Origin of the sequence: Leuconostoc falkenbergense (assembly GCF_045801155.1) — a bacterium.
GTDB lineage: Bacteria > Bacillota > Bacilli > Lactobacillales > Lactobacillaceae > Leuconostoc > Leuconostoc falkenbergense.
This window is the reverse complement of record NZ_CP174386.1, coordinates 335,343-393,013: the sequence shown is the minus strand read 5'-3', so window position 1 is coordinate 393,013 and position 57,671 is coordinate 335,343. Positions and strand designations below refer to the sequence as shown.

General features: G+C 38.3%; 59 protein-coding genes, 3 tRNA genes and 3 pseudogenes (2 of these 65 cut by a window edge). 15 read left to right on the top strand and 50 right to left on the bottom strand.

The window, feature by feature from the left end; genetic code table 11:
* The 13 genes from ACI3ES_RS02025 to pth all read right to left on the bottom strand — a co-directional run.
* Window positions 1–476 carry the 5' portion of a MetQ/NlpA family ABC transporter substrate-binding protein gene (locus tag ACI3ES_RS02025; protein WP_407632011.1) on the bottom strand. It extends 373 nt beyond the left edge of the window, so 476 of the gene's 849 nt are visible here — the first part of the coding sequence; it begins with the start codon at window positions 474–476; its stop codon lies off the left edge, out of view.
* 652 nt (window positions 477–1,128) lie between these two features.
* A tRNA-Thr gene (locus ACI3ES_RS02020) sits at window positions 1,129–1,201 on the bottom strand.
* A gap of 4 nt (window positions 1,202–1,205) precedes the next feature.
* Window positions 1,206–1,278 (bottom strand) — tRNA-Asn (locus tag ACI3ES_RS02015).
* A 111-nt stretch (window positions 1,279–1,389) separates the two neighbouring features.
* Window positions 1,390–1,462 (bottom strand) — tRNA-Asn (locus ACI3ES_RS02010).
* Window positions 1,463–1,558: 96 nt separating this feature from the next.
* Window positions 1,559–3,046: a lysine--tRNA ligase gene (gene lysS / locus ACI3ES_RS02005; RefSeq protein WP_114667202.1), complete on the bottom strand. Its 1,488-nt coding sequence runs from the start codon at window positions 3,044–3,046 to the stop codon at window positions 1,559–1,561.
* Between the two features lie 87 nt (window positions 3,047–3,133).
* Entirely contained in the window at window positions 3,134–4,027 is an 894-nt protein-coding gene (gene hslO, locus ACI3ES_RS02000; RefSeq protein ID WP_114667201.1) for an Hsp33 family molecular chaperone HslO, read from the bottom strand.
* A gap of 59 nt (window positions 4,028–4,086) precedes the next feature.
* The gene (ftsH, locus tag ACI3ES_RS01995; RefSeq protein ID WP_004915043.1) at window positions 4,087–6,183 is read right to left on the bottom strand and encodes an ATP-dependent zinc metalloprotease FtsH; all 2,097 of its coding nucleotides are present in this window, start codon (window positions 6,181–6,183) and stop codon (window positions 4,087–4,089) included.
* 16 nt (window positions 6,184–6,199) lie between these two features.
* Window positions 6,200–6,739 (bottom strand): hypoxanthine phosphoribosyltransferase, encoded by a 540-nt coding sequence (gene hpt, locus ACI3ES_RS01990; RefSeq protein ID WP_004915044.1) that lies wholly within the window; start codon window positions 6,737–6,739, stop codon window positions 6,200–6,202.
* Window positions 6,740–8,029, bottom strand: coding sequence for a tRNA lysidine(34) synthetase TilS (gene tilS / locus ACI3ES_RS01985; RefSeq protein ID WP_114667200.1), 1,290 nt, complete (start codon window positions 8,027–8,029; stop codon window positions 6,740–6,742).
* A gap of 34 nt (window positions 8,030–8,063) precedes the next feature.
* Complete coding sequence (locus tag ACI3ES_RS01980; protein ID WP_114667199.1) at window positions 8,064–8,462, bottom strand: septum formation initiator family protein; 399 nt, start codon at window positions 8,460–8,462, stop codon at window positions 8,064–8,066.
* A 77-nt stretch (window positions 8,463–8,539) separates the two neighbouring features.
* Window positions 8,540–8,824 carry an RNA-binding S4 domain-containing protein gene (locus tag ACI3ES_RS01975; protein ID WP_004915051.1) on the bottom strand — a complete coding sequence of 95 codons (285 nt, stop codon included), beginning with the start codon at window positions 8,822–8,824 and terminating at the stop codon, window positions 8,540–8,542.
* Between the two features lie 3 nt (window positions 8,825–8,827).
* A complete protein-coding gene (gene mfd / locus ACI3ES_RS01970; RefSeq protein WP_114667198.1) occupies window positions 8,828–12,355 on the bottom strand; it encodes a transcription-repair coupling factor in 3,528 nt (1,175 codons plus the stop codon).
* Window positions 12,356–12,922, bottom strand: coding sequence for an aminoacyl-tRNA hydrolase (gene pth / locus ACI3ES_RS01965; RefSeq protein ID WP_114667197.1), 567 nt, complete (start codon window positions 12,920–12,922; stop codon window positions 12,356–12,358).
* Between the two features lie 117 nt (window positions 12,923–13,039).
* On the opposite strand from pth, the gene cbpA reads away from it, so the two are divergent.
* The gene (gene cbpA / locus ACI3ES_RS01960) at window positions 13,040–13,684 is read left to right on the top strand and encodes a cyclic di-AMP binding protein CbpA (RefSeq protein WP_317212082.1); all 645 of its coding nucleotides are present in this window, start codon (window positions 13,040–13,042) and stop codon (window positions 13,682–13,684) included.
* A 74-nt stretch (window positions 13,685–13,758) separates the two neighbouring features.
* Here the strand turns inward: cbpA and ACI3ES_RS01955 are convergent, their stop codons facing one another.
* The 4 genes from ACI3ES_RS01955 to ACI3ES_RS01940 all read right to left on the bottom strand — a co-directional run bounded on the left by ACI3ES_RS01955 (window position 13,759) and on the right by ACI3ES_RS01940 (window position 16,229).
* Entirely contained in the window at window positions 13,759–14,646 is an 888-nt protein-coding gene (locus tag ACI3ES_RS01955; RefSeq protein ID WP_114667208.1) for a prenyltransferase, read from the bottom strand.
* A gap of 54 nt (window positions 14,647–14,700) precedes the next feature.
* Window positions 14,701–15,087, bottom strand: a complete 387-nt coding sequence (locus tag ACI3ES_RS01950; protein ID WP_004915065.1) for a hypothetical protein — start codon at window positions 15,085–15,087, stop codon at window positions 14,701–14,703.
* Window positions 15,088–15,150: 63 nt separating this feature from the next.
* Window positions 15,151–15,789 (bottom strand): DUF421 domain-containing protein, encoded by a 639-nt coding sequence (locus ACI3ES_RS01945; protein WP_114667196.1) that lies wholly within the window; start codon window positions 15,787–15,789, stop codon window positions 15,151–15,153.
* Window positions 15,786–16,229: a DUF3290 domain-containing protein gene (locus ACI3ES_RS01940; RefSeq protein WP_114667195.1), complete on the bottom strand. Its 444-nt coding sequence runs from the start codon at window positions 16,227–16,229 to the stop codon at window positions 15,786–15,788. Before ACI3ES_RS01940 ends, ACI3ES_RS01945 begins: the two co-directional genes overlap by 4 nt.
* Before the next feature lie 110 nt (window positions 16,230–16,339).
* Between ACI3ES_RS01940 and ACI3ES_RS01935 the strand changes: the two genes are divergently transcribed.
* Window positions 16,340–17,677 carry a C1 family peptidase gene (locus ACI3ES_RS01935; RefSeq protein WP_114667194.1) on the top strand — a complete coding sequence of 446 codons (1,338 nt, stop codon included), beginning with the start codon at window positions 16,340–16,342 and terminating at the stop codon, window positions 17,675–17,677.
* A gap of 195 nt (window positions 17,678–17,872) precedes the next feature.
* On the opposite strand, the gene ACI3ES_RS01930 is transcribed toward ACI3ES_RS01935, so the two are convergent.
* The 13 genes from ACI3ES_RS01930 to ACI3ES_RS01870 form a co-directional block, all read right to left on the bottom strand.
* Entirely contained in the window at window positions 17,873–19,441 is a 1,569-nt protein-coding gene (locus ACI3ES_RS01930) for an MFS transporter (RefSeq protein WP_317212087.1), read from the bottom strand.
* Complete coding sequence (locus tag ACI3ES_RS01925; protein ID WP_114667193.1) at window positions 19,441–19,956, bottom strand: PadR family transcriptional regulator; 516 nt, start codon at window positions 19,954–19,956, stop codon at window positions 19,441–19,443. Before ACI3ES_RS01925 ends, ACI3ES_RS01930 begins: the two co-directional genes overlap by 1 nt.
* Window positions 19,957–20,080: 124 nt before the next feature.
* A complete protein-coding gene (gene groL, locus ACI3ES_RS01920) occupies window positions 20,081–21,697 on the bottom strand; it encodes a chaperonin GroEL (protein ID WP_317212090.1) in 1,617 nt (538 codons plus the stop codon).
* 28 nt (window positions 21,698–21,725) lie between these two features.
* Window positions 21,726–22,010 (bottom strand): co-chaperone GroES, encoded by a 285-nt coding sequence (gene groES / locus ACI3ES_RS01915; protein ID WP_114667192.1) that lies wholly within the window; start codon window positions 22,008–22,010, stop codon window positions 21,726–21,728.
* A 254-nt stretch (window positions 22,011–22,264) separates the two neighbouring features.
* Window positions 22,265–23,089 carry a DMT family transporter gene (locus ACI3ES_RS01910; RefSeq protein ID WP_242029648.1) on the bottom strand — a complete coding sequence of 275 codons (825 nt, stop codon included), beginning with the start codon at window positions 23,087–23,089 and terminating at the stop codon, window positions 22,265–22,267.
* 112 nt (window positions 23,090–23,201) lie between these two features.
* Window positions 23,202–23,654 carry a GNAT family N-acetyltransferase gene (locus ACI3ES_RS01905; RefSeq protein WP_114667191.1) on the bottom strand — a complete coding sequence of 151 codons (453 nt, stop codon included), beginning with the start codon at window positions 23,652–23,654 and terminating at the stop codon, window positions 23,202–23,204.
* Between the two features lie 73 nt (window positions 23,655–23,727).
* The gene (locus ACI3ES_RS01900) at window positions 23,728–24,561 is read right to left on the bottom strand and encodes a YitT family protein (protein ID WP_114667190.1); all 834 of its coding nucleotides are present in this window, start codon (window positions 24,559–24,561) and stop codon (window positions 23,728–23,730) included.
* A gap of 19 nt (window positions 24,562–24,580) precedes the next feature.
* Complete coding sequence (locus ACI3ES_RS01895) at window positions 24,581–24,949, bottom strand: DUF956 family protein (RefSeq protein WP_114667189.1); 369 nt, start codon at window positions 24,947–24,949, stop codon at window positions 24,581–24,583.
* Between the two features lie 71 nt (window positions 24,950–25,020).
* Window positions 25,021–25,935, bottom strand: a complete 915-nt coding sequence (locus ACI3ES_RS01890; RefSeq protein WP_004910234.1) for a PTS system mannose/fructose/sorbose family transporter subunit IID — start codon at window positions 25,933–25,935, stop codon at window positions 25,021–25,023.
* Window positions 25,936–25,949: 14 nt separating this feature from the next.
* Window positions 25,950–26,765: a PTS mannose/fructose/sorbose transporter subunit IIC gene (locus tag ACI3ES_RS01885; protein WP_142511307.1), complete on the bottom strand. Its 816-nt coding sequence runs from the start codon at window positions 26,763–26,765 to the stop codon at window positions 25,950–25,952.
* A gap of 34 nt (window positions 26,766–26,799) precedes the next feature.
* Window positions 26,800–27,747, bottom strand: coding sequence for a mannose/fructose/sorbose PTS transporter subunit IIA (locus ACI3ES_RS01880; RefSeq protein WP_004910230.1), 948 nt, complete (start codon window positions 27,745–27,747; stop codon window positions 26,800–26,802).
* A 202-nt stretch (window positions 27,748–27,949) separates the two neighbouring features.
* Complete coding sequence (locus ACI3ES_RS01875; protein ID WP_114667187.1) at window positions 27,950–28,906, bottom strand: type I phosphomannose isomerase catalytic subunit; 957 nt, start codon at window positions 28,904–28,906, stop codon at window positions 27,950–27,952.
* 35 nt (window positions 28,907–28,941) lie between these two features.
* The gene (locus ACI3ES_RS01870) at window positions 28,942–29,682 is read right to left on the bottom strand and encodes a nitroreductase family protein (RefSeq protein WP_004910224.1); all 741 of its coding nucleotides are present in this window, start codon (window positions 29,680–29,682) and stop codon (window positions 28,942–28,944) included.
* A 103-nt stretch (window positions 29,683–29,785) separates the two neighbouring features.
* Between ACI3ES_RS01870 and ACI3ES_RS01865 the strand changes: the two genes are divergently transcribed.
* Window positions 29,786–30,268, top strand: a complete 483-nt coding sequence (locus ACI3ES_RS01865; protein WP_004910221.1) for an aromatic acid exporter family protein — start codon at window positions 29,786–29,788, stop codon at window positions 30,266–30,268.
* Here ACI3ES_RS01865 and ACI3ES_RS01860 read toward each other — a convergent pair.
* Complete coding sequence (locus ACI3ES_RS01860; protein ID WP_004910218.1) at window positions 30,265–31,083, bottom strand: HAD-IIB family hydrolase; 819 nt, start codon at window positions 31,081–31,083, stop codon at window positions 30,265–30,267. The genes ACI3ES_RS01865 and ACI3ES_RS01860 overlap by 4 nt on opposite strands.
* Before the next feature lie 283 nt (window positions 31,084–31,366).
* Between ACI3ES_RS01860 and ACI3ES_RS01855 the strand changes: the two genes are divergently transcribed.
* A complete protein-coding gene (locus ACI3ES_RS01855; protein WP_004912700.1) occupies window positions 31,367–31,609 on the top strand; it encodes a transposase in 243 nt (80 codons plus the stop codon).
* Window positions 31,610–31,654: 45 nt separating this feature from the next.
* Window positions 31,655–32,461, top strand: coding sequence for an IS3 family transposase (locus ACI3ES_RS01850; RefSeq protein ID WP_407632010.1), 807 nt, complete (start codon window positions 31,655–31,657; stop codon window positions 32,459–32,461).
* A 226-nt stretch (window positions 32,462–32,687) separates the two neighbouring features.
* Here the strand turns inward: ACI3ES_RS01850 and ACI3ES_RS01845 are convergent, their stop codons facing one another.
* From ACI3ES_RS01845 to ACI3ES_RS01795, 11 genes are all read right to left on the bottom strand, one after another.
* Entirely contained in the window at window positions 32,688–33,167 is a 480-nt protein-coding gene (locus ACI3ES_RS01845; protein WP_317212402.1) for a DapH/DapD/GlmU-related protein, read from the bottom strand.
* Window positions 33,168–34,039: 872 nt separating this feature from the next.
* A complete protein-coding gene (locus tag ACI3ES_RS01840; RefSeq protein WP_317212400.1) occupies window positions 34,040–35,581 on the bottom strand; it encodes an oligosaccharide flippase family protein in 1,542 nt (513 codons plus the stop codon).
* Between the two features lie 533 nt (window positions 35,582–36,114).
* Window positions 36,115–36,981, bottom strand: a complete 867-nt coding sequence (locus ACI3ES_RS01835) for a glycosyltransferase family 2 protein (RefSeq protein WP_317212398.1) — start codon at window positions 36,979–36,981, stop codon at window positions 36,115–36,117.
* Window positions 36,982–37,223: 242 nt separating this feature from the next.
* Entirely contained in the window at window positions 37,224–38,273 is a 1,050-nt protein-coding gene (locus ACI3ES_RS01830) for a glycosyltransferase (RefSeq protein WP_407632009.1), read from the bottom strand.
* A gap of 2 nt (window positions 38,274–38,275) precedes the next feature.
* Window positions 38,276–39,490 carry a hypothetical protein gene (locus ACI3ES_RS01825; protein ID WP_317212394.1) on the bottom strand — a complete coding sequence of 405 codons (1,215 nt, stop codon included), beginning with the start codon at window positions 39,488–39,490 and terminating at the stop codon, window positions 38,276–38,278.
* A gap of 24 nt (window positions 39,491–39,514) precedes the next feature.
* Complete coding sequence (locus ACI3ES_RS01820; protein ID WP_317212392.1) at window positions 39,515–40,654, bottom strand: glycosyltransferase; 1,140 nt, start codon at window positions 40,652–40,654, stop codon at window positions 39,515–39,517.
* Window positions 40,647–41,282: a sugar transferase gene (locus ACI3ES_RS01815; RefSeq protein WP_317212389.1), complete on the bottom strand. Its 636-nt coding sequence runs from the start codon at window positions 41,280–41,282 to the stop codon at window positions 40,647–40,649. Before ACI3ES_RS01815 ends, ACI3ES_RS01820 begins: the two co-directional genes overlap by 8 nt.
* Before the next feature lie 31 nt (window positions 41,283–41,313).
* Window positions 41,314–42,066, bottom strand: a complete 753-nt coding sequence (locus ACI3ES_RS01810; protein WP_317212388.1) for a CpsD/CapB family tyrosine-protein kinase — start codon at window positions 42,064–42,066, stop codon at window positions 41,314–41,316.
* A gap of 13 nt (window positions 42,067–42,079) precedes the next feature.
* Window positions 42,080–42,970 carry a Wzz/FepE/Etk N-terminal domain-containing protein gene (locus ACI3ES_RS01805; protein WP_317212386.1) on the bottom strand — a complete coding sequence of 297 codons (891 nt, stop codon included), beginning with the start codon at window positions 42,968–42,970 and terminating at the stop codon, window positions 42,080–42,082.
* Between the two features lie 23 nt (window positions 42,971–42,993).
* Window positions 42,994–43,761: a CpsB/CapC family capsule biosynthesis tyrosine phosphatase gene (locus ACI3ES_RS01800; RefSeq protein WP_317212384.1), complete on the bottom strand. Its 768-nt coding sequence runs from the start codon at window positions 43,759–43,761 to the stop codon at window positions 42,994–42,996.
* A 385-nt stretch (window positions 43,762–44,146) separates the two neighbouring features.
* The gene (locus ACI3ES_RS01795; RefSeq protein WP_407632008.1) at window positions 44,147–44,308 is read right to left on the bottom strand and encodes a hypothetical protein; all 162 of its coding nucleotides are present in this window, start codon (window positions 44,306–44,308) and stop codon (window positions 44,147–44,149) included.
* 89 nt (window positions 44,309–44,397) lie between these two features.
* Between ACI3ES_RS01795 and ACI3ES_RS01790 the strand changes: the two genes are divergently transcribed.
* The 3 genes and pseudogenes from ACI3ES_RS01790 to ACI3ES_RS01780 form a co-directional block, all read left to right on the top strand.
* A complete protein-coding gene (locus ACI3ES_RS01790; RefSeq protein WP_004906421.1) occupies window positions 44,398–44,673 on the top strand; it encodes a transposase in 276 nt (91 codons plus the stop codon).
* Window positions 44,673–45,500 (top strand): annotated as a pseudogene (locus tag ACI3ES_RS01785) (IS3 family transposase); the annotation flags it as partial. The gene ACI3ES_RS01790 and the pseudogene ACI3ES_RS01785, both read left to right, overlap by 1 nt.
* 82 nt (window positions 45,501–45,582) lie before the next feature.
* Window positions 45,583–45,813: pseudogene (locus tag ACI3ES_RS01780) on the top strand (mucin-binding protein); the annotation flags it as partial.
* A 71-nt stretch (window positions 45,814–45,884) separates the two neighbouring features.
* Here the strand turns inward: ACI3ES_RS01780 and ACI3ES_RS01775 are convergent.
* Window positions 45,885–46,106: a hypothetical protein gene (locus ACI3ES_RS01775; protein ID WP_317211639.1), complete on the bottom strand. Its 222-nt coding sequence runs from the start codon at window positions 46,104–46,106 to the stop codon at window positions 45,885–45,887.
* A gap of 239 nt (window positions 46,107–46,345) precedes the next feature.
* Here ACI3ES_RS01775 and ACI3ES_RS01770 point away from each other — a divergent pair, with 239 nt between their 5' ends.
* Window positions 46,346–46,903 carry a recombinase family protein gene (locus ACI3ES_RS01770; protein ID WP_084012244.1) on the top strand — a complete coding sequence of 186 codons (558 nt, stop codon included), beginning with the start codon at window positions 46,346–46,348 and terminating at the stop codon, window positions 46,901–46,903.
* Between the two features lie 141 nt (window positions 46,904–47,044).
* Window positions 47,045–47,973: pseudogene (locus tag ACI3ES_RS01765) on the top strand (IS30 family transposase).
* Window positions 47,974–48,065: 92 nt separating this feature from the next.
* Here ACI3ES_RS01765 and ACI3ES_RS01760 read toward each other — a convergent pair.
* The 3 genes from ACI3ES_RS01760 to ACI3ES_RS01750 all read right to left on the bottom strand — a co-directional run bounded on the left by ACI3ES_RS01760 (window position 48,066) and on the right by ACI3ES_RS01750 (window position 50,326).
* On the bottom strand, window positions 48,066–48,848 hold the full coding sequence (locus ACI3ES_RS01760) for a YdcF family protein (protein WP_317211644.1): 783 nt from the start codon (window positions 48,846–48,848) through the stop codon (window positions 48,066–48,068).
* Between the two features lie 75 nt (window positions 48,849–48,923).
* Window positions 48,924–49,679: an ABC transporter permease gene (locus tag ACI3ES_RS01755; protein ID WP_142511388.1), complete on the bottom strand. Its 756-nt coding sequence runs from the start codon at window positions 49,677–49,679 to the stop codon at window positions 48,924–48,926.
* A complete protein-coding gene (locus ACI3ES_RS01750) occupies window positions 49,676–50,326 on the bottom strand; it encodes an ATP-binding cassette domain-containing protein (RefSeq protein WP_010383508.1) in 651 nt (216 codons plus the stop codon). The genes ACI3ES_RS01755 and ACI3ES_RS01750 overlap by 4 nt, the downstream gene beginning before the upstream one ends.
* A gap of 147 nt (window positions 50,327–50,473) precedes the next feature.
* Between ACI3ES_RS01750 and ACI3ES_RS01745 the strand changes: the two genes are divergently transcribed.
* Window positions 50,474–50,797, top strand: coding sequence for a transposase (locus ACI3ES_RS01745; protein WP_260603781.1), 324 nt, complete (start codon window positions 50,474–50,476; stop codon window positions 50,795–50,797).
* 12 nt (window positions 50,798–50,809) lie between these two features.
* Complete coding sequence (locus ACI3ES_RS01740; protein WP_142511386.1) at window positions 50,810–51,535, top strand: IS3 family transposase; 726 nt, start codon at window positions 50,810–50,812, stop codon at window positions 51,533–51,535.
* A 209-nt stretch (window positions 51,536–51,744) separates the two neighbouring features.
* Here ACI3ES_RS01740 and ACI3ES_RS01735 read toward each other — a convergent pair whose 3' ends face one another.
* From ACI3ES_RS01735 to ACI3ES_RS01720, 4 genes are all read right to left on the bottom strand, one after another.
* The gene (locus tag ACI3ES_RS01735) at window positions 51,745–52,695 is read right to left on the bottom strand and encodes a magnesium transporter CorA family protein (protein WP_142511385.1); all 951 of its coding nucleotides are present in this window, start codon (window positions 52,693–52,695) and stop codon (window positions 51,745–51,747) included.
* Between the two features lie 130 nt (window positions 52,696–52,825).
* Window positions 52,826–53,224, bottom strand: a complete 399-nt coding sequence (locus tag ACI3ES_RS01730) for a pyridoxamine 5'-phosphate oxidase family protein (RefSeq protein ID WP_084012242.1) — start codon at window positions 53,222–53,224, stop codon at window positions 52,826–52,828.
* Between the two features lie 48 nt (window positions 53,225–53,272).
* On the bottom strand, window positions 53,273–53,911 hold the full coding sequence (locus tag ACI3ES_RS01725) for a DUF1345 domain-containing protein (RefSeq protein WP_260353652.1): 639 nt from the start codon (window positions 53,909–53,911) through the stop codon (window positions 53,273–53,275).
* A 581-nt stretch (window positions 53,912–54,492) separates the two neighbouring features.
* Complete coding sequence (locus ACI3ES_RS01720; protein ID WP_260353651.1) at window positions 54,493–55,365, bottom strand: SDR family oxidoreductase; 873 nt, start codon at window positions 55,363–55,365, stop codon at window positions 54,493–54,495.
* Window positions 55,366–55,636: 271 nt separating this feature from the next.
* Between ACI3ES_RS01720 and kdsA the strand changes: the two genes are divergently transcribed.
* The 3 genes from kdsA to ACI3ES_RS01705 all read left to right on the top strand — a co-directional run.
* Window positions 55,637–56,488, top strand: a complete 852-nt coding sequence (gene kdsA / locus ACI3ES_RS01715; RefSeq protein ID WP_133424707.1) for a 3-deoxy-8-phosphooctulonate synthase — start codon at window positions 55,637–55,639, stop codon at window positions 56,486–56,488.
* On the top strand, window positions 56,472–57,428 hold the full coding sequence (locus tag ACI3ES_RS01710; RefSeq protein ID WP_139968214.1) for an SIS domain-containing protein: 957 nt from the start codon (window positions 56,472–56,474) through the stop codon (window positions 57,426–57,428). The genes kdsA and ACI3ES_RS01710 overlap by 17 nt, the downstream gene beginning before the upstream one ends.
* 78 nt (window positions 57,429–57,506) lie before the next feature.
* Window positions 57,507–57,671: the 5' portion of a hypothetical protein gene (locus tag ACI3ES_RS01705; protein ID WP_142511384.1), read on the top strand. The gene runs 156 nt beyond the window's last position; the window shows 165 of its 321 coding nt (coding positions 1–165); its start codon is at window positions 57,507–57,509; its stop codon lies off the right edge, out of view.

The following is a 57,671-nucleotide window of genomic DNA, read 5'->3' as shown; positions in this document are numbered from 1 at the left end:
AATCCTGCAGATTGCAATACCAACAAAGATCTGCCTTGAGTGACCTTACTATTAGAAATACCAACCGTTCCATTTTCTGGAATATCTTTAATTGATTTGTGCTTGTCGGAATATAAGCGACCAGCCACTAAAATTGTTTCCCCCACAGGTACAATATTAGACTTATGGCTCTTGTTCCAATCATTCAAAAAGATATAATGCTGAAACGCATTTGCATCAATATCGCCTGATGTTAACGCAGCGTTAGGTTGTGTATAATCAGTGAACGTTTTTATTTTTAAGGTCAATCCTTCTTTTTTGGCATTATTTTTTATAATTTTCCATTGCTTGTCTGTGCGTTTATCGCCTGCCATGATACCAACTGTCAGTGTCTCTTGATCTTTACTTTTGGTCTGTGGACCAAAGCTGGCATAGGCAATACCGGCGATAGCGACGACCGCCACACCACCAACAACCCATTTAATTGTTTTACTCATGATACGTATTTCTCCCTGTTTTCTCTAAATGATAATTCCTGATTTTTAGAATGGCGATGAACGAGCTATTTTTCAATCAAAAAAGCCGCTTCTGTACTTTATAAATACAGAAGCGGCTTACCATAAGCGCGATACCATTCTGAGTTTGGACTATTTGTTACCAAATAGTTGCTCACTAACCATCGGGCATCGGGAAATGATCCTAGCCGAATGGTGTGCCCGTTAACGGGGGCCAAATCGTTGCAAACTAAACAGTAAACCGATTCGTCTGCACCAATCACAGGTCATTTTCACAATCGCACGCACGCTAACTCACATCTCCCGTTAGCTTTCTTGGCTTTGATAAACTGTTACTTTCCTGTTCAATTCGTTTCACTCTAAAAATCGTTATAGATAATACTACATCCCATTCATTCTAATGTCAACCAACAACTTAAATGATCACTGCGTTTTATTCCAAACAAATATTTTAGTAAAAGCTAGTTGGTAAATTTTGCAGTGAATATTCAGAGAAAAGCAATATCATGAACAATCCACAACAACAATTCTTAATGGTGCTTTCGTTGTTGATTTAGGTAAGTATAAAACATGCCCAACTTCTCAATTTACAAGAAGTTGGGCATGTTTATGATTATAAATTTATAAGTAGATATGCCGACGAGAGGATTCGAACCTCCGACCCCAGGTTTACGATACCCGTGCTCTACCAACTGAGCTACGTCGGCATGACTCCGACTGCCGGGCTCGAACCGGCGACAACCTGATTAACAGTCAGGTGCTCTACCAACTGAGCTAAGTCGGAATGACATTTGTTGCTTAACACAACTATTTTATTATGCCATGAACAACCCTTCATGTCAACTATTTATTAGTTGAAAAAAGAAGTAAACCAAGCGGTTTACTTCTCATAAAACTCCGACTGCCGGGCTCGAACCGGCGACAACCTGATTAACAGTCAGGTGCTCTACCAACTGAGCTAAGTCGGAATAACATTGCTGACACAACTTAATAATTATAACTAATTGTGCAGCAATTTGTCAATACTTTTCTCATAAAACGTTCTAATAAATCGAATGATTCATTTATTCTGGACGCATTGTTGGGAACAAAACCACATCACGAATTGTGTCTGAATCAGTCAATAGCATAATCAAACGATCAATACCAACACCCAATCCACCCGTCGGTGGCATACCGTATTCCAAAGCCTCAATAAAGTCTTCATCAATACCCTCGGCCTCATCGTTACCATTTTCACGCTCGGCTGCTTGTGCCTCAAAACGTGCACGTTGATCGATTGGATCATTTAATTCAGTAAAGGCATTGGCGTATTCACCACCCATGATGAACAACTCAAAACGGTCGGTGAAACGTGAATCGTCAGCATTGCGCTTTGCTAGTGGTGAGACTTCAACAGGATGACCATAGACAAACGTTGGCTGAACTAAAGTATCTTCAACAAATTCCTCAAAGAATGCATTGATGATGTGACCAACTGCCCAATACTTTTCGTACTTAACATGATGTTCATCAGCCAATTTTTGTGCCTCTTCGACCGACATATCTTGCCAAAAATCAACACCTGTGCGATCTTTAATCAAGTCAATCATATGTGCACGTTCAAAGTTCTTTGATAAATCAATTTCAGTACCCTGGTACGTGATTTTTAGGTCATCAGAAACAACGCTTGCGGCTGCCTTAAAAATACCTTCGGTTTCATTCATGACATCAGTGAAATCCCAATAAGAGGCATACGATTCCATCGTCGTAAATTCAGGATTATGCTTAGGATCCATCCCTTCATTTCGGAAAATACGTCCAATTTCATAAACACGTTCCATACCACCAACAACCAAGCGCTTCAAATAAAGTTCTGTGGCAATACGCATATACATATCAATGTTCAAAGCGTTGTGATGTGTGATAAATGGACGAGCGGCAGCGCCACCAGCTTCTGTTTGTAGAATTGGTGTCTCCACTTCCAAGAACTCATTTTTGTCCATGTAAGCGCGAATGGCTGATATAATGTGTGACCGTTGCTGGAACTTTTTGAATGATTCCTCATTAGCAATCAAATCCAAATAGCGCTTACGGTAGCGTGTTTCGACATCTGAAATACCATGGAACTTGTCAGGCATTGGACGCAACGCCTTTGATAGGTGTGTCAAATGCGTTGCCAAAACCGTTAATTCGCCGGCTTCCGTCTTCATCATGATACCCTTAATACCAAGAAAATCGCCCAAGTCAGCGCGCTTAATAATTGGGTAATTTTCGCCTAAGTCATCGCGCTTAGCATAAACTTGAATTTTGCCTGACACATCGCGAAAGTCCGCAAAAATAACTTTACCGGCACCACGCTTAGCCACCATACGGCCAGCAATCGTCACCTCATGTTGTCCTGCTTCAAGTTCTTCTAAAGTACTATTATCGTACAAATCATGCAATTCTTGCGCTTTTGCTGAGCGTTCGAATCGTTTGCCAAATGGATCTAAATGTAAATCATCAACAAGAGTCGCTAACTTCTGACGACGGGCTAACATTTGATCATTAAGGGCTTTTTCTTCAGCCATTCGTATAAAATCCTTCCCTGATGAGCGCTTTTTGAACGCACTCCCACTAATTAAATATCATACCAAAAAAACGACATAATCTCAAAATTATGCGTTATTTTCTTCAATTTGTTGCAAAATTTCTTGTAATTCTGTCGCAGTAAAAAAGTAACGTTTACCTGAAAACTTACCAACAACTTCTGCACCATCATCTTCATCAATCATGGCTTTTATTTCTGCTGCCGGTAACGTAGCTAACATCTTAGCGTAGGCTGATTTTGGTGGCTCTGCTGCTAAACCAACACCGGCTGTTTGCAAAATATTAACTTCACCTTTTCCAAATATTTCTTCTAAAATGTTTAGCGGTGTGTACCCATCTGACAGCATATCAGACAGCGGCCGCATGTTAGCCAGTCCTTTTTCAAGCTGATCAATAGACGCATCGCTGGCGTCTGGTAATGCTTGTACTAAAAAGCCACCCGCCACACCAACAGTATCATCTTCGTTCATGTAAACCGAAACACCAATTGCTGATGGAATCTGTTCAGACTGTGCCAAATAGTAGGTAAAATCATCACCAATTTCACCACTCACCAGTTGACTCTGTCCAATATACGGATTGGCGTATGGTGCAAATTTGGTAACTTGCAAAACACCATTGTGCCCGACCGCTTGGGCAACATCCAATTGTCCAGAATCAGTTACAATCGCATCCAGTTGCGGATTAGTCACATACCCACGTACACTACCTTTAGCGTCAGCTTCTACCACAACATTGCCAATTGGACCACGTCCATTGAGCTGAATTGAGAGACGTTCTTCTCCTTTTAAAACAGCCTGCGCCATCAACGTCGACGCTAATAAACCACGTCCCAAAACAACGGAAGCAATACGCGTTGTATTATGAGTTTGTGCTGCTTCTCGGACCAAATTTGTCCCATTTACAGCAAATGCACGAAAATCGTTATTTTTTGTAATTGCCTTAATAAACTGATCAGCCATTTAATTATTTTCCTTAACTTCAAATAAAAAAGTCGACCCAACGGTCAACTTCTATTTTACTAATTTTTATCATGATTGTCATCAGCAGGTGCATCATCAGGTACTTCAACAACTTCTGAATCGGAGGTTGTATCATCATCTTTTGACTCACTGTCTGGATGTTCATACTTTTCTTCAGCTTGAGAATCCTTAGCATCAGCAGCAGCTTTGGCTTCTTCAAACGACTTAGCCGTTGCCAATTGATCATCATCTTGGACATCTTTACGCGTAAATTCACCCGTTTCATAAATGTCTTTAATTTGTCTTTCGTCCAACGTTTCAACTTCAAGCAACGCTTCAGCAATAGCAGTTAGCTTATCTTTATGCTCTTGCAAAATTGTTAACGCATCGTTGAAAGCCTCTTGCGCCAAACGACGAACTTCTTCATCAATCAGACGCGCTGTTTCTTCAGAATAAGCGCGATTACCACCTTGATCAGCATAACCAACACTGGCATTACCTTCAAGTTGTACCATACCTAACTTATCTGACATACCAAAAGCGGTTACCATTTGACGTGCCAATCCTGTTGCTTGCTGGAAATCGTTGGAAGCCCCCGAACTTGCTTCATTAAACATGAAGATTTCGGCAGCACGTCCACCCATCAAACCAGCTAATTGTTCCTTCGCTTCAGAATACTTCAAATTATAACGATCATTTTTCGGCGTCATTAGGGCATAACCACCAATGCGGCCACGTGGCACGATTGTTACCTTACGAACAACTGAAGCTTCTGAACGGACCAACCCAACCAACGCATGCCCCGCTTCGTGATAAGCGGTTGTACGTCGTTCTGATTCTGACATACCACGATTTGTTTTCGCTGGACCTTGGAAAATACGATCTTCCGCTTCATCAATATCAGCAGCGTCAACCTTTTTCTTATTGCGACGAGCTGCTAACAACGCTGCTTCGTTCAACAAGTTTTCTAAGTCGGCACCAACATATCCCGGTGTCTGTTGCGCAATCGCTTTCAAATCAACGTTGTCAGCCAATGGCTTATTTTTGGCGTGAACATTCAAAATTGCTTCACGGCCTTTAACATCTGGTGCGCCAACCAAAATCTTACGATCAAATCGGCCAGAACGAAGCAAAGCCGGATCCAATACATCTGAACGGTTGGTAGAGGCCAAAATAATTACACCTTCTGAACCTTCAAACCCATCCATTTCAATCAAAATTTGGTTCAAAGTTTGTTCACGTTCATCGTTACCGCCACCCATTCCAGTACCACGGCGACGACCAACAGCATCAATTTCATCAATGAAAATAATTGCTGGGGCTGACTTCTTAGCGTTTTCAAACAAGTCACGAACACGTGAAGCACCAACACCAACAAACATTTCCACGAAGTCTGAACCAGACATTGAGAAGAATGGCACACTGGCTTCACCAGCAACAGCCTTAGCAAGTAATGTTTTACCAGTTCCCGGAGGTCCTTCCAAAAGAACACCCTTTGGTATACGAGCACCTAAACTCACGAATTTCTTTGGTGATTTCAAGAATTCAACAACTTCAACCAGTTCTTGCTTTTCTTCTTCTGCACCAGCGACATCGGCAAAGCGAACTTTATTGTCTTTGGGATCTGATGGCTTGGCTTTTGACTTGCCAAAGCTCATCATACCACCTTGACCACCTTTACCGCCACCAGCTTGATTCATCATGACATAGAAGACAGCCACAATTAGCAACACTGGAATAAGTGATACCAACAAGTTTAACCAGAAACCAGAATTTTCAGCCTGCTTTGTAACTAATTCTGTCTTCGTCTTAGTTGCAGCTTGCGTAACTTCCTTTAGTGAAGCGTCGTTAGGCAGCAAAGTTGACGTGAATTTTGTCACCTTTTGAGTTGGCTGTAAGAAGCTAATACCGCTATCTTTAGAAGCTGTTTGTGCTTTTTTATAAGTACCAGTAATATTATAAATGCTGTTACCGGGTTGCACTGTAATCGATTTGATTTCTTTGTCATTCAGCGCCTTAATAAATTCACTTGATGTTAAGGTTTTAGTTGTTGACTTGTCGTTACCGAACAAGCCATAAAACATGCCAACAACAACAAGGAAGATAAAGACGTAGAAAATGCTATTTCGAAAGAAACCGCCTTTGTTATTTTTCATTGTAATTCCTCAATTTCTATTTGGTGTAAACTTCTTTTTTCAAAATACCAACGTACGGTAAGTTTCGATAAAAGTCTTTGTAATCTAGACCATATCCGACAACAAACTGATTACGGACATCAAAGCCAATATAATCAGCCGTTACTTCAACTTTACGCCCCTCTTTTTTGTCCAATAGGGTTGCAACTTTAATTGATCGTGCGCCTCGTTTAGCAAGTAAGTCTTTCATAAACAGCAATGATTGACCAGTATCGACAATATCTTCTAAAATAATCACATCACGATTCTGAACATCTGACCTAATGTCTGTCACCAATGTAATCTCATCAGTACTTGCAACACCGCCATGATAACTAGAAATTTTAATAAATTCTAATTCTGCGTATAAATCAACCTCACGGATCAAATCAGCCGTCCAGAGGTAAGCACCTTTCAACACTGACAAGAACAAGGGACGCTCGCCCGCGTAGTCTTCAGTAATTTGCTTACCTAGACGCTGCGCTGCTTGCTGAATGCTTGCCTGATCATACAAGACTTCTTCTATATCGTTATCCACTTATGTTTCCTCAATTCGCCATACAAGCCAATTTGGCTGCGTATTTTGTTTAACAGTATATTCTGCACTGACACGCCATTCATTGTTGCGTAACCGCACTGCGACAATATCATCATTCATCGTTGTAAGCACTAACATTGCTTCCCGTTCTTGTAACGTTAGTTTTTCATCAATTGCTAGTCGTCTCAACTTTTTATGGCCGTTTATGAGAGCAATTTTATCACTAGAGTTAGCTGAACGCAAGCAAATCACTGCCTTTTTTGCGGCCATTGAAAATGCAATAGCGGAATCTTGATGAATTGGCTCTTGATCAGTCCATAACCATGACTGATTTGCCAAAAAATACCGTTGATTCAATTTTAACATAACTGGCGACAAAACTTGGCCCCTATTTTGCTCTTTTTGTAGTCCAAGTTGGTCATAGCTCTTGACAAGTTGCACACCTTGATTCAAAGCGATACTGCCATTTGGTTTTGAATCGTTATTAAGCAGCTGAAGCGCTTCCATAATTTGGTTCTCTTTAATATTAAATATTTGGTGTGATTGCAACCAATATTTTAATGTGGGCGCCTGCCATGCCTGTGGAATCGTATGCCAAGACACGATATTTTGTGCATAAATGGCAGCTTGTTCGTCAATTAGTCGTTCTTGATTTTGAATTTGTTGCGCCATATCATTAATATGTCGCACAGCTTGCGCATTAATGGTTGTGAGTTTTGGCAGCACATCATTTCGCAATAAGTTTCTCGGCGTGTAATTGGGATCCGAGTTGGTACCATCTTCTCGCCATTTCAACTGATTGCGATTGGCATAAGCAACTAATTCTTGTTTTGTCAACGCCAAAAAAGGCCGAATAATGTGATTAGTTTTTGCCATCATGCCCGACATTTGACGCAATTGGCCGCCCCTGATCATTTTTAATAAAACTGTTTCTGCTTGATCATTAGCATGATGCGCCACTACGATTGTGTCTGTTTGATACTGCTTTGCTAACGTATTAAAAAAATCATAGCGAAAAATTCGAGCTTCTTTTTCAACCGCATGATCAGGTATCGTTTGCCAGTCACGTTGTTCAAAAATGACATTCATTTTTTGGGCTAGTTTAGCCACAAAGGACGCGTCCTCATTGCTCTCTGAACGCAAATGATAGTTGACGTGGGCAACGACAATACGGATTGGCATTTGCGCTAGTGCGTGGAGTAAAACAACAGAGTCCACCCCACCAGAAACAGCAACAATAACCGTTGATGGCCACGAATTTTGTTTAATTGCTTGTTTAACTTTTTCCATTGTTATGAAAAAGGCACCCCTTCGGGTGCTTCTCCTAGTTATTATCTGCAGGTAGGTTGTAAATGATTTCGCCGGGCTTTGAGTAACCATATTTATCGCGTAATAATTGTTGCAAATAAGTGGGGTTTTTGAGGCGCTTAACATTTGTTGCTAACTGCTTATTTGTTTTTTGAACGTGTTCCAAACGATCTTGCGTCTTAGTCAGCTTCTGATTAGCCGCATGTAGTTTCACCTGACCAATCAATAATTGCACAGCAAAAATAGTCGCCACTAACGCGCCAATTAACAAAATGTTTTTTTCGCGACGCGCGTGAGCTTTACGATAATGCTTAGCTGCCTGTGCATTAGCCAATTCAGAATTATGAATTTCACGTGCAATTGCTGAATTAAGTGGCGTAATATTTGATTGTTTTTTTTGTCTATAAACCGCCATGTGAATTTTACCTATTACAAGTGTCGCACGTTCTTTAACACTTTTCAACAATCTTTAGACTTGTTTAATAATTTTGCTTACTTTTCGTCACCGATTTCTCGAAAATCTTGCGCATACGTTTCACGCAAAACCTCATACATGTCAGCAGATTCTTCTTTTTTGGTCGTTTCTACAATTTTCACCACTTTAACCGTCACTGTTTTGTTACCAAAACGAATTTCGAGCTCATCATTAGTGGCGACATCAGTTGAAGATTTTGCTACTTTACCATTAATTGAAATCCGACCTTGATCAGCGATTTCTTTTGCAACGGTGCGTCGCTTAATTAAACGAGAAATTTTAAGGTATTTATCTAATCGCATAAGTTACTCCTTTTCATGCTCACTTTGTTCTTTTTCAATCACTACTAATAAGAAGTCACGCAAAATATTGAGCCATATACTGCTTTCAGCAACATCATTAACGGTCAATATCACCTGCAAGTCACCAGATTCTGTGCGTACGGCTGCCTTTAGTGGCACGTCGATAAGCGCTTCAAAAATTGTCTCACCTGACAATTTTGTCGTGGCTTGTGCATTAAATGTGATGGCTAACTGCTTACGTTGACGCCGTATATTGATGATTTGCGCTTGATCAGCCAATTGCTTAATACGACCAACCAACAATAACCTAGCCACTTCATCGGGCATTTCACCAAATCGGTCCAACATGTCAGCTTCAATATCTTCAAACACATCGTCTGTTTTTGCTTGCCGTACTCGTGTATAAAGTTCAATTTTTTGTGCATTATCACTGACATAATCATCGGGTAGATAAGCTAACACTCCTAAAATCAGCTCGGCATCTGTTTCTGGTTGATCTGAAGTAATGACTTGTCCTTGTTTTTGCGCAACTGTGTCTTTCAACATCTGCGTATACATATCATAACCCACAGAGTCAATAAAGCCATGTTGTTGCTTACCTAATAAATCACCCGCACCGCGTATGCTCAAATCACGCATTGCAATTTTAAAACCAGAGCCCAATTCAGTAAAATCACGAATCGCTTCTAGTCGCTTTTCAGCCTCTTCGGACGGTGTTCGGGTAAATGGATAAGTGAAGTATGCATAAGCTAGTCGTGTTGATCGTCCCACACGGCCACGCAATTGATACAATTGCGACAATCCCATGTGGTCAGCATTTTCCACAATTAAAGTGTTGGCGTTTGGAATATCAACACCAGTTTCGATGATGGTTGTTGTCACCAAAACATCATATTCGCCATTCAAGAAATCATATAGAATACTTTCTAATTGTGTCTCAGACATTTGACCATGAATCGCCGCCACTCTAGCACTTGGCACAAGATCTTCAATTTGGCTCACAACACGATCTAAATCCATCACGCGATTGTGCAAATAGAAGACTTGTCCATCACGAGCAATTTCTTTTTCAATGGCATCACGTACCACTGTCCAATCAGCTTCCATGACATAAGTCTGAATGGGGTAACGGTTAGCTGGTGGTGTCTCAATGACTGACAAATCACGTGCCCCAACCATTGCCATATTCAATGTTCGAGGAATCGGCGTCGCTGTTAATGTTAACACATCAACGCTAGTACGCAACTGCTTGAGGCGTTCTTTATGCTTGACGCCAAAACGTTGTTCTTCATCAATAATCAACAACCCTAAGTCAGAAAAGTTAACATCCTGACTTAGTAAACGATGCGTGCCAACTACAACGTCTAATTCATGCGCTTTAAGCTGGCTAATCACCGCTTTGTTTTGAGATGGCGTCTGAAAACGACTCAGTACGCCAATTCTAATTTCGGGAAAATCGTCAAACCGCGCTTTCATTGTTTCATAATGTTGCTGTACCAAAATCGTTGTTGGTGCTAAAAAGGCAACTTGTTTGCCAGCATGAGCCGCTTTAAACACCGCCCGCAAGGCAACTTCTGTCTTACCAAAGCCGACATCTCCGACCAATAAGCGATCCATTGGTCTGATTTTTTGCATATCAGCTTTAATTTCTTCGATACTGCGAATTTGGTCTGGGGTTTCAGGATAGCGAAAGGCTGTATCAAACTTCAATTGCGCCGTATCGTCTGGTGGGAAAGCAAATCCTTGTTGCGCTTCGCGCTTGGCATATAATTCAAGCAAATCGTCCGCAATATCTTCTATTTTTGCCGCAACTTGTCGTTTGGTTTTAGCCCATTCACTACCACCTAACTTATTCAGCTTTGGTGCCTTAGCGGCATCCGACGCGCCAATATATTTTTGAATTAAATTTAGTTGCGTAACTGGAATGAAAATCTTAGCGTTTTGTTGATAAGCAACTGATAGATAATCTTGCTTGCCACCATCTGCTTCAATGGTTTGAAGACCTTCGTAACGTCCAATACCATGATTAATGTGAACGACATAATCACCAACGTTCAACTCATTATACGATTTTAAACGCTCTGCGTTAGCAATTTTTCTTTGACGTGGTGCTGTTTTGTGTGTTTGTGTAAATAATTCTCGCTGCGTGAATACTGTCAAATGCAACTGTGGCCACTCAAATCCCGCTGTCAGGCCCCCAGACATAATCTGAACTTGATTAGGTAAGACTTCAGTTGTTTCAGTAATTGGTATTTTGAAATCAACAAGCGAAGACGCAAAATCATGGCGCTGCTTGGCATCATCAATCATCAAAATGACTGTCGTGCCAGCTTCTTGTGCGTATGTTAAATCATTCTTGAGGGCGTTGATTTGGCCATAATATTGGTTCGCTGGTCGCGTTGTTATTTCAACCATTGCATCAAATTTAATACGATTCAAACCACGTTGAAAGTTGGCCAAATATAAAGTTGTGCGCTGATTATGCGCAATTTGGTCAGCAATGTCAACACGCCACGTTTGGTGTGGCAATAATTGAAAGCTTTCAATTTGTTTATCAATCCACTCTTGGTCACGACTTAATTGCTGTAATCTTGTTTCGGTGAGACGTGTATACTCATCAATCACTATCAAGGCGTCATCATGAAAATAATCCAATAAAGTTGTTTGCCCATTAAAAAAATACTGCATATAAGGCAACAATTCTGGTCCACGTTCATGAGCGTTTAGAACGTGTTGTGTTAAAGCAAAACCGTCAGTAGCATGTTTTTTATCAGCCCCATTTAGGCGGGTACGATTATCACTAAAAGCCGTTTCAATTGCTAATTTGGCCTGGTCATATTGTGACTCTGACACAACAAAGTCAGTTGCTGGATCAATTGTTACCGCTTCTAAACTATCAATGCTTTTTTGGCTTGTAACATCAAAATATTTTAATTGATCTAATTCGTCATCAAAAAAATCCAAACGAATCGGATTGTTGGCTGTTAACGGATAAATGTCAATGATTGAGCCACGTTGCGCAAACTCACCGGGTGTTTGTACGAGCTTGACTGGTGAATAACCCATCATCATCAACGTGTTCTTGATCTCTGAAAATTCATAGGTCTCACCAACGCGAATCGTCAAGCGAGCAGCTGCCACGGTTGCCATATCAGGTAGTAGACGCTCTGCACCCGCTAAATTAGTCACAACAATCATAGGTTGACCAGTCACGAGCGCCATAAGTGTTTGTAAACGCTGCAAGCGTAATTCTGGCGAACTAATCGCCATCTCTGTTGCCACTGATTCTTCTGCTGGAAACTGGTATACATCCTCAACTAACGCAGCAACATCAAAATAAAGTTGCTCGGCATGCGTTTGTGTGTCGGCAATGACCAACACTTGTCGAGGATTAGCATTAAAAATAGCGGCAATGCTTGCTGCTTTTACTGTTCCATTCACGCCTAAAAGCAACTGTGTTGCGGCACCAGTTGCTTGTTTGACAATTGTTTGAATTGTATCTGTTTGACTTAAATATTTAACTAAACTCATTTACCCGTTATATTGATTGCTTAACTCTGCTATCGTTGCCCCGTTGACCCAATCAGAAATGGCCTGCGTGCTGCGTGCAAGCATTGTCTCGACGATTTCTGACTCTGCTTTTGAAAAATGTCCCAAAACATAATTGATGACCACTTGTTTTTCATGTTCTGGATGCCCTAACCCAAATTTTAAACGTAAAAATGTTTGTGAATCCGTGTGCGCCATAATACTTTTGAGCCCATTGTGACCACCAGCTGATCCTTTGGCACGAAAACGCAGTTTGCCAAATGGCATATCCATGTCATCAGCTAAAACCATGATATCGGTGACATCACCATCATAGTAATCTAAAATTGCCCGAACGGCTTTACCTGAATCATTCATATAAGTAGTTGGCTTAACCAGCATGACCGGCACACCATCAACTTGAATTTTAGCGGTCAATGCAAACTGTTTTGTTGGTGTAAAAGTTGCATTGTGAGCAGCCGCAAAAGCATCAATTGCCATGAACCCAATGTTATGACGCGTCTGATCGTACTTTTCACCAATGTTTCCTAACCCAAAAATAAATTTCATAATGACCATTTCTTTCTATAATTTCACTTCTTCCAGTATACCACGCGCGCAGAGCGATTTTATGTTATCATATTGTATGGCGGTTTCATGATAAAAAAATTAGATTAGGACACGAATATGTTTCAAAAATCTTTAGTAATCCCTAAATCACAATTGACCACTGTGACCGAAAATACGACAATTCAAGAAGTTTATGATATTTTCGATAATCCAGACAATGCTCACACACGCACCATGCCAATATTAGATGAGTCTGGACGCCTTTTTCGTGGGAACATTTATAAACAACACGTCTTTGAACACATTGCCAAAGGCGGTGATATGAGTTTGCCAGCAACGGCTATTATGCGCAACTCAACCAAGTTTATTTACACAACCAGTAAATTTTACGAAGTTTTTTTTGCCATTCGCGATTTACCTTTTATCGCTGTTTTAGATGAAAATCATCAATTTTATGGCATTTTCACACATGATGCTTTAATGGATTTGTTATCACAAAGTTGGTCTGTTCGTTCTGGCGGTGTTGCTATCGCTGTGGCAACGCATAATGAGCAAGGCGACTTGAGTAAAATATCAAAGATTATCACACGTTACTCAGACGTCGAATCTTTATTGACGATTCGCTCTGAAGGTGAACCGTTGACTGTACTTTTCACATTACCATTACAAGCAGAAAGTGAACAGTTAGCCAAGCTTATCAAACATTTAGAGAAAAAACAATACACTGTTGATAGTGTCGAAAATTTAAATCGTTTTAAATAAAAAATCTGTGAGATACAATGTGGTCTAAAAAGTTAAAACAACTTTTTAGGCCACATCAATAATCACAGATTTTTTTATAGCCATATACCAGCCATAATCACAACGGTCATCCCCAACATCACAACAAGCAAATTTTTAATGGCCCAAACAAATGTCTCTCTTTTGATTGGGCGGTCTACAAAGCCCTTGGCATTTTTTAAGACAATTGGTAACAGTGCAATCATAGCGTATGTCGTAATTGGTAACCAGCCCACAATTGTAGCAATCAGCAATTCAATAAACGCCAAAATAGCATAAAAAACATACATACGCTTAGATGAGGCAATCCCCATATAATGCACCAATGTATGCCGATTATTGCTTTCATCCTCATCATGATCGGCAATATTATTCGCGAACATAATTTCTGCAATAAATATCACCAACGGGAAACTGACAATAAACCATTGAAACAAGACACTCACCGTTGGTGTCATTCTCGTGTTGACGTACACTTGTGCCACAAATATAAAGTAGCCCATTGTAATACCTGAGACAATTTCACCAAACGGTGTATTGGTAATTGGCTTTGGGCCAGCAGAATACAAATAACCAATCACAAAACTCAAAATACCAATAATCCATGTCACGTAGTCAGTCAACAACGCGACTGTAATGCCTGCTACAACAGCAATCAGCGCCAACCACATGGCAACATGTAAAACTTGTTTATCAGTGATCACCTCACCAGCAGCTTGTTCCCTCAAAAAGTCGTTTGCTTTTTGTCGCTTATTATCTTCATAGCGATTGAACGTATTCACTGCAAGATGAACACTGACAGTCGCAATAATCAGCAATGCAGCGTTTAACCAATTTAATCTGCTATACTGCCATTGACTGTACACCAATCCGACTAAAAGCGGCGCAACACTGGGAATCACCACGCGAATTTCAACTAAATCTAAAAATTGTTTTGGTGTCATCATTTCAAAAATCCTCTGATACTCATTGTATCAGAAAATAAAAACGCGACACAATTAAAGTGTCGCGACAAAATCATCAAATTGCTGATCTAAGGCTTGAAAATAAGCGTCTCGTCCTTTTTTAGGCGCTTCCAAAACATATCCTAAGAGAAAATCTTGCACATCGTCATTAGTAATAAGTGACATAAAGGCTAACAAGTCAGCTTCCGTGGGTAGTTCGAGATTTTTCTTTAGAATCATAATACCAACATCACCAAATAAAAGATCTGCCTGAAAACCTGTTGGCCCGCCTTTAATGGCGACAAAAATATTCTCGTCATGGTCAATCCAAATTCTTAGCTCATCTTGACTTTCAGCTAAAAAGGGTAATTGGGCACTTTCTGCAGCATGTGTCAGTGCCGTCAGTTGTTGCTTATCCGTTAATCCTACTTGTTTTGTCATTTGTTGCACCTTCTTATAAGCTAATCATGATACTTTTTAGCCTAAAATGCAAGCGTTTACACTTTAATGACGTTCGTATGGTGTTAAACGTACCTGTCCGTCAAGATACTCGCCAACAAAAATATCACTGACTTGTTCATATCCTTGTCGCTTGACCTCGTCTGTCAACCGTTCTGCATCGCGACCAATTAAATCAAGTAAATCTGTGTTGATTTGACCATCAAAAATGATGGGATACTTCATATTTTCTTCGCCTTCAAGAATCACTGTTAGTTGACCATTCTGCTCTAGAACAGCGCGCTTAACTTTTGACAAATCGTACACACTCTGTGCGCGTAATTTAAACATCAAATCATTTGCTGATAAGCCAGCACGCAACACATTTTTAATAGCTACTTCACCATGATCCACCACTACTTTAGGTTGACCATCAATCAGAAGTTTGACGAAGCGATTATGTTCTTTCATGAATTTGACCGTCATCACCAACATTGTCCAAATGATTAGCACAATGGTGAATTGAAAAACAGTGATAGTGTCGGAGTAAATGACAGCACCAATGATGCCACCTAAAACATAGTTTTGCACTTGATCAAGTGCACTGGTTGGCGCTAAATTTCCCTTGCCCATAATATTGATTTGTACGATTAAGGCAAATAGACCAATGGCAAGTTTCGTTAAAATTGGTAAATAAATACTCATTTGACAACCTTCACTTCCGGATTAACTAGATAAGCGCGCGTTAAACTATATGATTGCTGATCGGCGCTGATAGTGACGTGGTAATACTTCTGAGACATCTTCACAATCATGCCATCGCTAACGACTTGTGTGTTAAAAAATATCTTATCTTTTGCAATGCCTTGTTCTGTCGCAAATTCATTAACAAATGATGCCATTTGCGTTTGTTGATCATCACGTGATTTTGCTTGCTGATAGTCCGTATAGCGGGCACCTGCCAAAAAAAGAAACAATAACAACGCAATAATACTTAAATCACGATAACGTGTTTGCATACGATTACGCAAAAACGCCACTGCACCAACAGCCATGAACACAAAAGCAATCACCATCAAATAAATGCCGATTGTATCATTAATGTTAGTTTGTTGTGCCAAATACTTGGCAGAATAAAAAGTCATTGTATATTACCTCGGTAATTATCATACCACACAACAAATTGCTGACACCGTCCCTTGAAGCGCGCTTTAAAAAGCGCTATATTGGACTTATTATTAAAAAGGAGTTCATTATGTCTTCAGAAATCACAACGCAATCAATTGCACAATTCCGTGAAGCAACAGCAACATCACAAAATGCAGTTGTTCGCCGTGCCGTCACCAAAAATGGTATTAACAATGCAAGTTACAATCAAGAAGTTGTTAATGCCAATGTTCCAACTTTTGCCATTGACCTTGATACAGGAAAAGTAGCGAATCAAAAGCAATCTGGTCGTTGCTGGATGTTCGCTGCTTTGAATACTATGCGTCATGATATGAAAGATATGTTTCATATCAGCGACGAGTTCCAATTGTCTCAAAGTTATACTTTCTTCTGGGATAAATTTGAAAAAGCTAATTACTTTTATGAGAATATTTTAAATACTGCCAATGAGCCACTAGATTCACGTCGCGTTGCTTTTCTATTAGTCACACCACAACAAGATGGCGGTCAATGGGATATGATTGTTGCCATCATCGACAAGTATGGTGTCGTCCCACAATCAGCTTATCCAGAGTCACAAGCTTCTTCTGCGTCAAAAGAGTTTAACACGACATTCAACACACTTCTGCGCCACGATGCTGTTATTTTGCGTGAACTGGTAGCTAATCACGCCGGTGAGCAAGAAATTGCAAATACACGTCAAAAAATGTTGGCAAATGTTTACCGCGTTTTGTCAATTACCTTTGGTGAACCACCAGTCAAATTTGACTTTGAATATCGTGATGAATCAAAGAACTTCCACATCGAGCATGATTTGACACCAAAAACATATTTTGATAAATTTGTTGGTTGGGATTTGAGCAATTACGTTTCAATTATTAATGCACCCACAAATGACAAGCCATTTAATGCCACTTATAATGTTGATATGCTAGGCAATGTTGTGGGTGGACGAGAAGTTAAACATCTCAACGTGACTATTGATAAAATGAAATCACTTGCTATTGCACAATTGAAGGCAGGTCAAAGCGTCTGGTTTGGTGTTGATATGGGACCACAAGTAGATCGCGACAATGGTTTGATGGCGGACGGCGTCTTTGCAACTGACGCGCTATTTGACATTGATTCAACGATGACAAAGGCCCAACGCCTTGACTATGGCGAAAGTTTAATGACACACGCCATGGTATTGACCGGTGTTGATTTTGACGAAAATGGTCAACCAACCAAGTGGAAAGTCGAAAATTCATGGGGTGAAAAAGCCGGTAAAAAAGGATATTTCACAATGTCTGACGAATGGATGAGTGAGTATGCCTATCAAGTTGTCGTTAAAAAAGAATTCCTCGGCGCTGACTTAGTCGATATTTATGATAACGCTACGCCAAAATTGCTCGCCCCTTGGGACCCAATGGGTGCATTGGCTTAATGTTTGGATTAAGGAGCGAAAATTTGGCATGTCGCTAAAAGAAAAATTGGAACGGCTACGGTTATCCTTAATACCTGTATTGTTAAAAAGAACATGCTGTTAATTTCGATGACCATTTTTCAATCTTTAAAATAAATAAAAACGCGACATATCGGGTGTTTATCTTCCGGTATGCCGTGTTTTTATTTTGTATTCTTATGAAGGACGATTGCCACCTGTTTTAATCATAACCGCAGCTACCACACCACCAATTATCAACAGAATTGCATCCAGACGAATGACATTAATGAAACCATAATCAAATGCTTGTCGAACTGCTAATTCTAATTCATGGGCATAAGGCGTAGCTAAAATGCGCTTGCCAGTAATAATCGCATGTCCGGAAAAAGGACCTGCCTCAACCAAGACTTTGTGTAACGCCGTAATGATAGCACTGGGTACATGACTTAAAGTAACAAAATGATGCGCCAAACCCGATTGGTAGCCATCGGCTAATCGCAATCCTTGGAACACCACACCAAAACTAACGCCAACTTGCATGAAAGTCGAAATCATTCCCGAAGCCATCCCCATTTGATAAGGTTGGACCGACGACATCGCCGCTGTTGTCATTGGCGGATTTATTGAGCCACCTCCAATACCAATAATAATAAATGCAAGCCAGAAATCAGCAAATGTCGCTGTCTCGCTCGTCAATGCGCTCAAGGTAAACAAGCCAATCCCTATAAAGAAAGCTGAAAATGCCAGCATATAGCCATGTCGTAAACGATTTGTCAACATACCAGCGATTGGTCCTAAAATCAGTGAGAAACCTGATATAGTTGCTTGACGCAACCCAGTTTGCCAAGCTGTATAGCCGACATAGTTCTGCATAAAGGTAGAAAGATAAGCAAAAAAGCCATACAAACCAGCACCCAAGAAAAAGGCAATAATAACTGCTCCTGTAAATGAAGATGATTTGAACATGCTCAAATCCATCATGGGATTTTTAGCAGTTTTTTGTCGCCAAATGAACAATGCAAACAAGACAACGGCAGTAGCCAAGTAGCCAGCCACTTGAAGCTCACCCCAACCCCAATCAGTGTGCATTTCCTTTTGAACTAAACCAAAAACCAAAGAAAAGATTGTCCCAGCAGATAATAGCATACCCAAAAAATCGACTTGGCCACTAGCACGGTGGGCCTGTTTGTTAGAAATAAAAAGCCATGCCAAAATTATTGTTACGACACCAACCGGTAAATTAATTGTGAAAATAGATTGCCATGAAAACGCATCAACAAGCCAGCCACCTAACAGTGGACCCGAAGCAGTTGAAAGACCAATAATTGAACTCAAAATGCCTAAAGCAATGCCACGCTCTTTACCATCAAAACTTGTGCCAATTAAAGCAAATGATAGTGACATGAGTGCAGATCCCCCAATAGCTTGGACAGCACGGAAAATATGTAACATGCCAATGGTCGTTGATGCAGCGTCAAGCCCTGAACCAATCGTGAAAATGACCAGTCCAACCATGAACATCAATTTACGACCATATAAATCACCTAATTTTGCCCAAATTAACAATAACACTGAAAAAACTATTGTATATGAGGAAATGACCCATTGTAAATCTGAATATGACGCATTCAAACTGGTTTGAATACTAGGTAAAGCAACATTGACAACTGTCGTGTCAATCAAAGCCATAAACACCCCAAGTGAAATTGCAATTAACGCTAACCAGCGCTTAGGGTTTGTTTTTTCGTGTCCTGAATTTTGCATTATTCTAACTCTCTTTCAATCATGTCAACATAATCTAAATAGGTATTTGCTAAGGCCGCTTGCAATTTATTTGCTTGCAAAGCCGATTTAAAAAAAGATGCATCAGCGTGCTTGAGCATTAATTGACTAATATTTTCTGTGTAGCGGTCACGTTGCGCTTGTTTTTCTGCACGAAAATCAGCTATTATTTGTTGTGCCAATTTGCTATCAACTAAGCACAAACTAGTGAGTTTAAATAAATAAACTTCGTCCATATGTGCATTATTTTTCACTGGTTCACGCATCAACTCAAAAAACCGATCACGTCCTACTGCTGTAACGTGTATTTTTTTCCTGCTATGTGGGTCTTCTATTATCATTAATTTGCCAGCGGTTTCCATTTTTTCTAATAATGGATATAGTACCCCAAAGCTAACTTTACGGTTTGCGCCTAAAATATTTTCAAGTATAAATCGTAATTTATATGCAGAATGATCAGCATACAATAATTGACCTAATATATATAATTCATACATAATGCCCTCCTTTATTATATCTTTTAGATACTTAAAACATAGTATATCTTTTAGATACTTTTGTCAATTATATTTGCATATAAAAAGAATCAACCTAAGTATAGGTTGATTCTTAATTAAATGCTTACATCATACCTGGCATACCACCTTGTGGCATTGCAGGTGCTTCTTCTTTAGGTTGTTCTGCAACAACTGCTTCAGTCGTTAGCAACAAGGCTGACACTGAGGCGGCATTTTGCAAAGCTGAACGCGTCACCTTGGTTGGATCAACGATACCAGCAGCAACCATGTCAACCCACTCGTCAGTAGCAGCATTGTAACCAAAGCCTTCTTTTTGATCTTTAAGCTTGTTGACGATCACTGAGCCTTCCAAACCTGCGTTTTCAGCAATTTGGCGAACTGGTGATTCAAGCGCCTTAATCACTGTGTTAATACCAGTTTGCACATCACCAGTTTCAGACAATGCCTCAACAGCTGAGATTGCGTTAACCAAAGCCGTACCACCACCAGCAACGAAACCTTCTTCAACGGCAGCACGTGTCGCATTCAAAGCATCTTCGATACGATACTTACGTTCTTTCAATTCAGTTTCTGTGGCTGCACCAACATTAATGACGGCAACACCACCAGCTAGCTTTGCCAAACGTTCTTGTAGCTTTTCACGGTCAAAGTCAGAAGTTGTTTCTGAAATTTGTTGTTTCAAAGTCGCTACACGTTCTGCTGTGGCTTGCTTATCGCCAGCACCTTCAACAATAGTTGTATTGTCCTTAGTAACATTAACCTTAGCAGCTGATCCAAGTTGTTCGATTGTAACATCTTTCAAGTTCAGGCCAAGATCATCAGTAATTACTGTACCACCAGTCAAAATGGCAATATCTTCAAGCTGTGCCTTACGACGGTCACCAAATCCAGGTGCTTTTACAGCTACAACGTTGAATGTACCACGCATCTTGTTCAAAACCAATGTTGGCAATGCTTCACCAGTAATATCATCAGCAATAATCAACAATGCACGACCTTGTTCCACAACGCTTTGTAGAACTGGTAAAATGTCTTGAATATTGCTAATCTTCTTGTCAGTAATCAAGATATATGGATTGTCCAAGTTAGCTTCCATCTTATCATTATCAGTGACCATATATTGTGACATGTAGCCACGGTCAAATTGCATACCTTCAACAACATCCAATGTTGTTTCAATACCCTTTGATTCTTCAATCGTAATGACACCGTCGTTACCAACTTTGTCCATCGCTTCAGCAATCAAATGACCGACTTCTTCATTAGCAGCTGAAATCGACGCAATTTGAGCAATTTCATCTTTTGTATTGACAGTATGTGACATTTCGTGCAACTTAGCAACTGCTGCTGCCGTTGCTTTTTCAATACCAGTACGAATACCAACAGGATTAGCACCTGCTGTCACGTTTTTTAGGCCTTCGCCAACAATAGCTTGCGTCAAAACTGTGGCTGTTGTTGTACCATCACCAGCGATGTCGTTAGTTTTTGAAGCAACTTCAGCAACTAACTTAGCACCCATATTTTCAAAGTGATCTTCTAATTCAATTGCCTTGGCGATTGTCACACCATCGTTAGTAATGGTTGGTGCACCATAAGATTGCTCTAAGACCACATTGCGACCTTTAGGTCCAATTGTTGTTTTAACTGTATCAGCTAACTTATCAACGCCGGCCTTCATCTTAGAACGTGCGTCTTCTGAAAACTTTAATTCTTTAGCCATGATTTAACTATCTCCTTTGATTTGATTATTATTCAACGATTGCAACAATGTCTTTTTCATGGAGTGACAAATAATCTTGCCCTTCAAATGACACTTCTTGCCCAGCATACTTATCAAACAAGACTTCATCGCCTACTTTAACTGTCAAATCACGAATTGTGCCATCATTCAAGACATAACCCGTTCCCGCAGCTACAACTTTACCAGTAACAGGCTTGTCTTTGGCATTACTTGCCAACACAATCCCACCGACAGTTTGTTCTGCAGCTTCCGTTACTCCAATAATCACACGATCACCTAATGGCTTCAACATGGATTCATACCTCCGAGATTTTTTCATTTTAGCACTCTTTATATGTGAGTGCTAACTACAACTATAAGTATATCACGCTGGTCACAAATGTCAACATTTTTTGATTCAAAATATCAAAATTCAGCCTCTATTTTTAAATAAAAAACTCGTCGGTCATCACGTCACCCACGAGTCATTATTCTATTTGTAAAAATTTTTTTCAGCGGTAAACTAATCAACAAAATTGTTGACAAAATAAGTAAAATGCCAATTAGTTAAAACCCCCTCAAGCGCGTCCCTAGTAATGTCACCGATAAGGTCGTTGCTACCAAAGGTTCAATGGTACCTAGCAAACTAGCAGACGATGGCTTTAATCCAGCTAAACTCATGACATACAACGCATACGGTATCAACGTCCCAAATATGACAATTGCGATAACAATCCAGATATCTTGCAAGTTAACACCACTCGCAATACGCCACACTGGATGTATGAGATTAGCGACCAGTCCACCTATTAATAATCCCCAACCCACAATCACTAAAGGTGGCGTTTGATGTAACAGCGGTTTTGGGATCAAAGTATACCCCACCAAACCAAATGCTGAAATAACACCCCAATAAAGCGCTTTTGGATTAATTTTTAGATGAGTAATATCACCATTCGTCACCAATAAAAAGACACCCAATAATGCCAAAATAATCGCAACAAACTCAAGGCGTGATGGCCAACGTTTACTATATATACTCATCAACACAACAATAATTGCTGGTCCTAACGATTGCAAGACCGTTGCAGTGGCTGCATCCCCATAATAAACCGACAAAAAGAAACTTGATTGCGCCAGCAACACACCAAAAAGACCAAACAAAACGACCAAAAGTGCTGTATATGTATGTTGCCAAACCGAAAAAACAGCCTCTTTAGTAAATAAGGTCAGCATACAAAGCAAAACCGCCCCTGCACACAGCATTCTCACGCCTACCAGCCATTCTGGCGCCACGGCCGCTTGCCGAAATAAAATACTAGCCAATATGCCACTAATGCCAAACAAAGTTGCACTGATAATACCACAAATTATACTTTTAAAAGATGACATATAGTGACCTCAATCTCTAAATTAAAAAATTCACACGTGATTTTATATTATCACAATTTTTATTAAGATTACATCATCGAAGTCAAAAATTTGTATCTTGATTCAGTAGCTATTAAATTAATTGACAAATTAATGCCAATGAACGTTGCTGCGCTAGTCCCTCAAATCCATTACGCCTGTAAAATTTTTCAGCTGGCGTATGCATTTCTGTCTCTAAAATAATGGCAGGAATGTCATTTTGTATCAAATCATTTTTGATTGAAGCGAGTAATTCAGTTCCAACACCTTGTCCTTGATAGTTCGCATCAACAAAAAAATTATCCAACTGATATTCAACACCCAAATGCCAAGGTTTCACATATCCCAGTGCCAAAGCTATGATGTGGTCAGATTTTTTATAAACATAGCATCGATTGGTATTCATTTCTAAAAGGCGGGTGATGTAACGAAAAATATCATCATAGTCATTCTGCTCACACCAAGGCGCCTTCGAAAATACGTCAATATATAACGCTGTTGCTTGTGCAATGTCCTCATCAGTCAAAAATGTGATTTCGGATTTCATAATATTTTTCCTCATTAAACATCTTAGCATATTTATAAAAAACAAAAAAAGACATGAATTGCTAATCATGCCCTTACAGAAATGTGCCCCCATGCGCTTCACTAATATCATACGCAATTGTGAACGCCTCGGGATCAACCTCGTGAATGCCTCGTAGAAAATGATTGTATTCTTGATTGTCCAAGACAACCATTAGCATTTCTCGACCGTCACCCATGTAACCGCCTCTGACATCCATAATCGTAAAACCTTTGTCACCGTCTAATAAATACTGTTTTAATTCGTCAATTCGCTCATTAGTCGTAATATAAACCATTTTGCGTCGGTCTAAACCTGTCTCAATATAATTCATCACAAACGCCGTGATTACCAAAGAAAACAATGCTAAAATAAGCGCTTCAAGCCCCTGTGTCACTAAATTGCCCAATGACACTACCGTGTCAATTGCTAGTAGAGATAAGGCTGGTTTAATACGAAAATATTTTTTTAGAATCATCGGCGGAACCGCTGTACCGCCACTCGAAGCATCAATACGATACAAAAGCGCGACCCCAACAGCGAAAATACTGCCACCAACCAAAACAGCTAAGGTACGATCTGTTAAAATTTGAAAACTAGGTGTAATTTTCAGTAAAACAGGCAATAAAAAACTACCTAGCGTAATACGAGCCGTGGTACCACGATCCAAAAAAATTGCTGCCAAAACAATCATGATGATATTAACTACTAATACCGTAATGGCGCGATCGACGCCGGTTAATTCATTGACCAAAATGGCAAATCCTGTGGCGCCACCGGCAGCAACCTTTGCAGGTGCATAGAAAAAGTTAATGCTAACAGCCACAATTTCTAAGGCCAGAATAATCGTAAAATATCGTATAATTTTACTTTTTTGTAATTGCTTCATTTAGTGTCCTACTGACGTCTCAAACGTCCTTCCGTTTCTTAAAGCGTGCTAACACACTACGCCATAGCGTCGGTTGACGCAACACTTTTTCATCTCCGAGATGTTCTCTCATAACTTTGAGCACCTTACCAGATTCCTTTGCCGAAAAATCAAAATTACCACTGTCGGTGGTTACCCTAAAGCGACGCCCAATATGATTCTTGCTGACTTGTGCATAAACAGCTTTAACATTAGTCCACGGAATTTGGATGTAATCAGCGACATTATTTTCATTAAAAAATTCGAAAGCTTGATCGCCAATTAAAAAGTGTCCGTACTTTGCACCCATACCTAGATAAGAAACACCCTGAGTTGTTAATTCTGCTGTCTTGTTTAAAGATTGTACCATAATCTACTCCATTAAACGTATGTACTGACAAAAGTGCTCATCAATAAGGCGAGCACTTTTTGTCAAAATTTTTACATGATGTGGAAGGCATGCATTGCGATACCAAAGATAAAGATACCAATGATCATCACGATTGGTGATACCTTTTTCTTCAACAACCACATTGCTAAGAAAGTCAATAGCAATCCCATCAATCCAGGAATCAAACTATCTAAATTAGCTTGCAAAGTGTTAGGGACAACTTTTGTCAATGACAAACCTGATGCTTGTTCACCTAAAATCTTTTGCAACTGCTCACCAGAAACTGGTCCGTTAGGGAAGTTGATATAAGCACCCTTTGCTAACTTTTTAGCAGGCAATTCTAGGACAAACTTAATTGATACCCAACGCTCAACCAGCACAGCCAAGATGAACATACCAAGAATTGAAGCACCCTTAGTAATGTCTTTCAACAAACCACCAGACAAATCTTGTGTAATAGCACTTCCAGCTTTGTAACCGAATTCTTGCGTATACCACAAGAATGCCATACGAATAACGTTCCACAAAACGAAGAACAAGATAGGACCAAGAATATTACCACTCATGGCAAGTGAAGCGCCTAAGGCACCGAGAATTGGTCGTACAGTAAACCAGAAGACTGGATCACCTATTCCGGCCAAAGGTCCCATCATACCAACCTTAACACCTTGAATCGCAGTATCATCAATTGGTGCACCATTGGCACGTTCTTCTTCCAATGCCAACGTAACACCAATAATTGGTGAGGCAACATAGGGATGTGTGTTAAAGAATTCCAAGTGTCGCTTCAATGCGCTGGCACGGTCTTCTTTTGACTTATATAATTTTTTAATCGCTGGAATCATGGCGTAAGCCCAACCAACGTTTTGCATACGTTCATAGTTCCATGAACCTTGCAAGAACTGTGAGCGCCAAGCAACTGACAAACGATCTTTTTGCGTTAATTCGATTTTTTCTGCAGCCATCATGTTGCTCCTTTCTAATACTCGTTCAAGATGTCGCCGACTGGGTCGTTGCCACCGTTTGAACCGCCGCCGTTTGAACCGCCACCATTACCGCCCATCTTTGATAGGTTGATGTAAATCAAGGCAATCGCAACACCAATGGCACCAAGAGCAATTAGAGTTAATTGGCTAACAGCGGCCAATGCGAAACCAATGGCGAAGAATGGCCAAACTTCACGCGTAGCCATCATGTTAATTACCAAAGCATAACCAACGGCAACAACCATACCACCACCAATGGCCATACCACCAGTTAACCACTCAGGCATTGAAGTCAAAGCACTCTTAACAGCTGCAGCAGGTACAGCAATCAAAATTGCGGCTGGAATAGCAATACGCAATCCTTGTAGTAGCAAGCCAAACAAGTGAAGCGTTTCAATCGTGCGGAACTTACCTTCTTTGGCAGCCGCATCGGCACCGTGAGTTAAACCAACGGCAATGGTACGAACGACCATTGTTAGGAACAAACCAGCAACAGCCAACGGAATAGCCGTTGCAACGGCAACTGATATCCCTGTTCCAGAGAAGTCGCCACCTTTGACCATAATAATTGAAGATGCAACAGAAGCTAAAGCAACATCAGGCGCCACAGCAGCACCGATGTTAGCCCAACCCAGCGCAATCATTTGCAAGGTTCCACCCAAGATGATACCGGCTGTTAAATGACCTGTAACCAAGCCAATCAAAGTCGCTGATACTAGTGGCTGATGAATCTGAAATTGATCCAAAATACCTTCCAAACCTGCAAAGAAGGCAATGATTACGACTAAAATTATCGCAATAGTAGACATATTTAGACACCTTTCTTAATTAAACATTTTAATGTTATTTAACATTTGCTTTCTTGATCAAATCAAACAAGTTCGCCTTACTGTCATTTGGGACCTTACGGACATCAAATTCGACACCTAAATCACGTAACTTTTCGAAAGCAGCAACGTCAGTTTTATCCATTGACAAAACCTTGTTAACCATTGTTTTTCCTTCTGAGTGTGCCATAGAACCGACGTTAAGTGACTTCAATGGTACACCGCCTTCAACAGCCCTTAAGACATCTTCCACTGTTTCAAACAAGAGGAATGCATCAACACCACCAAAACGATCATCTTTGGCAACTTCAATCATTTTGCTGACTGGTACAATATTTGCTTGAACACCATTAGGCGCAGCTTGTTGGATTAGGCTCTTACGTAGCTCATCTTTGGCAACTGCATCAGAGACAACAATAATGCGGTTTGCCTTTGAATCAGGCGTCCAAGCAGTAGCAACTTGTCCATGCAATAAACGCGTATCCAAACGAGCCAACTTAATATTAATGTGACCCTCTTTAAGGCCAACTGTCGACTTTTCTTTGCTTGCAGCTGGTGCAGCTTCTTGGAACTCTGGCACAGACTTAACGCCCTCGCGAGCTACCGGCACCAAATACTTTGCCAGATCAGCAGCTTTTGTTTGACTCAAACGTCCACCATAAGCCTCAATTAGCATTGGCAAGTTCAAACCTGACACAATAGCCATGTTATCTGGGTTTTGCTTTTGAATCAAACTGGCACGATTAAAGGGTGAACCGCCCCATAAATCAACCAAGAATAGTACTTCGTCATCATTGTTGAACTTCGACAATGCTTCTTGGTAGTGCCGATCCAAATCATCGGGGCCTTCATTAGGTAAGAATGTCACAACTTCAACGTTTTCTTGTTCACCGAAAATCATTGATCCTGACATCAAAATGCCTTTTGCAAAGTCCCCATGGCTGGCAATAATTAAATTAACCATTTAGGAAATCTCCTTCTCAATAAATTGTTTACTTTAATGATTATAGCGAAATGAAACCATTTTGTAAACGCTTACACAATAACAATTTAGTTATTGTTTACAAATCATATTATAATGTATCAGAACAAAAAAGTAAACGCTTTCATATTTGTTTACAAAAAAGTAGAATAACTTTCATAAAATCCTTTCAACATGTTTACATTTAAAATCGTTGATCTGGATTATCATCTTTGGTGACGAAGCTTTTAATGATTGTCATGTCGCCGTCTAATGCGTAAGATATGGATTCATCATCAAAAAGAATAAAACTATCACCTTTTTTAACAGCAGTCTGGTTAACACGACCAGCACCATCTATTACTGTAAATAATTCATAATGATGTGACAAATTAAACTGCGATAAACCACGAACAGATAATTTTTCAACAGTAAACTTCACAGAGGTTACCAATCGCGTCACAATCGTTTGATCCACAATAGTGGTTGTTTGCTTTAAAACAGGATCATGATGTGGCACAGTCGTAACATCAAGTGCATCTGCAATCTGCAAATCACGCTTTTGTCCTGTCGTGGCATCAACACGGTCAAAGTCATAAAAGCGATACGTTGTATCGGAACTTTGCTGCGTTTCTAAAGCGACAATTCCTGCTCCCAGCGCATGAAAAGTGCCTGCGGGAACATAGAAGAAATCCCCCCTTTTAACAGGAACAGTTCGAAGCATATGCTCCCAATCTTCTTTTTCAACCATCGCCTTTAGTTCATCACGACTTTGCGCATAATGTCCATAATAAATTTTCGCATTTGGGGTCGCATCTAAAATGTACCAGCATTCAGTTTTTCCGTATTTTTCACGTGATTGTGTATCGTTTGGGTGAACTTGAATTGATAAATCTTGGTGTGCATCAAGAATTTTAATTAACAATGGAAAAGCTTCATTTGCCTCATGCCCACCAAAAAGATTAGGATTATCCTGCCATAGTTGCGTTAGTGTTTGTCCAGCAAACGGACCATCCTTGATGGTTGACTCACCATTTTTATGGGCAGCAATAGCCCATGCTTCACCAACATGATCGCCCTTAATAGGAAAATGAAAATCTTTTAAGGCTGTACCACCCCAAATTTTATCGTGTAATGCCGCTTCTAATATTACTAATGTCATTTTGTAACCGCTTTCATTTTGTTTTAAATAAAAACTTATTTTAAATTAAAGCCTTTATTCTGAGTGTATTGTGTCAATTCAGATGTATCACGATTGGCTGTTAGCATTCTAACGTTGTTGCTAATCCACGAACGCGTCACACCACGTTGCGCATAATAATCCGTCATGATTTTATCATATCGCATCACTGCTGTAACCATTTGTTCTTGATGATAACCATCTTTCATCAAAACACCATCTAAATCAAGTTTTGGCTTAATACCGGGGTTTTGCGCCGGATAACCAATAGAGAACCCCATAACTGCTTTCACATACTTAGGTAGATTGAGTTCTGATTCATAAAGCTCAAATGCTTTCATGGCGCCAGCCATAGTGACACTACCTAACCCAAGGGATTCCGCTGCTACTTGTGCACGCCCTAACGCAATGCCAGCACTAATGATGCCGCCTTCAAGCACATTATAACGCTGTATATTATTCTCAGCTAACGATTTTTCTTCTGGTGTCAATCCGATGAGGTCCTTATTGTAATCCACTGCTACAACAAAGTAACGCGCAGCAGTTTCAATATATTTCATGCCCACTTGAGCAGTGATTTCTGCCTTTAGCTGCTGTGAAGTAATTTCAATAAAGGTGACCGGTTGATAATTATTCATGTTTGGTCCAGCAACTGCTGCATGAAAAATCTTCTGTACTTGCTCATCTGTGACAGGTTCGTCAGTGAAAGCACGTATCGACATATGTTGATTCAGTAAATCAAGGGTTGGGTTTGACATTTTGTCATTCCTTTCTAAAGCGTGTTTTTGATTGTCTAAACAACCTACCTAGATAGTATCACAAAGTTGTGATAAAATAACAAAATATTCATTGGAGAAATTTATGCAAATAGGAAAATTTCGTTTAGGTTTACGAACACTAAAAACAGCTTTCGCTGTCATGCTCATCATCACATCTTTTTACTTTTTTAATCGGCCGCCATTTGTAGCAGCTTTAGCTGCAGTTTTTGCTTTGCGAGAAAGTTGGGACAAAACCCTTAACTTTGCTAAAGTAAGACTTATCTCAAATACGTTAGGTGGCGGTTTCGCTCTTATTTATTTTATTGTACACGAAGAGACGAACCACGCACCTTGGACTTCGATGATTCTGTTACCATTACTGGTCATTATCGCGATTGTTTTGCTTGACGGATTCGATTACAACAGTGGTGTAATTGGCGCCATGGCAGCTTTGTTGATGATTTCCTTAAATATTCCATCTGGCGCCACGATCGTCTATGTTTTTGAACGAATTGTGGATACTTTTATTGGTGTCGCTGTTGCTATTTTAATTAATCGCTTTGGATCACCAAAAAACATTAATTAAATCCCTAAATAATTTTCGATTGTTTTCAAAACGCCGTCGTTGACGTTCACGTCAGCGGCTTTTTTTGTCACAGCGTCTTGCATAAATGCCTCAGCGTTAGGCATCACAAAGCCATTCTCATATTTAGTCAACATCTCTAAATCATTGCCATTGTCACCAAAGACCATCACTTCATCGTCCAGCACATCATAGTAGTCTTGCAGCACTTGCAGTCCTGTTGCCTTGTCAACGCCGCGCCCTAAAACATCCACTGAACCAAAACCAGAACCAGTAGCATGTAACTCATTACCAAAGACTTCACGTAGCGCAGCCACATGTTGTTGTACTTCATCATTTGGCCATACAAAAGTGATCTCCAAAATATGGTCATCAACCGACATTAATTTTTCAACTTGTTTAACGTTTGGATAGAATTGGAACACCATTTTAGCCACAGGGCCAGTGGCATGATTAGAAACATAGGTTGCATTATCGCCAGTCATAATAATAATATTTTCAGCAGATTCTGGATTTTTTGCATTCCAATCAATGACCTTGGCTAATTGTTCTGCTGATAAATGAACTGAATAAAGTTGTTGTTCACTTGTAGCAACAACCGCACCATTTGAGCCAACAAAGTCCAAAGCGTATCCTTTAGCAATTGTGGGTGCGAATAATTGTTGCAAATTTTTGACTTGGCGGCCTGAAGCTGCTACGAACTTCATATCTCGTTTCGTCATTTCGGACAATACACGCTCAAATCGTGCTTGATTATACATATCATTAGCAGTTAAAAATGTACCATCCATATCAGAAGCAATTAATTTAATCGGCATTGTTCATCTCCTAGTCGTAAATATAACTTTATTATTATACCATCTCTTGATACGACTGCAAAAGGGATAACTTTTCCCGACTTTTTCACGACCAAACAAGCACTCCCGATAGCAAGGTGTACATATAACAATGGTAGATTCCAATATGGATTGAAGTCAATATTTGAGACAGATTTTAAGAGACATTCAGAACCGCGTTTACCTTCCACAGCTCAATGCTCTTATACTAAAAAAATGGACTATTTTTATTCAGTCCGTAAAATGAAAGTATAGGAGTATTTTTATGTCAATTCGTTATTCACAAGATTTCAAAGATTCATTGGTTAAACTTCACCAAGAAGGCCGTTCACTCAAATCATTAGCAGAAGAATTTGGACCATCAAAAGATTCTATTGCTATTTGGGTTAAGCAAGCTACCCCAATCATGATCAAGGGTCAGTCAAAGACTTTAAAAGACGTCAAGCAACTAGAGAAGCGCCTCGCTATTTTGGAGGAAGAAAACGAAATTTTATCACGCATAGCCTGACAGGCATTGAGCGGCCATCTTACTAGCCAAAAAATAGTCCGTAATGTGGGATTGCCGCTAGTTAATCAATTTTTAGCACAAGGCTACGCGCTTGTGCGTATTTTAAGTGCACTTAAAATCAAATCTAGTACCTATTACAATTGGCGCCATTGGCAGCCCAGTCGACAAGAAAAACGTAGAGAATCCCTGAAACCTTATATTTTAGACGTTTGGAAAACCTTTAAATTTTATGGCTATCGTCGTATTGCTGCTTATAGTCACCTAAACAATGACTGTCCAAAAATATCTGAATATATGACACTCAAATTAATGCGTGAATTAGGGATTAGATCACGCATGCAAAAACGTTATCGCAAGCCAAAAACTGTGGTGACGGTCGATCAAAAGCCCAATCTGATTAGACACTTGCATGATTTGAGTGGTGTTTGGCAAACAGATATCACTTATATTCAGTTGACTAATCACAGATGGGTCTATTTAGCGACCGTTTTGGATCCTGAGAAGAGAAAAGTATTGGGCTATAAAATTGGCGATACAATGACAGCCGAGCTAGCCACAAGTTCCTTACAGATGGCTTTAGATAAGCATCGAAAGCCACTCATTATTCATTCAGATATGGGGTCACAATACACGAGTGCTGAGTTTAATATTAAATGCCAAAATTATGGCTTGAAACATTCATATTCACTCAAAGGCCATCCGTACGATAATGGCCTTATGGAAGCGTTTCATTCAATATTGAAGCGTGAAGAGGTTTATTTGAAGGCATACCAAACATTAACTGAAGTCCAAGCAGCCATTGGTTGGTATATCAATTTTTATAATCGCAATCGTATCTCAAATGTCGCCTAAGTAACTGAATAAAAATAGTCCAATTTATTGACTTCTGAGCAAAATGATGCGCCGTAATAAATACCATTGCGACTGGTCGCAATAGCTCAATATTTGAATTCCGCTTAACCATTAACCCAATCCCAACGCTCCCATCACGTTTTACACTATTATTTTTATTATACGTGATTGTAATGGGATTGTCATAGACGATTAAGAAGTATTTGATAATTACAATACCAACTACCTATTTACTATATAGAAATTTTGCAGGTATACCGCCAACAACTTGGTTTTTAGGTATATCTTTTGTCACAACTGCATTAGCCCCAATGATAACATCGTCACCAATATTTACTGGTCCAATAATTTTCGCACCCGCACCAATCACTACATTATCACCAATTACTGCGGATTCACTGCCAAAACCATTTTCTCCAATGGTTACTTGCTGGTATATCGTAACATTTTTTCCAACATTGACTGAAGGGTGGATAAATATTCCAACTAATCCGTGTGGTAAATTAGGTATTGTTTTAAATTCAACCCCCGATCCAAATGTCCCCCCAATTGATGATCCATTTTTATATTCCATACGACGAACTAAAAAACGTGAAATTTGTGCAAAAATATTGTACTTTGAATGCTCAATCATGTACTTTCTTAGTCTCCAATAATAATTTGGAGCAAATCCTGTCAAAATATATTTTGATACTTCGTTTATCATAAATGCACACCTGTAAAAAATTTCTCTTTATTATTGATTGAAGTTAAAAAATTTATTCAATTTTTGTGTTCGTCAATTCAGACTCTTGTTATTACATTGTGATCATTAACATAATAAGCTACAACACTTGTAGAATTTTATTTTTTAACATAAATTTTTTTATTATTAATTTATTTAATAATATCAACGTATTGGGATTATATAGACAGTATGTAAGATAATACACAAAAATGTGTTCCATGAACTCGATATCCATGCCAAAAAGCACTTTTTAGAAATCCAGATTTGCACACATACATATACCTCCACTGCAGATACTAACAGAAAATAGTTAGTATTAAGTAACTTAAATTCTCGTATACTGAAAAATCGGATTATTATATTTCTAGTGTGTTATCCCAGATAATCAAGATAATCGTGTAAAAGATTTTTTGATTATGAAAGCTAGGTGATACCCAACAAAACCCAATCATTAGTTGTTGAAATCGTTATGTATTAGATTAAAACACTCAACTCGTTGGGACTGACGTTAATCGCCAGTCAGTCACTCATGACGAAGTCAATACGTTAAAAGAAGAAAACGAAATTTTAAAAATACTGACTTCAATTAGGTTCAAAAATGTGTCGAGAGCATGTAGCATCACGAGGCTACTTTTTCTACATGATGTTTGATAATTTTTAGTTCAAACAGCCATTTGCAACGTTATAATCCAGCATCATATTCAACGATATACTTCTCTTACGATAAGTATAAAAATCGAAAGCTTTCACTCACTATTAAAACATGAAATTCAATATTGCCAATCAAAAAACAGCCTAATTAATTCAACACTAAATTATTTATTGGAAAATATAACTTAAAATTCTATGACCTATGATCTTTTAAATTGTCTAATGACCTGTTTGTAAAGCTGCTTGAATTCACCATTTTTCAAGTTAAACAACAAATATATTATTAGAGTAGTAACAAATGATAACGCCAGACTTAACAGAAAAAGTAACATATCATTCAGGTTAAAAATTCTTAATGTGTGAGTAATAAAGTAAACAATACTCAAATTCAATGATACTTCTAAAATTATTCTAAAATATCTTTTATAGAAAAGAATAACATTTTTCTTAAATCCAAAGTGGAATACCACATATGCTTCATATACAGTAGCAACAAAAAAACTTGTAATAGCCGACGAGATTAATATGCTTAAAATACCCATCTTGAATATGACTAAAAGAATTAATGAAAGCGATAAATTCAATACTGCCTCCAAAAATGGTTTTAATCTCTGTTCATAGGCCAACCCGTAAGCATCGAGAAAAACCAGACATGTATGCCTAAGAGAATTAATCACAAAAATTTCTACCATCATAATAATGACATAATTGGGCATTAAATACTTGCCACCTATCCACAATTGAATAAAATAAGGCAGACTTCCCAAAATACATGCAGAAGCAAAAAATATCATCGTATAGTTCATAAATTGATGTTTAAAGAATAACTTTATTCCGTCTTCGCCATCCTTATTTACAGCGACAATATTACCAATTGTAGAAGTCATTGCACTTGAAACATTAAACATTACTGTTTGAACTGAATAAATTACAAGTTGATAGTTACTATATAAACCAACTGTAACTAAACTGATAAACATTGAAATCAAGATATTACCGGTGCCGTTTACCACAACGTCTCCCACTTTATTAGCAAATGTACCGATAACATTTCTTTTGAGTTTTGTGATTATAGGCTCCGGAATACGTGCAGTTTTTATTTTGTCAAATTTTTCATAGTAGTTTTTCTTAACAATAATTGTTAGAACAATGTTGCCCATTATTGTAAAAACTACTTGTAAAAGTAAATAACATGCATAATTTTTCCAGAAAAACAGTGTGAATATTTGTAATAATACAGTAGCTAAATAGCTCAAAAAATCGACCGTGACTACGATATAATTACGTTCGTTTGCAATAATCAATGATCTATTATACGTCAACAAATAACTAACAACACTGTTAAATAACAAAATACAATAATAAAGTGTCAAATTTTCTATTGGTTTTCCGGCTATTAACGGTAAAAACGGTATTAATGCCAGGCCAATAACTAAGACTATACCTGCTAAAACACGATAAACTGTTCTGTAAAGCTTCATAATGGACTTTACAACAGTCCAATTTCCCGTAGAAACCGGATGATAAAGTGAATACACTATCGCATTTCCAATCCCCATTTCAGCTAGTGAGAGTGTTACCAATATGCTTGTTAGTAGCCCATTAAGTCCTAATAATTCAGTACCAAGAATTTGAATAAAAATAGTACGCGAAACAAATCCAAGTATAATTTTTAAAACTGCACTACCACCACTCGCGCCCATATTAAGAAGCGCATAGTGGAGATGTGATTTTTCTGCCATTTACTTAATCCAAACTTTCTTATTTGTGATAATTTGCTTTTATTATATAGATTTTTTTAAATACATTTATATCAACACTTATATTAACTCATATGTTAAAATTTGGACAGCATTATTTCTAGGGTATAATCCAAGATAATAAAGTATAAGAGCTTTTTTATTATTAAAGACATCTGATATCCAATCGAACTCAAATCATCGATTGTTACTTTGTCCATACAATAATGCAGATATTGAAAGTTCTTACTCACTATTAAAGCGTGAAATTTTTTGCCAATTTCGATTTTCATCTGCTTCCCGTTTAATTTTAGATACATACAGATATATTAATTGGTTCGACATTGACAAAATCAGTATTGCCAATTGAAAAATGAAAATGAACTAATCAGCCTTAGAACAAAATAGTCCAAACTACTGACTTATGCACAACATTCTTTCATATTAAATATATTAGATCTTGTATTTTTCCTATCATTTCAAATGTTCACTCTATTTATTGAAATGCTGATAGTCACTCCAATAGTAATTTAAACCTAATTTTCGTGAGAATTGTAGCAATCATTTTTTCGTAAATTTTCAATATAAATCCTAACTAGCCTATATCTAATTAAATATATAACACCAAGCAACTTAATAATTTTTGTACCAACTTTGCTTTTTTCTTCATAAAAATTTAATTCTTCAATATTCGTTGATTGTTGGTTCCTGATTGCGTTAGATACCCTTTTAGCCATAATTATTGATTTAACAGGATTTCGATGAGATTCACTTTTTACGCGTATTCTATATTTTAGTAACGATTCGCCCAAATAACCAAATTTCACATTACTATCTAACATTGCCCGAGCAATTAAATCATAGTCCTCAGCAGGTTCAACTTTTCGATATTTTAAATTATTTAAAATATTTCTAGATACCAGCCACAATGGATGAGCTAAGATGTTCCCGTACTTTTCAATACTCCGGATATCCAAATTGAATAGATCGCGCTTACGGCTTATCTTAATAATATTCCCACTTTCATCAATAGAATCGTATGCACCCGATACGAAATTAAGATTATTTTCGATTAGAAACTTATACTGCTTTTCCAACCTATTTTTTTCTGCTATATCATCGGCATCCATTCTCGCCACATATTTACCAGTTGATTTTTGAATTAATTTATTAAGATTTTCAGCTAATCCAAGATTTTCATAATTTATGTATAATCGAAAATTATCATTGTTTTTTTCTTGCCGCGTTAAATATTCAATCGCCAAAATATTAGTTGGATCATCTAATCCAACTAATATTTCCATATTTGAATACGTCTGATTTTTGATAGAATTAATACTTTGTTCTATATGTGTTAATTTTTCTTGATAAACAGGAATTATAACAGAAATTTTATCATTCATTTAAAATTACTCTCCGATTTTTGGTAACCTAATTAAAGGTGGCTCTGAGAAAACGTATTTAATATATTTAGACCAACCAATTCAAATATATAGCATTTTATGTATTGTATATTTATTGGCGCTGTACTTATCCTTTGAAAAATTATCTTACAAGAAAGGCATTAAATTTAGATTTGATAACTAGTTTCGTTTATTATCAATTTTCGAAAACATAAAATCCATGCTGTATACAACAAAACATCTCATTTAAGCTGAATATCATATGCAATTTGCAATGTACGCTGATAACGATTAATGTCATTTAATTTGGTAGCTTTTAATCTTGAAGCAACTGACTTTTTTTTATAGTATTCTTCATCAGAAAGCAATTCTACAATTTCTCTTACTAACACATTATCATCATCTGAAAGAATGCCATTTTGAGAATTAACTAGTTTTGGTAGTCCACCCACAGGTGTTGCAACAATTGGTTTTGACATCAACATTGATTCCAATACGCCCAGTCCAAAACCTTCCCACTTTGAAGTTAAGATACCTATCTTTGAGTTGAAAATATATGGATATGGATTAGTTTTAAATCCAACCATATCTATATTTTCAGAAAGATTTTCAGAAATAATTTTTTCACGCATTTGTGCTTCTAAATCACCGCTACCAACCCAACAAACCTTAATGTTGGGTAAATAATGTTTTACCATTTTTATTATCTTAATAAATCTTTCAGGGTTTTTTTCATCTGATATTCTTGCAATGTAACTAATATCAAATTTATCGAGTTTATATTTTTGTGCTTCGCTTACAATTTTTTTTGTTTCAACAACGTTACCGAGAACCAACGCTTTTCTTTTAAGCAATCCATGGAATACATATTCATCAATGACTGCTTTTGAAACTACCAGAGTCTTATCGATAAATAATAAAGAAATTGCATATAAAATTGATTTTAAACTAATTTTTTTAACTTGTGGATCGTTTTTGTGTAAGTGAGAAACAATTATACCTTTTTGTTTATGAATAACTCTTGATAATAATGACGCTAAGATGCTTGCCTTGAAATCATGTGCATGAACAACATCTGGCTTTTCAAATTTAATTATTTTTTTCAAATTGAAATAAGATAACTTGGAAATTTTCAAATGTTTAATATTATTCTTCGATAAAACTTCAGATATTGGACCATCAGGTGAAACATATACATGCTCAACATCATTTTCTAATTGAATTATAGTTAACACTACGTGTTCCGCGCCTGAAAAATTTCCAGTATTTAGAATGTGAAATACCTTTTTCATATTTACACTCCATTTTTTTCTTGAGAATATATTTTGGTTACAAGGTAGCCTACTGTAAATACTATTATGAGTACAAAGAGAATACCTGGAACGCGAAGCCGTATTGCAGTTCCTAAGTTTTTGTTTGTTAAACCAATAGCACTGAACCATATAATTGACTGAATCAGGAGTATTCTTAACACTTTTGATTCAGTCAATATCTTATTTCGTTTCCATCGATCAATTTTAAAATAATTAATCATTACAAATACAATGAAAATACTTTCTGCAAAACCCACCATGGTCCCAATGCTCTTAATTTGCCAAATAAACGGGCCAGCAAAATTAACTAAAATGGAATAAATATACTGAACAATAAATAACGGAAATAAGTTAGTATTAAATGGCAATCCAAAGTCACTGCCACCACTTCTCAAAGCAAGATATTGATCACCCACAAGATATAGGCCCTCTCTGTATTTTATTGCAGCTAACAAGGACATATTCAAATACGGAACCTTAAAATTTATCAGGAATGTATACCAAACAAGTAGTAAAAACAGTCCAATATACATTATACGCTTAATACTTTTAAAACTTTTGCTGATAAAAATCCTACTGATTAGAATAGACAAAAGGACCGCTGCAGCAGCATAGCCTCTAAAGTGATAAAGAAAAAAGATGCATATAATAAACTGGACTAAACTGAAAACATCGTGATTTGCAATCCATTTTGCCCCGAAGTAAACACTCCACACCATAAACATATAAATCCAGTAATCTCGATATACACTAAATAATAAATAAATAAGCGACGGATAAAAAAGAATAACTAGCATCATTTTTTTCTTAACATCGAATAATTGCGTCGATAATTCATTTTCTATTAAATTTATAATTCTTAATATACCGATTACCATAAATGTTAGGGCAATAACATTTGCAATTCTAACAATTAATGGTGAAGCAACTCCTAATAATTGAGTTAAGAAACTCATTAATGGCACATACCAAGTTTTTGTAGCGTTTACATAACTTATATTGCCATACATAAAATTATTTTTGATTTGCTGCCAATATCCAGCGCCATCATCCCCGCCCCCAAACAACTGAATTGTCTCACCATCAGTTCCATAGTGTTTGGCAATGAAATATATAACTATTGTCTGTAATAGATAAAAAATTATAATAGCAATTACATACAATAATATATCTCTTTTATGATTGTTTTCTTCCATTAATTACTCCAACTATCGGATGTTTTAAAATTGTTGATAAATCGAAGTCATTTTTTTATCAATACTTTTCTTATCAAATTTTCTTAAAAAACTGGTATCTAATACCGTGAACTTTTTATTTTTAATAATTTTAGATAAAGATTCAGCTTCTCCATCAAAAACTATTCCATTGACTCCACTTCTTATATAATCAGCAATGCCTCTTTTATTCGAGCCAATTAAAAATGTGCCATCAACTGTTGCATCTAGACCAGCAATTCCTAATCCTTCTTGTAATGATGGAAAAATTGAAGCATCACTGGCAAAGTTGATATCATGTACGTCGTTTCTATAACCTAAGAGCTTTAAATTTTTTTCATAATTAAAGCTTTTTGCTTGATTGATTAAAGAATCTTTTCCAGATCCAACACCTGCAATAACATAATATATTTTCTCGTGAATTTCCGGACCTAGTAATTTTATAGCTTCAAGAACAATCCTATGATTTTTTCTTTTACTCAATTCACCAACAGATGATAACAAAATAGCATCGCTAGGTATTCCTAATTCATTTCGAATCTTTTTTCTTGCTTCTTGTTTATATTCTTCTGAAACTGTCCATGCCTTTTCCACGTCGATTCCTATTCCTTTAATTTGTATTATTTTTTTTGCGTGCATATGTTTTTTTGCAATAGCAAAATCTTCTTCATTAATGGTAATTAAAGTATCAGTAAAGAATGAGAAAAACCATTCAATCGGAAAAAATACAAGCCAGCCACTCTTGGGTCCTCCCTTAAAAAAATGGAAACCATGTGCTGTGTAAATAGCAGGCACTTTAAAACGCCACGCTACATATCGTCCTAAAATACTACCAAGCGGGGAATGGACATGAATAAACTTAAAGTCATTATCTCTGAACAACTGCTTGAGTTGTCGAGTTGCAAGCATATTCCCTTTTATTGTGCCTAACCGCCGTTCAAAATCTACCTGATGTGCAATGACATCATTGTCCTTCATCCATCGTTTAAAACGTTCATTTTCTTGGTCTGACATTGAACCAGCATCAACCATATTGGTAGCAACGTGAACCTCGTATCCAAGTTCTTGCAAGATTTTGATATTACGGTGATTAAACTGTTGAATCATGTTGGCCTTTGCCGCCAACATCAATACCTTTTTAGTCATGCTTTACAACTTCTTCCTCATCACTTAAATCGGGGTTTTCTGCTGATTTAAATACTCCTTCACGTTTGATAACAGAGAGTATTGTTTCAAAGATCAATAACAAATCAAGTTTAAAGTTAATATAATTTGCATACTTTGCATCATAACTCGCTTTATCTTGATCTGTGATATTATTTCGGCCATTAACTTGTGCTAACCCAGAAATTCCAGGTCGAACCTGATCAGCTCCGTTTTCACGCCGTAATTCCAGAACTTTTTCATCAGTCTTCGCCAATGGACGAGGTCCAATAAAGCTCATATCCCCTTTAATAACATTCAGTAATTGTGGCAGTTCATCAATAGATGTTTTCCGAATAAACATACCAAAAGTCGTGATATAACTTGTAATATCGTCAAATTCTGAATTGGCTTTTACTGGTGCCCCGTTCGTCATTGACCGGAACTTATACAGTGTAAACGGTTTTGAATTCAATCCAAAACGCTCTTGTTTGAAAAAAATTGGTCCTTTTGAAGTTAATTTCACTAAAATTGCAACAATTATAAATAGCCAACTCAATAAAATCCCCAATATAATTGCTACACAGGTATCTAAAAAACGTTTAAAAAAAATCCTGTAAAATGTTCTCATTCCAATCACCAATCCCAATTACTGTAAATAGCTACTTGGCATCTCCATAGCCATATCCGTAGCCGTAACCATTACCAGAATTTTTCTTACGCGTACGGTCGTTGTAGATAAACCCTAGCACTGGTGCATTAGCCAATTTCAACATGTCTGATGTGCGTTGCAAAGCGCCTTTTGTTGTTTGTCTCCCACTCACAACAACAGCCACCCCGTCCATCTTGCTCATCAGCACTTGTGCATCCGTCACCATCAAGAATGGTGGTACGTCAAAAATGACCATATCATAATGTTCACGTAATTCAGCAATCAGGTTCGTCATCCGACTTGAAGCCAACAACTCAACTGGATTAGGTGGTACTGGCCCAGACGTCACAACGTCCAATGTTGCGAGACGTGTGTGACGAATAATCGATTGTGGATCACTATTCACATCAGCCAAATAGTTCGTCAACCCATGATTATCCGCAATGCCAAAAGTAACGCCTACGGTTGGACGACGTAAGTCCGTATCAACCAATAAAACCTTCTTACCTTGTTGCGCATAAGCCACGGCTAGATTAGCTGTAATCGTTGACTTACCCTCTGATGGTAATGGTGATGACACCAGTAGTGTCTTCACATTTCCCTTCGCCACTGATGCGAATTCGATGTTCGTCCGAATTGTTCGGAATTGTTCCGAAACCGAATTTTTCGGCTCTACTGCGGTAATCAATCGTGCACCATTAATCATCGTGTCACGTGATAAACCTTCGCGACCAACTTTGTATTTTTTGCTAAAGAATGCCATGTTTTATTCCCCTTTAATCCTTACCTAAACGGCTCAAACGTGATCGTGGATGCGTTGCATCATGATCGAGTGTTGTCCCTGTATTAACCGACATATCACCTTTCCCAATTTTTTTAATATGCCCAATAGCACCGAGATTAGTCAAAGCAAAGAGCTGTGCGACTTCATCAGGACTCTTCAAAGTCGTGTCGGATAGTTCTTTTATCAATACAACTAGGAATGTCAACCCACCAAACAGAACCAGTCCAGCTAAGGCAAACAGGTTCTTATTTGGCGCCACTGGCGTATGATTGGTTTTGGCGGAATCGATAATAGACACATTATTGATTTTCATAAATCCGCCAATTTTATTCTTGAATGCATCAGCGACTGTATTCGCTACGGCAGCGGCTTCCTCAGCATTCTTAGCTTTCACATTAATCGAGAAGACTTGTGAGTTTTGTTGGTTTGAAATTGACACCATGCTCTTCAATTGATCAACTGACAAGTTATATGGCTTCTGTGATGATGGTTTCGTGATTTCTTTTTGAGCTGGTGTGACTAAGCGACGTGCGCCATCAGCCAAGGTTTCATATTCCGCTGGCTTGGCTTCTTGCACGACAATTGGTTCTGGATGCTTCAATTGTTTAGCCGCATCCCCTAAGACATTGCTCGAAATCACCAGATTCTTATAAGTTTCAATGATTTGCACATTGGCTTGTTGATCCGAAAGGTTCACTGATCCGTTGTTATTATCGTTGGAATGATTCACCAGCATACTAGTTGATGCGCTATACGTTGGCGCAATTAAAAATTTGGCAATCCCAAAGCCAAGACCCGCACCGATAAGCGCCATAAACAAAATGGCGAAAAAGTGCTTGCGGATAATGTCCCATAGTTGTCGTAACTCAAGTACGTTATTCATTGTGTATTAATCCTTTATTCTTTTTAAAAACGGTTTCGTAGCCAACGTTTGACAATTGGTACTGGCAATAAACGCTGAATGGGTCGACCATCAATAATCGCTTCCGCATTCAGCGCAAATAAGTCACTGATTTCAGTGCCCTGCTGTTTTCGCAACTTAGCAAAGGCAGTCTGCATATTATAGGTGCGATTGGGCAAATCATGCACGTCTGAGACAAACACATGCCCTAAGTTATGCGAGACAATTGCCTCAGCAAACTTTTGCACTTTTTTCCCAAAGGCCCCAACATATGAACTGGCCGTTACCTGGGCAATCGCCCCCCGCTCCACCAGCTGATATAGAATCTCTGGTTGTTCCATCAACTTCGTATTGCGCTCTGGATGCGCAATTTGTACTGTAATGCCCCGCTGCATCAGATTAAAAATCATATCGGCACTATACGTCGGCACATCATCATCTGGGAATTCCAGGAGTAAATACTGATTCCCTTCATCAGCAAAGAGAATCTCATCTGCTGCTAACGCTTCAATTAGCTCACCGTTAATCCGGACTTCTTGTGACGGAAAGACTTGTAAGGGAATCCCTTCTTGATCAAGCATCGCTTGGAAGTCAGCCGTTAAGGCTACCACGTCTGCTTTGTTATTACGATAACGCCCATTCATATGATGAGGCGTCATCAACATCGCTTCTATCCCTTCCGCCACAGCGTCACGCGCCATCCGCAACGAGGCACGCATGGACGCCGAACCGTCATCAATCTCCGGTAGCAGATGACTATGTAAATCAATCATACTTGCTCCTTAATTTGTATTACTATTACAAGTTTAAGATTACTTTACGAGGTCAAAGCCCCATATATCTAAACAATACCATGTGAAAATGTCAACAGTATTACATTTATAAAACAAACATTCCTTTTTGGCATATTACGTTTTGAGCAAGGTTATTTTTCTCATATAACTGTTTTTTAGCCATAATAAAAGCGAACACCCTATTAGCGTTCGCTTTTTGTAAATCCTACTTTCTTTTGATAAGAAAATATTAAGAGAGTCAACAAAATTGCTATCGGCATCAAAGTTGAAGAAACAGTGTTCCAATTATATATCACCCAACGACTTATCGTGGCATAATCACTAGTTTTATGATTGGGTCTCCGTTATTCAACTACTCCTATTCTTATTTACGTATTTTGTCTAATATCGTATTAAAACTAAAATATGCAACGTCTTTAGGATAAAACAATTTATTGATGATCATAAAGCTCAAAATGACTACGATTTCGGCAATGATTGCAATAATAACACCATTGATGATATGCTCTCCTGAATATCTTGTCACAGCTAATACTGCTCGTATACTGAAAATCCGGACCGCTTTATTTCTAGGGCATAATCCGAGATAATCAAGTATAGGAGTTTTTTTATATTATGAAAGCTAAGCGATACTCAACAGAATTTAAGTCATCAATTGTCACCTTGTATAACGAGGGACGTTCTGCTAATTCTCTAGCCAATGAATACCATTTGGCTGTACAAACCGTCACGGGTTGGGTGAAGAAAGCCCAAATCATTGGGACGGACGTTACCGGTAAGCCAGTGACTCGCGCCCAATTTAATGCAATGCAGAAAGAAGTCGCAAGACTCAAAGAAGAAAACGAAATTTTAAAAATTGCGGCCGTTTTGCTGGGCGAACATCGCAAGTAACACGTAAGACCCATTTTCCTATTGTCCAATCATTGCTAAAACAGCATTTTAAACTCATGATGGTGCTTCGCCTACTCAAAATACCCAAAAGCACCTACTTTGATTGGGTTCACTATACTGAGAGCCAACGACAACGAGAAGACACGATCTTAAAAGCTTTGTTGCGTGAAATTTGGCAAAATAACTATAAAGCTTATGGCGCGCCACGTCTGCGATTAGCATTAGCTGATCTGAATTTGCATCATGGAACCAACCGAGTTCGTCGTTTAATGCGAGAAGCTGGCATATACTCTGTCATGAGTCGTCGATTTAACAAACCAACGACAACTGTTGATTATCGTCAACGTCCCAACTTAATCAGGCATTCACCCGAAGCCAACGCTTGGAGCATGGACATCACTTATTTAAAGTTGAGTAATGGTCAGTGGGTCTATTTAGCGTCAGTTTTAGAGTTACAAACGCGTAAGATATTAGCCCATCAAATCAGTGCCACGATGGATACCAAATTGGTAGTTACAACACTACAAAGATCGCTGTCAACTGATAAAAAACCAAATTATTTACATACTGATATGGGCAGTCAGTTCACTAGTTTTGGCTTTGAAAATTTGTTAAAGCGACATAAAATTGATCATTCGTATGCAAAACTAGGACATCCATATGATAATGCCAAAATTGAAAGTTTTCACTCCCTATTAAAGCGTGAAATGATTTATCAATTCCGGTTTCCATCGATTGCACATCTAATTTTAGATGTGTCCAAGTATATTCATTGGTTCAACAACGAAAGAATCAGTCTTGCCAATCCAAAAATAAAAGTTGCCTAATCAGTTCAGCCCTAGATAAAAAACATTCCGAATTATTGACTTATGAGCAGTTAATGGGGACTCAAATGATTTAGAGTTTACCATTACTTATACCAAGAATGATCCAACCGTTACAACAGAGAGTAAGACAGTTAACGAAACCGTTCATTATGTTTATCAGGATAGGACAAAGGCATCTGATGATTATAAAGCCAACCCAGTAACATTTACAAGAACAGTCTCAACTGATGCTGTCACTGGTGAAAAGACTTATGGTGACTGGTCTGCGGATCAAACATTTGATACAGTTAACAGTCCAACTATTAAAGGCTATACACCAGATAAACAACAAAATGATAAGCAGACAGTTAATGGGAACTCAAATGATTTAGAGTTTACCGTTACTTACACAAAGAATGACGTTCCTGTAACTCCTGTTGAACCAATAACTCCTGATAGCAAAACACCACAAGGTCCAACAGTCACTGTGACTTTTAATAAAACAGGCCAAAATCCTGTCTTAAATAAATAAACGGTTGGCAATTTGCCATATACGGGAACACAAATTGATGTCACAAAAAGTTTGAGCTTAAGTGCAATCATCCTTGGATTAACTGCTAGTTTCATACTATTCTTGAAACGTAAGTTTAAATAGTGACATGATTAATAGATTTAATGAATTATATTGAGTCAACATAATTATTATCAATAAAAGTAAAAAAGCAAATCTTCTTTTTATATAAGGTCTGCTTTTTCGTTAGATTATTAATGCAAAAAACTTTTAAGTAGTTTGCGCTTTTTCAAAGTCATGATATACTTGGCTTTATATACTGCAACTTAGTTATGCAATTTTAAAGAGGTATAAAATGACAGTTTATGGTTATGCACGGGTTTCAACAGCTGGACAATCTTTATATGAACAAAAAGAGACTTTGAAAAATGCCGGGGCTGAAATGATTTTCAGTGAAAAATATTCAGGTACAACTACATCACGACCACAGTTTAAAAAACTTGTCAATCTAATTGAACCTAATGACACATTGATCGTCACCAAGTTAGATCGCTTTGCTCGAAATACACGTGAAGCATTAAATTTAATTGATGATCTCCTGAAACAAAAAATTGTGATTAAAGTTCTAAACTTAGGAACAATTGACAATACCCCAATGGGTCGCATGATTGTAAGAACATTACTTTCGGTTGCGGAAATGGAACGTGACATGATTATCGAACGTACGCAGGCTGGTAAGATATTTGCAAGGCAACACAACCCCAACTATAAAGAAGGTAGACCCAAAAGAAAAAAAGATAGCCGAAATGTGGCTATCTTTGAATACTCTAACTCTCATACTGTGAAGAAAACTGCCGAAGCTTTTAATATTTCCCCGCGCACAGTTCAATACATTAAAAAGCTATTTAGGTAGATAACAAATACTACTGTTGATTTATATTAGAATTACTTATAAGGTAGATTGTAAAATTAATCCGAACGCTGTTCGGACAAAAAAGATCAGCTTTCTTTAAAATGGTGTTTACCACAAAACCATCTTTTAGGAGCTGATCTTTTGTCTAGTATAACCTATTCCGAACGAATTAAAATCGAAACCTTTTGTGAACTAGGGCTGTCCAATATCCAAATGGGCGTTCGGCTGAACCGATCACCGTCAACAATTTCTTATGAATTATCTCGATGTCAACCTTATCAGGCTGAATTAGCACAAACAGATGCCGAATACAAGCGATTACGATGTGGTCGGAAACTAAGCTGAGCGATGAGTTAGAGCAAAAAATTCTCAACCATTTACGTCTAAGCTGGTCACCAGGAATGATTGCTCACGAATTTAAACTAGCTACTAAATCTATTTATAATTGGCTAAATTAGGGGAGAATACGTTTCTCCTTGAATGATCTACCTGAACATGGCGTGCGCCAACGGCGTAACCTTGACCAACGTTCTAAATATAATTAATCATTAGGACGGTCAATTGGACAGCGACCCATCGTGGTTAATCGACGTAATCGCATCGGTGATTTTGAATTAGATACAATTGTTGGCCCCCGTGGGCATAGTAAGGCAGTTTTATTAACCTTAATCGATCGTAAATCACGTTTCATTTGGGCCTACCGATTAAAAAACCGGACAGCAGTAACTGTTAATGAAGCCCTAAATAAGTTTCTAGCACCTTTTAATGGCCCGGTGCATGGTTTTACGGTGGACCGTGGCACTGAGTTTAGCGGTCTAGTATCACTTGAAGCACAATATGGTATTAAGACCTATTACTGCCACGCTTATACGCCAGCTGAGCGCGGTAGTAATGAACGATTTAATCGGAACTTACGCTATTTTTATCCTAAGGGGAGTTATTTTGAGCACATTAGTGCTCAGGGCTTGAAAAGCACCTTACTCGAAGTTAATCAGAGACCACTTAAAATACTTGACTGGCAAACACCTTATCAGGTCATGCTGACCAATTTGTCAAAAAATTCGGATTAAATTTGCAATCTACCGTAATTATTTGTAACAAAAATCGTGAGTGGATTTTTAACAGGTCCCTGTGCAATCAATTGCTTACTAAACTGCATATTTTACAAGGACGTCTTCGATTGCGTCTCCGCCCTGCCATCCGTTGCAGGAAGGCCATGCGCAATGGCGTATTCCAGCATGACTTGGCCTTCCGGACCCGTTTCATCACCACCCTGACCACCTGAGAAAATCATCACGGCCCGATGATGCGTCTTGCGTTGTTGCTTCTGATAAAAGCGCAGTCCACTCATGATTCGTTGACCTAGCAATGGCGAGACACGGTCTCCATCTAACAAGCCAGCCCCAAGCACAATAATATAATCTTGTCGCAGACGGGGCCAATTGAATTGATAAATCGTCAGATAGTTATAAAACCAAAAACCAAGGTAAAAAATGACCAGATTCGGAAATACCGTCAAAAAATAACTCACGGGCTGCGGCACATGACTACTCAACAGATTGCCTAGAAATGGCAAAATCAGAATAGCCAGTCCCAAGTACAAGGTCAGCATATTCGCCAACGTATGACTGTCATGACGCCACATGATCCACGCATTCCATAAGAGCAAGAAAGCTTGTAAGGTAAAAATCAGCCCAATCAACAGGATCAGCAACACAAACAACGTCCCACTGATAATGATCAACCAGTGGATATTGCTACCTAAAATTGTAATCGCCAGCATGGTTAAAAACGAATAGAAAAATAGCGAAAACCAAATACCGTTACCTAGGCGAACCTTATCGCGATGATAACGCCAACCAAAAATGGTTCCAAATATGAGTGGTACTAACCAGCTCCAGTAAAACATTGCTGGAACTGGAACCCAAACCGCTGGGTCATTCACATCAATACCCCCGCATTAAGTTTTATTTCAGCTTCCATCATAAAGGACTCCCCGCGGGACTGCAATCAGGAGTCATTACTTCAACTGTTTTTGTTCATTATAGAAATTACGGTAAGCTAAATAGCACGCAATGATTGACCCCAAACTTGTCGCTGATAAGAGCATGAACGTGACCATAATTTGATACTTAATGGCCCGTACTGGATCGACCCCTGCAAAGATCAAACCGGACATCATCCCTGGCAGACTGACTAGACCCACAGTCTTTGCCGAATCAATGGTTGGTGACATCCCCGTACGAATCGCCTCCCGCACGATGGCAATCGAAGCATCAAGTAGACCAGCCCCTAACGCCAGCCGTTCAAGCACACCTTGCCGCTGGTCATGAAACTGACTATTGAGGCTGCGATAAGCCAGCCCAATTGCGACCATTGAATTCGACGCAATCATACCAGAAATGGGAATCATTTGCGATGGCACAAACTTAATCGCACCAGATAGCACGAGGACGCCGAGTGTTACCCCCGTACTAACAAAAATGGCTAATAACGAAATGGCTAATGCATGGTCAATCCCCGGCCCCCGTTTTTTCGCATTCCAAGCCGCATTGAAGATAATGAAGCCCATCATCGCCAGCGTTAGCCACAAATTGTTGAGTCGGAAAATATACTTTAGCAAGTAACCCACGATAAATAGTTGTACAACAGCCCGCACGACACCAATGACGATGTCCCTATCCAAGCCAAGTTTCTGCCACAAACTAATTCCTAACGCGACGAGCACTAACATTGCCGCCAAAAATAGCGACGTATTATTAACTGCTAAATTCATGCGTGTACCTCCAATCTGCCAGCAACCACTTTCGCTAATTGATCTGCCGCAGCAATCTCTGTCGCGTCATGAGTAATCATGATCGTTGTCACGTGATCCTGCTCATTTAACTGTCGTAACCAGGCGTGCACGATTTGCTTATTATTTTCATCCAAACCAGCTGTCACCTCATCTAATAACAACACTTTTGGTAAGAATAAGATGTTGCGAATCAGCGCGACCCGCTGCCGTTCACCACCGGAAAGCTCGATAATCGGCTGATGCAGGGTTCGTTCGGACAGCCCAACATTATTTAACGCCGTTACCACTCGTTGCGTATCCATGACTTGCTTACGAATTTGGTACGGGAAAGCTAAGTTATCTGCCACCGTCTCACCAAATAACGTCGGTTGTTGGAAACAATATGAGACTTGCCGCCGATACATGATTGGGTCATAACTTTCAATCGGCTGCCCATCAAAAATCAAGGTCCCACTTGTTTTAGAAATCATGGCCGCAATGATCCGTAATAACGTACTTTTCCCACCACCGGATGGTCCCGTCAATGTAATATGAGCCCCAGCTGGAATCTGCCAATCAACATCATGTAAAATATGTTGATCAGCGATTTGATAATTAACTTTTTCTAAACTAATCAATGAATTCATATGCCCACCCCCGATTACTAATTTATAATTATTATAACCTGACTGTTAGGCGACTTTCAAACAATCCTCCTCAGTTATCCTGCTCTTATACTAAAAAAATGGACTATTTTTATTCAGTCCGTAAAATGAAAGTATAGGCGTATTTTTATGTCAATTCGTTATTCACAAGATTCTAAAGATTCACTGGTTAAACTTCACCAAGAAGGCCGTTCACTTAAATCATTAGCAGAAGAATTTGGACCATCAAAAGATTCTATTGCTATTTGGGTTAAACAAGCTACCCCAATCATGATTAAGGGTCAGTCAAAGACTTTAAAAGACGTCAAGCAACTAGAGAAGCGCCTCGCTATTTTGGAGGAAGAAAACGAAATTTTATCACGCATAGCCTGTCAGGCATTGAGCGGCCATCTTACTAGCCAAAAAATAGTCCGTAATGTGGGATTGCCGCTCGTTAACCAATTTTTAGCATAAGGCTACGCGCTTGTGCGTATTTTAAGTGCACTTAAAATCAAACCTAGTACCTATTACAACTGGCGCCATTGGCAGCCCAGTCGACAAGAAAAGCGTAGAGAATCCCTGAAACCTTATATTTTAGACGTTTGGAAAACCTTTAAATTTTATGGTTATCGTCGTATTGCTGCTTATAGTCAACAAAACGACGGTCCGAAAGTATCTGAGTATATGACACTCAAATTGATGCGTGAATTAGGGATTAGATCACGCATGCAAAAACGTTATCGCAAGCCAAAAACTGTGGTGACGGTTGATCAAAAGCCCAATCTGATTAGACACTTGCATGATTTGAGTGGTGTTTGGCAAACAGATATCACTTATATTCAGTTGACTAATCACAGATGGGTCTATTTAGCGACCGTTTTGGATCCTGAGAAGAGAAAAGTATTGGGCTATAAAATTGGCGATACAATGACAGCCGAGCTAGCCACAAGTGCCTTACAGATGGCGTTAGATAAGCATCGAAAGCCACTCATTATTCATTCAGATATGGGGTCACAATACACGAGTGCTGAGTTTAATATTAAATGCCAAAATTATGGCTTGAAACATTCATATTCACTCAAAGGCCATCCGTACGATAATGGCCGTATGGAAGCGTTTCATTCAATATTGAAGCGTGAAGAGGTGTATCTGAAGGCATACCAAACATTAACTGAAGTCCAAGCAGCCATTGGTTGGTATATCAATTTTTAAAATCGAAATCGTATCTCAAATGTTGCCTAAGTAACTGAATAAAAATAGTCCAATTTATTGACTTCTGAGCATGCTGACAAATTTGTCCAAAAATTCGGATTAAATTTGCAATCTACCATAAAAGCTATTAATTTGTTGAAAAGAATCAGCCTTCAATAAAGTCAACAAAGCATTTCTGATTTAAACCATTTTAGGGTATCTGAGATACTTTACAAATATGTTTTACGTCGCATCCAAAACCAGCAAATTAGACTTAGTATAGCAGAGATAATCAATACGGCAAAAAAACCATAAGAAGACTTTTCAAACGGGACATGGACATTGATTCCCCAAAAGCCAAAAATAATTGCTGGAATAGTCAAAACAATTGATATCTCGGTTAGGGTTTTCATAATCATGTTTAGCTGATACGAAATCATATTGTTTATCATATTTTCCAAATTGTCCAAATATTGGCTGTAACCTAAAATGATTCTATCCATTGTATCACTTGTATCGTATAACTCATCAATTATTTTTTTAGTACTAAAATCAATATCATCAATAGTTGTGAAATTTGTTTTAATGAAATCAAGCGCTTTATGGTTAGCTTTATACGTTGATGACAAAGCTATCATGTATTTTTGAAGAGTCAATAAATCACCAAACGTTGGTCTGAGCGGACCGGACGTTGATATTTTTGAGTCTAAATCATCAATTTTTTCCTTGATTCCACGAAGGTCGTTAAGCATCACATAGAAATCTTTTTGCATGATCTTTAAAAGTACTTCCTCCGTGAAATCATTGACATCACGTAAAGCCATATTGGATAAGAGTTCGGAAATGGAATTTAATTTTTTGTTTGTAAAAATTATCAACTTATTTTTAAATACCAAGAAAACAACAGATGTCGTCAGATTATCTAGATGCCCACCTTCGTGTATCTTGGGAAACAAAAAACTTACGAGCAAACTTTTTTCATCGTTCCGATCTATCATCGTGTCATATGCAACTTGATCATCAAACGTTAGTATATTGCCTATTTTAAGGTCATATTTATGTTCAAAAGATTCGATATATTCTCGTTCGTCACCATAAACATAAACAACAGAAGAATTTTTGATATTTAATTCTGGCGAAACTAATAACGTATCTTTTGTTAAAGAATAAGTTTGCAGCATTGTAATCTTCCTGCCTTATATTTTTCTCAAAAATAAATGCGTAATTGTTGTGAAATAAATACGTTATCAGTTTTAAAAACATTTTGTCTTATGTATGATAACCTGCCAAAAATTTTATCTCACACATTATCTAGACAATCTTGTCTCCAGCTTCTAATGTATTATCTAATTTATAAATATGGTTAATTTTAATTAATACTACAGCTGCCCTCGGAAAGCGTTCAAATATTTTCGTTGTTGCCAAAATATTTCTTGCAAAATCGTCGCCTTCGTGAATTTCAGCGTTACCTTCAAAGCGAAAACCCTTCTCTTCTATTTTATCAACAACAGCGACCGCCACGTGACCATTCTGCTTTATATTTTCATACGCCTGTTTAAAAGTATGTTCATAATAAACAAGATTGTCATTCTCGAAAACATGTAAAGATCCTTTTGGCCCAATTTGTGGTAGGCCAAATTCACTAGCAGTCGACAAGAAAGGTAGTTGCTCCCCTATCATTTTTTTCATCTCTTCAGATAATTTAACCATGATTTGCTCCTATAATTGATACCTACAATGCTATTACCTAACAACGTCTCACATCATCAGTCCACCAACAAAATTGATTGTTATGGCAATTAATACCGTGCTAAATGAGAAAGAAATAAGTGCGTGTCCTAAAGCTACCCTACGAAAGTGCGTGGTTGAAAAACTATTATCTGACACTTGATATGTCATACCAATAGTATAAGACAAATATAGAAAATCCCAAAAATTGGGATTTTGGGTATCATTAAAAGATACTCCTGAGTTGTGCTGATAATACATCTCGGTATAATGAACACTATACAATAATTGAATTAAATTCCAAGTTATAAATATGCTTAGCATACAAAAAGCGATCTCAACACTATTCCCTTTACTCCTTGTTAACAAAAGAATCGCAGTGAATATACTCATCATGGCCGCTAGTATAATAAGTAAGTCTAGAGCAGGATATCTTATACCTTCTTGTGACACAACTTTTTTCGTACGTTCTCCATTTTTGAGGGGCAAGAAAGAGTAACAAACCAATCCAAATAACATCATCGCCGCACTATCCCATCCCGCTAATATTACAAATAATCCTGTTGCCATTGTGCTTATTAATAACGCTGCAAGCACTCCAATGATGATAGAAATAGTAAACAAATTACCATGCTGCTGCAACAGCATTTGAGATTTTATTATCCTCACCAAGCGATCTCCTTTTCTTGTAAATGTTCCTTCATTCTATGATTATCAACAAACAAGATAAGTCCTGGATATTATTTAACTTAACAACATTCTTGTCTACTCAGACATTTAATTAACGAGATCATTAGCTCATAGTCTTTCGAAATTTATCGACATGAAAGTTTTTGTCGAGTCTTATAAAATTTTGCGTAACAGAAGTTTATAATTAGCGAATTTGAAAAACTTTTCCATAAGAATCACTGTAAACTCACGTGCAACATTTATTTAACATTTGGTAAAACATGCTAATTCAATCGGAACCAATAAATTTGCAGAATGACTTGCAGTTTTTGAACTTCAAATATAGATGCCAAAACGGATAATTAATGCTGATAAATTTAACACCAAATAGTTGTAACCCCCACGTTAGGTAGAAAGTTAATGAAGATCTGTCCTGTTGCTTAATTTTAAAACCTTCTTAAATTGATATTTGTATAAGGTCTGTAGTTATAATCAGATTATCCAAAATTTGTTTAGCACTGCTGAGTAAAGCAAGATCACTGTAAACAGTATTCGTAAAAGTAAGGGATGGCGTACTCAAGTTATCTTACGCCACCGTTAACATTAATGGATTCACCTGTTATATAGCTTGCTTCATCTGAGGCAAGGAACACATATGCGCCCGCTAATTCTGCTGGCTCACCCGCTCGGCCTAGTAAAGTATTCTTGCCAAAGGATGGGATGTTCTCCTGAAGCTGTCCTCCAGCAATTTGCAAAGGTGTCCAAATTGGCCCTGGAGCTACGCTATTAACCCTGATGCCGCGAGAAGCCAATTGTTTCGATAAGCTGACTGTCATGTTTTTAATAGCCGCTTTCGTTCCTGCGTAATCAACCAAAAAGGGCGACGGTTGATCAGCCTGAATTGAGTTAGTGGTTATAATGCTACTATTAGGACCGAGGTGTGGCAAAGCCGCTTTAATAAGCCAAACCAGACTAAAGACATTCGTAGCATATGTATCTTGCATTTGTTGCGTTGATAAACTAGCAATATCTACCTCTGCTTGTTGTTTACCTGCTGCGAGCACCAAGATATTGGGGTCTCCGAAAAAAGAAACCGCTTCCTCTACTAAACGCTTACTAAATGCCTCATCTTTTAGATCACCGGGGACTAACTTTACTTCTCGCCCTAGAGATTGAATTACACCTTTGACTTCTTGCGCATCACTTTCCTCTTCAGGTAAATAATTAAGCACAACATCTGCACCTTCATGAGCGTAGGCAATGGCCACCGCACGGCCAATCCCTGAATCTCCACCAGTAATAATTGCCTTTTTATATTTTAACCGTTCATGTCCAATATAGCTTGTGGCACCATCGTCAGGAACAGGTGACATTAAGCTTTGCAGTCCCGGTTCCTCTTGACTTTGATTAGGGTAATTTGCGCTGCTCTGACTAAGATTCATCTTTTCTGACATCCACCTATTCTCCTATCTAAACTATGAAAACACAATTTGATGACACAATCGTGACCACTTAACGAACGAAGCCTGCAGTACAGCTACAGCGATTCATCAAATTATTTATTGTTATTATTCTAACATCATATATTAAAGGAGTCACAAATTTTGTTTCTGACTAGCTTAATGGAACGTTTCAGATGACAACTATGGTCTAAATGGTATATAATAAAGCGAAATTATAATGTATTACTATAGGTGAATTGAGAAAAAGACAGGAGATCTATATATGGCAACAATTAGTGATGTATTTCAAAAATACGATTTCAAAGATGACCGCCTCACATTATTAGCAGGACCTTGTGCTATAGAATCCTATGAAACATGCGCAGAAGTTGTAGAAACTTTAAAAAGCATAACCGATGAGTTGAAAATCAATTATGTCTTTAAATCGTCTTTTGATAAAGCTAATCGTACTTCTATCAATTCTAGTCGCGGTGCTGGCATGGAGGCTGGTCTAAAGGTTTTGTCTCAAATAAAAAATAATTATAACGTGCCAATTGTGACAGATGTCCATGAATCATATCAATGTGACCCTGTTGCTGAAGTGGCTGATGTGCTTCAAATTCCTGCTTACTTGAGCCGCCAGACAGATCTCTTGTTAGCTGCTGGTAAAACTGGTCGCGTCGTCAATATTAAAAAAGCTCAATTCATGGCGCCAGAAGATATCCAGAGTGCTGTTGATAAAGTTGCCCAAAGTAATCAGCACATTTTAGTTACAGAACGCGGCAGCATGTTCGGTTATCATCAGTTAGTTGTAGATATGACAAGTTTAATTCAGATGAGACAAACAACTTATCCAATCATCTTTGATGCAACCCATTCTGTTCAAATTCCAAGTGGTCACGGAAACCATTCTGGTGGTAATCGCGATTATGCTTTCCCCTTAATGCGTGCCGCATTGGCAATGGGAGTTGATGGTATTTTTGCGGAAGTTCACCCCAACCCTCCTAAAGCAATCTCCGATCAGGATAGTCAACTATACCTTTCAAAAATTCGCCCTATCCTTGAAAATGCTAACAAACTTTTTCACGAACATTTAGAAATGAAGAAGGTATATGCTCATGACGACTTACTTTAATGATGCTAAATTATCTTTTGACACGGAAATTAATGCCCTGGAATCCGTGCGTGACAATTTAGACGAAAATTTTGATCACGTCGTTGATGCTATTGCTCAAACGCAAGGACGCTTAATTTTTATTGCAATTGGAAAATCGGGCATCATTGCCGACAAAATTGCTGCATCCTTTTCATCCATTGGCGTACCAAGCTTTTTTATCGATGCTGGAACAGCCTATCACGGCGATCTCGGTCGTGTGTCACAAGATGATTTAGCTATATTTATCTCAAACAGTGGTGAGACGCAAGAAGTTTTGCAAACGCTTTTTGCTTTGCAAAACATTCACCACGACAAGTTGAAAACAGTCGCTCTAACGGGATCTGAGGATTCGTCGTTGGCTCAAAATACCAACTTATTGTTAAAAGTAGATGTTGCTGAAGAAGCTGATCTCACAAAACTGGCGCCGACTAGTTCAACCACTGCCACCCTTGTGATGGGTGATGCTTTGTTGATAGCGATTGAGAAAAAAACAGATTTCAAACGTGAGAAATTCGCTCTCTATCATCCTGGTGGCTCCATCGGGAAAATGCTACTAAGAAATGTCAAAAATTCTATGCACACAAAAGTTCCTTATGTTCAGGCTTCAACTCCAATCAATGAAGTGATTTACCGAATTAGTGATTTTGGCCTCGGTATGACACTTGTTAAAAATGATGCTGGCGTTGTAACAGGTATCGTTACCGATGGCGATTTGCGTAAAAAGTTTCTACGAGTTAATACAGTTAAAAGCTCCACTGCCAAAGATTACATGACTGAGGGCTTCATTAGTATTGAACAAAGCGCCCGTAATGGCGCAGCATGGAAGAAAATGGCTAATCATAATATTTCTAACTTAGTGGTTGTTGATGATGACAATAATGTTGTCGGTGTCATAACCATTCATGATGTTCTTGACTGAAGGTAATGGGTGATGTTTTGCGTAGTCACTAATGAAAAAAATATTTTATAAAAATAAGTCTTCCAGGAGCATCTATCGATGTCTAAAACACCACACGATTTTGCAGAACTTTTGTCTCCCGTCTACAAAAATTGGATGCAGCTTGATCCCCACTTCGCTTGTAAACATGAAAATATTGATGAGAATATGCTTACTACAGGAAAATCGCTCGCAAACAGAGTAAAAATTTTTATTGACGATGCT

Bases quoted from the DNA above. Each gene is read 5' to 3' on its own strand.
- lysS (WP_114667202.1), bottom strand. From the start codon at position 3,046: ATGGCTGAAGAAAAAGCCCTTAATGATCAAATGTTAGCCCGTCGTCAG.
- hslO (WP_114667201.1), bottom strand. From the start codon at position 4,027: ATGGCTGATCAGTTTATTAAGGCAATTACAAAAAATAACGATTTTCGT.
- ftsH (WP_004915043.1), bottom strand. From the start codon at position 6,183: ATGAAAAATAACAAAGGCGGTTTCTTTCGAAATAGCATTTTCTACGTC.
- tilS (WP_114667200.1), bottom strand. From the start codon at position 8,029: ATGGAAAAAGTTAAACAAGCAATTAAACAAAATTCGTGGCCATCAACG.
- ACI3ES_RS01980 (WP_114667199.1), bottom strand. From the start codon at position 8,462: ATGGCGGTTTATAGACAAAAAAAACAATCAAATATTACGCCACTTAAT.
- ACI3ES_RS01975 (WP_004915051.1), bottom strand. From the start codon at position 8,824: ATGCGATTAGATAAATACCTTAAAATTTCTCGTTTAATTAAGCGACGC.
- mfd (WP_114667198.1), bottom strand. From the start codon at position 12,355: ATGAGTTTAGTTAAATATTTAAGTCAAACAGATACAATTCAAACAATT.
- pth (WP_114667197.1), bottom strand. From the start codon at position 12,922: ATGAAATTTATTTTTGGGTTAGGAAACATTGGTGAAAAGTACGATCAG.
- cbpA (WP_317212082.1), top strand. From the start codon at position 13,040: ATGTTTCAAAAATCTTTAGTAATCCCTAAATCACAATTGACCACTGTG.
- ACI3ES_RS01955 (WP_114667208.1), bottom strand. From the start codon at position 14,646: ATGACACCAAAACAATTTTTAGATTTAGTTGAAATTCGCGTGGTGATT.
- ACI3ES_RS01950 (WP_004915065.1), bottom strand. From the start codon at position 15,087: ATGACAAAACAAGTAGGATTAACGGATAAGCAACAACTGACGGCACTG.
- ACI3ES_RS01945 (WP_114667196.1), bottom strand. From the start codon at position 15,789: ATGAGTATTTATTTACCAATTTTAACGAAACTTGCCATTGGTCTATTT.
- ACI3ES_RS01940 (WP_114667195.1), bottom strand. From the start codon at position 16,229: ATGACTTTTTATTCTGCCAAGTATTTGGCACAACAAACTAACATTAAT.
- ACI3ES_RS01935 (WP_114667194.1), top strand. From the start codon at position 16,340: ATGTCTTCAGAAATCACAACGCAATCAATTGCACAATTCCGTGAAGCA.
- ACI3ES_RS01930 (WP_317212087.1), bottom strand. From the start codon at position 19,441: ATGCAAAATTCAGGACACGAAAAAACAAACCCTAAGCGCTGGTTAGCG.
- ACI3ES_RS01925 (WP_114667193.1), bottom strand. From the start codon at position 19,956: ATGTATGAATTATATATATTAGGTCAATTATTGTATGCTGATCATTCT.
- groL (WP_317212090.1), bottom strand. From the start codon at position 21,697: ATGGCTAAAGAATTAAAGTTTTCAGAAGACGCACGTTCTAAGATGAAG.
- groES (WP_114667192.1), bottom strand. From the start codon at position 22,010: ATGTTGAAGCCATTAGGTGATCGTGTGATTATTGGAGTAACGGAAGCT.
- ACI3ES_RS01910 (WP_242029648.1), bottom strand. From the start codon at position 23,089: ATGTCATCTTTTAAAAGTATAATTTGTGGTATTATCAGTGCAACTTTG.
- ACI3ES_RS01905 (WP_114667191.1), bottom strand. From the start codon at position 23,654: ATGAAATCCGAAATCACATTTTTGACTGATGAGGACATTGCACAAGCA.
- ACI3ES_RS01900 (WP_114667190.1), bottom strand. From the start codon at position 24,561: ATGAAGCAATTACAAAAAAGTAAAATTATACGATATTTTACGATTATT.
- ACI3ES_RS01895 (WP_114667189.1), bottom strand. From the start codon at position 24,949: ATGGTACAATCTTTAAACAAGACAGCAGAATTAACAACTCAGGGTGTT.
- ACI3ES_RS01890 (WP_004910234.1), bottom strand. From the start codon at position 25,935: ATGGCTGCAGAAAAAATCGAATTAACGCAAAAAGATCGTTTGTCAGTT.
- ACI3ES_RS01885 (WP_142511307.1), bottom strand. From the start codon at position 26,765: ATGTCTACTATTGCGATAATTTTAGTCGTAATCATTGCCTTCTTTGCA.
- ACI3ES_RS01880 (WP_004910230.1), bottom strand. From the start codon at position 27,747: ATGGTTAATTTAATTATTGCCAGCCATGGGGACTTTGCAAAAGGCATT.
- ACI3ES_RS01875 (WP_114667187.1), bottom strand. From the start codon at position 28,906: ATGACATTAGTAATATTAGAAGCGGCATTACACGATAAAATTTGGGGT.
- ACI3ES_RS01870 (WP_004910224.1), bottom strand. From the start codon at position 29,682: ATGTCAAACCCAACCCTTGATTTACTGAATCAACATATGTCGATACGT.
- ACI3ES_RS01865 (WP_004910221.1), top strand. From the start codon at position 29,786: ATGCAAATAGGAAAATTTCGTTTAGGTTTACGAACACTAAAAACAGCT.
- ACI3ES_RS01860 (WP_004910218.1), bottom strand. From the start codon at position 31,083: ATGCCGATTAAATTAATTGCTTCTGATATGGATGGTACATTTTTAACT.
- ACI3ES_RS01855 (WP_004912700.1), top strand. From the start codon at position 31,367: ATGTCAATTCGTTATTCACAAGATTTCAAAGATTCATTGGTTAAACTT.
- ACI3ES_RS01845 (WP_317212402.1), bottom strand. From the start codon at position 33,167: ATGATAAACGAAGTATCAAAATATATTTTGACAGGATTTGCTCCAAAT.
- ACI3ES_RS01840 (WP_317212400.1), bottom strand. From the start codon at position 35,581: ATGGCAGAAAAATCACATCTCCACTATGCGCTTCTTAATATGGGCGCG.
- ACI3ES_RS01835 (WP_317212398.1), bottom strand. From the start codon at position 36,981: ATGAATGATAAAATTTCTGTTATAATTCCTGTTTATCAAGAAAAATTA.
- ACI3ES_RS01830 (WP_407632009.1), bottom strand. From the start codon at position 38,273: ATGAAAAAGGTATTTCACATTCTAAATACTGGAAATTTTTCAGGCGCG.
- ACI3ES_RS01825 (WP_317212394.1), bottom strand. From the start codon at position 39,490: ATGGAAGAAAACAATCATAAAAGAGATATATTATTGTATGTAATTGCT.
- ACI3ES_RS01820 (WP_317212392.1), bottom strand. From the start codon at position 40,654: ATGACTAAAAAGGTATTGATGTTGGCGGCAAAGGCCAACATGATTCAA.
- ACI3ES_RS01815 (WP_317212389.1), bottom strand. From the start codon at position 41,282: ATGAGAACATTTTACAGGATTTTTTTTAAACGTTTTTTAGATACCTGT.
- ACI3ES_RS01810 (WP_317212388.1), bottom strand. From the start codon at position 42,066: ATGGCATTCTTTAGCAAAAAATACAAAGTTGGTCGCGAAGGTTTATCA.
- ACI3ES_RS01805 (WP_317212386.1), bottom strand. From the start codon at position 42,970: ATGAATAACGTACTTGAGTTACGACAACTATGGGACATTATCCGCAAG.
- ACI3ES_RS01800 (WP_317212384.1), bottom strand. From the start codon at position 43,761: ATGATTGATTTACATAGTCATCTGCTACCGGAGATTGATGACGGTTCG.
- ACI3ES_RS01790 (WP_004906421.1), top strand. From the start codon at position 44,398: ATGAAAGCTAAGCGATACTCAACAGAATTTAAGTCATCAATTGTCACC.
- ACI3ES_RS01775 (WP_317211639.1), bottom strand. From the start codon at position 46,106: ATGAAACTAGCAGTTAATCCAAGGATGATTGCACTTAAGCTCAAACTT.
- ACI3ES_RS01770 (WP_084012244.1), top strand. From the start codon at position 46,346: ATGACAGTTTATGGTTATGCACGGGTTTCAACAGCTGGACAATCTTTA.
- ACI3ES_RS01755 (WP_142511388.1), bottom strand. From the start codon at position 49,679: ATGAATTTAGCAGTTAATAATACGTCGCTATTTTTGGCGGCAATGTTA.
- ACI3ES_RS01750 (WP_010383508.1), bottom strand. From the start codon at position 50,326: ATGAATTCATTGATTAGTTTAGAAAAAGTTAATTATCAAATCGCTGAT.
- ACI3ES_RS01745 (WP_260603781.1), top strand. From the start codon at position 50,474: ATGTCAATTCGTTATTCACAAGATTCTAAAGATTCACTGGTTAAACTT.
- ACI3ES_RS01735 (WP_142511385.1), bottom strand. From the start codon at position 52,695: ATGCTGCAAACTTATTCTTTAACAAAAGATACGTTATTAGTTTCGCCA.
- ACI3ES_RS01730 (WP_084012242.1), bottom strand. From the start codon at position 53,224: ATGGTTAAATTATCTGAAGAGATGAAAAAAATGATAGGGGAGCAACTA.
- ACI3ES_RS01720 (WP_260353651.1), bottom strand. From the start codon at position 55,365: ATGTCAGAAAAGATGAATCTTAGTCAGAGCAGCGCAAATTACCCTAAT.
- kdsA (WP_133424707.1), top strand. From the start codon at position 55,637: ATGGCAACAATTAGTGATGTATTTCAAAAATACGATTTCAAAGATGAC.
- ACI3ES_RS01710 (WP_139968214.1), top strand. From the start codon at position 56,472: ATGACGACTTACTTTAATGATGCTAAATTATCTTTTGACACGGAAATT.